Source organism: Amycolatopsis sp. NPDC028719 (genome assembly GCF_055565395.1).
In genome coordinates this window covers 826,446-884,116 of the sequence record NZ_JBVHUL010000004.1, presented here as the reverse complement: position 1 = coordinate 884,116, position 57,671 = coordinate 826,446, and the positions used below count along the sequence as shown (strand labels likewise).

At 69.8% G+C, this 57,671-nt stretch carries 45 protein-coding genes and 1 pseudogene (2 of these 46 cut by a window edge); 24 read left to right on the top strand and 22 right to left on the bottom strand.

Annotation, left to right across the window (positions count from 1 at the left end; genetic code table 11):
* Positions 1 to 858, top strand: partial view of a CHAT domain-containing tetratricopeptide repeat protein gene (locus tag ACZ4TR_RS22755; RefSeq protein WP_465288884.1) — the final stretch only. 2,403 nt of this gene lie to the left of the window's left edge; only the last 858 of its 3,261 coding nucleotides appear in the window; its start codon lies beyond the left edge, outside the window; the stop codon is at positions 856 to 858.
* Between the two features lie 77 nt (positions 859 to 935).
* On the opposite strand, the gene ACZ4TR_RS22750 is transcribed toward ACZ4TR_RS22755, so the two are convergent.
* Positions 936 to 4,646: a multifunctional oxoglutarate decarboxylase/oxoglutarate dehydrogenase thiamine pyrophosphate-binding subunit/dihydrolipoyllysine-residue succinyltransferase subunit gene (locus tag ACZ4TR_RS22750; RefSeq protein ID WP_465288883.1), complete on the bottom strand. Its 3,711-nt coding sequence runs from the start codon at positions 4,644 to 4,646 to the stop codon at positions 936 to 938.
* Positions 4,647 to 4,904: 258 nt separating this feature from the next.
* Here ACZ4TR_RS22750 and ACZ4TR_RS22745 point away from each other — a divergent pair, with 258 nt between their 5' ends.
* A complete protein-coding gene (locus ACZ4TR_RS22745; RefSeq protein ID WP_465288882.1) occupies positions 4,905 to 5,177 on the top strand; it encodes a hypothetical protein in 273 nt (90 codons plus the stop codon).
* Here the strand turns inward: ACZ4TR_RS22745 and ACZ4TR_RS22740 are convergent.
* From ACZ4TR_RS22740 to ACZ4TR_RS22725, 4 genes are all read right to left on the bottom strand, one after another.
* Positions 5,174 to 5,722 (bottom strand): DUF4291 family protein, encoded by a 549-nt coding sequence (locus ACZ4TR_RS22740; protein WP_465288881.1) that lies wholly within the window; start codon positions 5,720 to 5,722, stop codon positions 5,174 to 5,176. The genes ACZ4TR_RS22745 and ACZ4TR_RS22740 overlap by 4 nt on opposite strands.
* A gap of 170 nt (positions 5,723 to 5,892) precedes the next feature.
* On the bottom strand, positions 5,893 to 9,639 hold the full coding sequence (locus ACZ4TR_RS22735; RefSeq protein ID WP_465288880.1) for an ABC transporter ATP-binding protein: 3,747 nt from the start codon (positions 9,637 to 9,639) through the stop codon (positions 5,893 to 5,895).
* 107 nt (positions 9,640 to 9,746) lie between these two features.
* Entirely contained in the window at positions 9,747 to 10,628 is an 882-nt protein-coding gene (locus ACZ4TR_RS22730; protein ID WP_465288879.1) for an ABC transporter permease subunit, read from the bottom strand.
* A complete protein-coding gene (locus tag ACZ4TR_RS22725; protein WP_465288878.1) occupies positions 10,628 to 11,647 on the bottom strand; it encodes an ABC transporter ATP-binding protein in 1,020 nt (339 codons plus the stop codon). Before ACZ4TR_RS22725 ends, ACZ4TR_RS22730 begins: the two co-directional genes overlap by 1 nt.
* Before the next feature lie 526 nt (positions 11,648 to 12,173).
* On the opposite strand from ACZ4TR_RS22725, the gene ACZ4TR_RS22720 reads away from it, so the two are divergent.
* From ACZ4TR_RS22720 to ACZ4TR_RS22710, 3 genes are read left to right on the top strand one after another with little or no spacing between them, the layout of a single operon-like run.
* Positions 12,174 to 12,851, top strand: coding sequence for a response regulator transcription factor (locus tag ACZ4TR_RS22720; protein WP_284744349.1), 678 nt, complete (start codon positions 12,174 to 12,176; stop codon positions 12,849 to 12,851).
* Between the two features lie 31 nt (positions 12,852 to 12,882).
* On the top strand, positions 12,883 to 14,202 hold the full coding sequence (locus ACZ4TR_RS22715; protein ID WP_465288877.1) for a sensor histidine kinase: 1,320 nt from the start codon (positions 12,883 to 12,885) through the stop codon (positions 14,200 to 14,202).
* Positions 14,203 to 14,247: 45 nt separating this feature from the next.
* Positions 14,248 to 15,360 carry an acyltransferase family protein gene (locus tag ACZ4TR_RS22710; protein WP_465288876.1) on the top strand — a complete coding sequence of 371 codons (1,113 nt, stop codon included), beginning with the start codon at positions 14,248 to 14,250 and terminating at the stop codon, positions 15,358 to 15,360.
* 2 nt (positions 15,361 to 15,362) lie between these two features.
* Here the strand turns inward: ACZ4TR_RS22710 and ald are convergent, their stop codons facing one another.
* Positions 15,363 to 16,478, bottom strand: a complete 1,116-nt coding sequence (gene ald / locus ACZ4TR_RS22705; protein WP_465288875.1) for an alanine dehydrogenase — start codon at positions 16,476 to 16,478, stop codon at positions 15,363 to 15,365.
* A 172-nt stretch (positions 16,479 to 16,650) separates the two neighbouring features.
* Here ald and ACZ4TR_RS22700 point away from each other — a divergent pair, with 172 nt between their 5' ends.
* Positions 16,651 to 17,583, top strand: coding sequence for a zinc-binding dehydrogenase (locus ACZ4TR_RS22700; RefSeq protein WP_465288874.1), 933 nt, complete (start codon positions 16,651 to 16,653; stop codon positions 17,581 to 17,583).
* A gap of 16 nt (positions 17,584 to 17,599) precedes the next feature.
* Here ACZ4TR_RS22700 and ACZ4TR_RS22695 read toward each other — a convergent pair whose 3' ends face one another.
* Complete coding sequence (locus ACZ4TR_RS22695; protein ID WP_465288873.1) at positions 17,600 to 19,156, bottom strand: PucR family transcriptional regulator; 1,557 nt, start codon at positions 19,154 to 19,156, stop codon at positions 17,600 to 17,602.
* 49 nt (positions 19,157 to 19,205) lie between these two features.
* On the opposite strand from ACZ4TR_RS22695, the gene ACZ4TR_RS22690 reads away from it, so the two are divergent.
* Positions 19,206 to 19,826, top strand: coding sequence for a class I SAM-dependent methyltransferase (locus ACZ4TR_RS22690; RefSeq protein WP_465288872.1), 621 nt, complete (start codon positions 19,206 to 19,208; stop codon positions 19,824 to 19,826).
* Here ACZ4TR_RS22690 and rdmE read toward each other — a convergent pair.
* Positions 19,823 to 21,370 carry an aklavinone 12-hydroxylase RdmE gene (gene rdmE, locus ACZ4TR_RS22685; protein WP_465288871.1) on the bottom strand — a complete coding sequence of 516 codons (1,548 nt, stop codon included), beginning with the start codon at positions 21,368 to 21,370 and terminating at the stop codon, positions 19,823 to 19,825. The genes ACZ4TR_RS22690 and rdmE overlap by 4 nt on opposite strands.
* 146 nt (positions 21,371 to 21,516) lie before the next feature.
* On the opposite strand from rdmE, the gene ACZ4TR_RS22680 reads away from it, so the two are divergent.
* Both ACZ4TR_RS22680 and metX read left to right on the top strand, forming a co-directional pair.
* Positions 21,517 to 22,827 (top strand): bifunctional o-acetylhomoserine/o-acetylserine sulfhydrylase, encoded by a 1,311-nt coding sequence (locus tag ACZ4TR_RS22680; RefSeq protein ID WP_465288870.1) that lies wholly within the window; start codon positions 21,517 to 21,519, stop codon positions 22,825 to 22,827.
* Positions 22,824 to 23,945, top strand: coding sequence for a homoserine O-acetyltransferase MetX (metX, locus tag ACZ4TR_RS22675; RefSeq protein ID WP_465288869.1), 1,122 nt, complete (start codon positions 22,824 to 22,826; stop codon positions 23,943 to 23,945). Before ACZ4TR_RS22680 ends, metX begins: the two co-directional genes overlap by 4 nt.
* 70 nt (positions 23,946 to 24,015) lie before the next feature.
* Here metX and ACZ4TR_RS22670 read toward each other — a convergent pair whose 3' ends face one another.
* Both ACZ4TR_RS22670 and ACZ4TR_RS22665 read right to left on the bottom strand, forming a co-directional pair.
* A complete protein-coding gene (locus tag ACZ4TR_RS22670) occupies positions 24,016 to 24,516 on the bottom strand; it encodes a hypothetical protein (protein ID WP_155541161.1) in 501 nt (166 codons plus the stop codon).
* A gap of 46 nt (positions 24,517 to 24,562) precedes the next feature.
* A complete protein-coding gene (locus tag ACZ4TR_RS22665; RefSeq protein WP_364523357.1) occupies positions 24,563 to 25,153 on the bottom strand; it encodes an SACE_7040 family transcriptional regulator in 591 nt (196 codons plus the stop codon).
* 153 nt (positions 25,154 to 25,306) lie between these two features.
* Between ACZ4TR_RS22665 and ACZ4TR_RS22660 the strand changes: the two genes are divergently transcribed.
* The 4 genes from ACZ4TR_RS22660 (at position 25,307) to ACZ4TR_RS22645 (ending at position 31,011) form a co-directional block, all read left to right on the top strand.
* Positions 25,307 to 26,119, top strand: a complete 813-nt coding sequence (locus ACZ4TR_RS22660) for an SGNH/GDSL hydrolase family protein (RefSeq protein WP_465288868.1) — start codon at positions 25,307 to 25,309, stop codon at positions 26,117 to 26,119.
* A gap of 136 nt (positions 26,120 to 26,255) precedes the next feature.
* Positions 26,256 to 27,869, top strand: a complete 1,614-nt coding sequence (locus ACZ4TR_RS22655; RefSeq protein WP_465288867.1) for a carboxyl transferase domain-containing protein — start codon at positions 26,256 to 26,258, stop codon at positions 27,867 to 27,869.
* Between the two features lie 5 nt (positions 27,870 to 27,874).
* A complete protein-coding gene (locus tag ACZ4TR_RS22650) occupies positions 27,875 to 29,860 on the top strand; it encodes an acetyl/propionyl/methylcrotonyl-CoA carboxylase subunit alpha (RefSeq protein ID WP_465288866.1) in 1,986 nt (661 codons plus the stop codon).
* Complete coding sequence (locus tag ACZ4TR_RS22645; protein ID WP_465288865.1) at positions 29,857 to 31,011, top strand: acyl-CoA dehydrogenase family protein; 1,155 nt, start codon at positions 29,857 to 29,859, stop codon at positions 31,009 to 31,011. The genes ACZ4TR_RS22650 and ACZ4TR_RS22645 overlap by 4 nt, the downstream gene beginning before the upstream one ends.
* Before the next feature lie 59 nt (positions 31,012 to 31,070).
* Here ACZ4TR_RS22645 and ACZ4TR_RS22640 read toward each other — a convergent pair whose 3' ends face one another.
* Genes ACZ4TR_RS22640 through ACZ4TR_RS22630 form a run of 3 tightly spaced genes read right to left on the bottom strand, consistent with a single transcriptional unit; the run spans position 31,071 to position 33,367 of the window.
* Positions 31,071 to 32,435 carry a hypothetical protein gene (locus tag ACZ4TR_RS22640; RefSeq protein WP_465288864.1) on the bottom strand — a complete coding sequence of 455 codons (1,365 nt, stop codon included), beginning with the start codon at positions 32,433 to 32,435 and terminating at the stop codon, positions 31,071 to 31,073.
* Entirely contained in the window at positions 32,432 to 32,767 is a 336-nt protein-coding gene (locus tag ACZ4TR_RS22635) for a hypothetical protein (protein WP_465288863.1), read from the bottom strand. The genes ACZ4TR_RS22640 and ACZ4TR_RS22635 overlap by 4 nt, the downstream gene beginning before the upstream one ends.
* Positions 32,768 to 32,782: 15 nt before the next feature.
* The gene (locus tag ACZ4TR_RS22630) at positions 32,783 to 33,367 is read right to left on the bottom strand and encodes a YbaB/EbfC family nucleoid-associated protein (RefSeq protein ID WP_465288862.1); all 585 of its coding nucleotides are present in this window, start codon (positions 33,365 to 33,367) and stop codon (positions 32,783 to 32,785) included.
* Positions 33,368 to 33,472: 105 nt separating this feature from the next.
* On the opposite strand from ACZ4TR_RS22630, the gene ACZ4TR_RS22625 reads away from it, so the two are divergent.
* The 3 genes from ACZ4TR_RS22625 (at position 33,473) to ACZ4TR_RS22615 (ending at position 36,064) form a co-directional block, all read left to right on the top strand.
* Positions 33,473 to 33,985 carry a GNAT family N-acetyltransferase gene (locus ACZ4TR_RS22625; protein WP_465288861.1) on the top strand — a complete coding sequence of 171 codons (513 nt, stop codon included), beginning with the start codon at positions 33,473 to 33,475 and terminating at the stop codon, positions 33,983 to 33,985.
* A gap of 59 nt (positions 33,986 to 34,044) precedes the next feature.
* Positions 34,045 to 34,890 (top strand): SDR family oxidoreductase, encoded by an 846-nt coding sequence (locus tag ACZ4TR_RS22620; protein WP_465288860.1) that lies wholly within the window; start codon positions 34,045 to 34,047, stop codon positions 34,888 to 34,890.
* A gap of 112 nt (positions 34,891 to 35,002) precedes the next feature.
* Entirely contained in the window at positions 35,003 to 36,064 is a 1,062-nt protein-coding gene (locus tag ACZ4TR_RS22615; protein ID WP_465288859.1) for an alpha/beta fold hydrolase, read from the top strand.
* On the opposite strand, the gene ACZ4TR_RS22610 is transcribed toward ACZ4TR_RS22615, so the two are convergent.
* The 5 genes from ACZ4TR_RS22610 to ACZ4TR_RS22590 all read right to left on the bottom strand — a co-directional run bounded on the left by ACZ4TR_RS22610 (position 36,053) and on the right by ACZ4TR_RS22590 (position 40,611).
* Positions 36,053 to 36,832, bottom strand: a complete 780-nt coding sequence (locus tag ACZ4TR_RS22610; RefSeq protein WP_465288858.1) for an N-acetylmuramoyl-L-alanine amidase — start codon at positions 36,830 to 36,832, stop codon at positions 36,053 to 36,055. The genes ACZ4TR_RS22615 and ACZ4TR_RS22610 overlap by 12 nt on opposite strands.
* 93 nt (positions 36,833 to 36,925) lie before the next feature.
* Positions 36,926 to 37,147, bottom strand: a complete 222-nt coding sequence (locus ACZ4TR_RS22605; protein WP_465288857.1) for a hypothetical protein — start codon at positions 37,145 to 37,147, stop codon at positions 36,926 to 36,928.
* A 48-nt stretch (positions 37,148 to 37,195) separates the two neighbouring features.
* The gene (locus ACZ4TR_RS22600; RefSeq protein WP_465288856.1) at positions 37,196 to 38,398 is read right to left on the bottom strand and encodes an acyl-CoA dehydrogenase family protein; all 1,203 of its coding nucleotides are present in this window, start codon (positions 38,396 to 38,398) and stop codon (positions 37,196 to 37,198) included.
* A gap of 20 nt (positions 38,399 to 38,418) precedes the next feature.
* Positions 38,419 to 39,714, bottom strand: coding sequence for an acyl-CoA dehydrogenase family protein (locus tag ACZ4TR_RS22595; protein WP_465288983.1), 1,296 nt, complete (start codon positions 39,712 to 39,714; stop codon positions 38,419 to 38,421).
* A gap of 42 nt (positions 39,715 to 39,756) precedes the next feature.
* A complete protein-coding gene (locus tag ACZ4TR_RS22590; RefSeq protein WP_465288855.1) occupies positions 39,757 to 40,611 on the bottom strand; it encodes an SDR family NAD(P)-dependent oxidoreductase in 855 nt (284 codons plus the stop codon).
* A 100-nt stretch (positions 40,612 to 40,711) separates the two neighbouring features.
* On the opposite strand from ACZ4TR_RS22590, the gene ACZ4TR_RS22585 reads away from it, so the two are divergent.
* On the top strand, positions 40,712 to 41,536 hold the full coding sequence (locus ACZ4TR_RS22585) for a helix-turn-helix transcriptional regulator (RefSeq protein ID WP_465288854.1): 825 nt from the start codon (positions 40,712 to 40,714) through the stop codon (positions 41,534 to 41,536).
* Here ACZ4TR_RS22585 and ACZ4TR_RS22580 read toward each other — a convergent pair.
* Positions 41,531 to 42,736: a low temperature requirement protein A gene (locus tag ACZ4TR_RS22580; RefSeq protein ID WP_465288853.1), complete on the bottom strand. Its 1,206-nt coding sequence runs from the start codon at positions 42,734 to 42,736 to the stop codon at positions 41,531 to 41,533. The two genes, ACZ4TR_RS22585 and ACZ4TR_RS22580, sit on opposite strands and share 6 nt — an antisense overlap.
* A gap of 118 nt (positions 42,737 to 42,854) precedes the next feature.
* Here ACZ4TR_RS22580 and ACZ4TR_RS22575 point away from each other — a divergent pair, with 118 nt between their 5' ends.
* The 3 genes from ACZ4TR_RS22575 (at position 42,855) to fxsT (ending at position 49,266) form a co-directional block, all read left to right on the top strand.
* Positions 42,855 to 43,781 carry an effector-associated domain 2-containing protein gene (locus ACZ4TR_RS22575; protein ID WP_465288852.1) on the top strand — a complete coding sequence of 309 codons (927 nt, stop codon included), beginning with the start codon at positions 42,855 to 42,857 and terminating at the stop codon, positions 43,779 to 43,781.
* A 115-nt stretch (positions 43,782 to 43,896) separates the two neighbouring features.
* Entirely contained in the window at positions 43,897 to 45,330 is a 1,434-nt protein-coding gene (locus ACZ4TR_RS22570; protein ID WP_465288851.1) for a VMAP-C domain-containing protein, read from the top strand.
* A gap of 9 nt (positions 45,331 to 45,339) precedes the next feature.
* Positions 45,340 to 49,266, top strand: a complete 3,927-nt coding sequence (gene fxsT / locus ACZ4TR_RS22565; protein ID WP_465288850.1) for an FxSxx-COOH system tetratricopeptide repeat protein — start codon at positions 45,340 to 45,342, stop codon at positions 49,264 to 49,266.
* Here fxsT and ACZ4TR_RS22560 read toward each other — a convergent pair.
* A complete protein-coding gene (locus ACZ4TR_RS22560) occupies positions 49,263 to 51,029 on the bottom strand; it encodes an HEXXH motif domain-containing protein (protein ID WP_465288849.1) in 1,767 nt (588 codons plus the stop codon). The genes fxsT and ACZ4TR_RS22560 overlap by 4 nt on opposite strands.
* Before the next feature lie 785 nt (positions 51,030 to 51,814).
* On the opposite strand from ACZ4TR_RS22560, the gene ACZ4TR_RS22555 reads away from it, so the two are divergent.
* On the top strand, positions 51,815 to 52,147 hold the full coding sequence (locus ACZ4TR_RS22555; RefSeq protein WP_465288848.1) for an effector-associated domain 2-containing protein: 333 nt from the start codon (positions 51,815 to 51,817) through the stop codon (positions 52,145 to 52,147).
* Positions 52,048 to 52,545, top strand: a pseudogene (locus ACZ4TR_RS22550) (VMAP-C domain-containing protein); the annotation flags it as partial. The gene ACZ4TR_RS22555 and the pseudogene ACZ4TR_RS22550, both read left to right, overlap by 100 nt.
* Before the next feature lie 53 nt (positions 52,546 to 52,598).
* Here the strand turns inward: ACZ4TR_RS22550 and ACZ4TR_RS22545 are convergent.
* Positions 52,599 to 53,552 carry an aKG-HExxH-type peptide beta-hydroxylase gene (locus ACZ4TR_RS22545; RefSeq protein ID WP_465288847.1) on the bottom strand — a complete coding sequence of 318 codons (954 nt, stop codon included), beginning with the start codon at positions 53,550 to 53,552 and terminating at the stop codon, positions 52,599 to 52,601.
* A 434-nt stretch (positions 53,553 to 53,986) separates the two neighbouring features.
* Positions 53,987 to 55,210 (bottom strand): TetR/AcrR family transcriptional regulator, encoded by a 1,224-nt coding sequence (locus ACZ4TR_RS22540; protein ID WP_465288846.1) that lies wholly within the window; start codon positions 55,208 to 55,210, stop codon positions 53,987 to 53,989.
* Positions 55,211 to 55,359: 149 nt separating this feature from the next.
* On the opposite strand from ACZ4TR_RS22540, the gene ACZ4TR_RS22535 reads away from it, so the two are divergent.
* Together ACZ4TR_RS22535 and ACZ4TR_RS22530 are read left to right on the top strand one after the other, a co-directional pair.
* On the top strand, positions 55,360 to 56,571 hold the full coding sequence (locus tag ACZ4TR_RS22535; RefSeq protein WP_465288845.1) for an acetyl-CoA C-acetyltransferase: 1,212 nt from the start codon (positions 55,360 to 55,362) through the stop codon (positions 56,569 to 56,571).
* Positions 56,572 to 56,579: 8 nt separating this feature from the next.
* Positions 56,580 to 57,671: the 5' portion of a 3-hydroxyacyl-CoA dehydrogenase NAD-binding domain-containing protein gene (locus ACZ4TR_RS22530; protein WP_465288844.1), read on the top strand. Its footprint extends 1,080 nt past the window's final position; 1,092 of the gene's 2,172 nt are visible here — the first part of the coding sequence; it begins with the start codon at positions 56,580 to 56,582; its stop codon lies beyond the right edge, outside the window.

Below are 57,671 nucleotides of genomic sequence, written 5' to 3'. Positions count from 1 at the left end.
TCCCTGCTCCGCGCGGCGCACAGCGGGTCGTGGACGCGGCGGGAGTCGCTCGTCATCGGCGGCGACCCGCTCGGCGACCTGCCGTTCGCGCGGGCGGAGGCGGCCGGTGTCGCGGCGCGGCTGGGCGGCGAAGCGCGGTACGGCGGCGACCTGACCTTCGACTGGCTCGCCGGCGCCCTCGACGGCACCGCACGCCTGGTGCACCTGGCGTGCCACGCCGTGTTCGACGAGGCCCGGCCCGAACGCTCGGGCCTGCTGCTCGCCGGCCCCGAGGGCCGGCCGGACCAGGTGACGCTGCCGCGGCTGGCGTCGCTGGACTGGTCGGGCGCGCTCGTCGTGCTCGGCTCCTGCCAGAGCGGCAAGCACCGGGTCCGGACCGGTGACGAGCTGACCGGCATCGCGAGCACCCTGCTCGCCGCGGGCGCGACGGCACTGGTCAGCACGTTCCGCCCGGTCCCGGACCTCGCGACGGCGGTGCTCATGCTCTGGTTCCACGACCGGCTCGGCGCGGACGGCGACTGGTCGCTCGAAGCGGTGAGCACGGCGTTGACCGACGCCCAGCGCCGCGTCGCGGCGGCCAGTGCCCGGGAGCTGCTGACCTGGGTCGTCGAGCGGGTGGCCGCGGGGGGACTGGACCTGGCGCTGGCCTACACGCTGCTTTCGGTGGCGCACCGGGCGGCGGGGAACGTCGAGGAGTTCGCCGCGTGCCGGCACCGGCGTCAGCAGCTCCGGGAAGTGTCCGCGGAGGAAGCAGCGGCGGACATCGCCCGCCAGCGCGCGCTCGGCCCGGGCTACGCGGAGCGGCCCTTCCGCGCGGCCGTGAACTGGGCGCCGTTCTCGATCACTTCCGGCGGCTGACGCTCTCCCGAAAGCCGTGAAGGCCTCCTTACCGGCTCTTGTGGCCGGTAAGGAGGCCTTCACGGACCGTCAAGCGATCAGTCGAACGCCTTCGAGATCAGCGCCTTCTGCTCCACCTCGTGCACCTTCGACGAGCCGGCCGACGGCGCCGCCATCGGACGGCGCGACACGACCTGCAGGCCCGAGAGCAGCTCCGGGAACTTCCGCGGCAGGTTCAGGCCGAAGAACGGCCACGCGCCCTGGTTCTCCGGCTCCTCCTGGACCCACGCGACCTGCGACGCGTTCGTGTAGCGCTCCAGCGCCGCCACCAGCTTCTTCTTCGGCAGCGGGTAGTACTGCTCGATCCGCACGATCGCGACGTCGTGCGCCTCGCGCTTGGTCCGCTCCGCGACCAGTTCCCAGTACAGCTTCCCGGAGGTCAGCAGCACCTTGCGGATGTTCGCCGGGTCCGGCGTGACGTCGTCGATGACCGACATGAACCGGCTCTGGCCGGTGAAGTCGCTGGTCGGCGACGTCGCGGCCTTGTTGCGCAGCATCGACTTCGGCGTGAAGACGACCAGCGGGCGCTGGATGCCGTCGAGGGCGTGCCGGCGCAGCAGGTGGAAGTAGTTCGCCGGGGTCGACGGCACCGCCACCGTCATGGAGCCCTCCGCGCACAGCGAGAGGAACCGCTCGATGCGGCCGGACGTGTGGTCCGGGCCCTGGCCCTCGTGGCCGTGTGGCAGCAGCAGCACGACGTCCGAGCGCTGGCCCCACTTGGCCTCGCCGGAGGAGATGTACTCGTCGATGACGGTCTGCGCGCCGTTGACGAAGTCACCGAACTGCGCTTCCCACATGACCAGCGACTCGGGGTTGGCCACCGAGTAGCCGTACTCGAAACCGACGGCCGCGTACTCCGAGAGCGCAGAGTCGTAGATCATCACGCGGCCCTGGCCGTCGGCCAGGTTCTGCAGCGGCGAGTACTCCTGACCGGTCTTGCGGTCGATGAACACCGAGTGCCGCTGGGTGAACGTGCCGCGCCGCGAGTCCTGGCCGGACAGCCGGACGAGCCGGCCTTCCATCGCCAGCGACCCGAAGGCGAGCAGCTCGCCGAACGCCCAGTCGATGTCGCCTTCGCGGGACATCTTGTGGCGGCGCTCCATGACCGGCTTGACGCGCGGGTGCGGCGTGAAGCCCTCCGGCACGTTCACGAACGCGTCGCCGATGTGCTCCAGCGTCTCGCTGGTGATCGCCGTCGCGACCTTGGCCGGGACCTGTTGCTCCTCCTCGACCGATGGGCTCGCCTTCGCCGGGTGCTTCTCCAGCTCCCGCACCTCGTTGAAGACGTGCTCCAGCTGGCTCGAGAAGTCGCGCAGCGCGGCTTCTGCCTCTTCGACGGAGATGTCCCCGCGGCCGATCAGCGACTCGGTGTAGGTCTTCCGCACCGAACGCTTCGTGTCGATGATGTCGTACATCGCCGGCTGCGTCATCGAGGGGTCGTCGCCCTCGTTGTGGCCGCGGCGGCGGTAGCAGATCAGGTCGATGACGACGTCCTTGTGGAACGCCTGCCGGTACTCGACGGCCAGCTTGGCCACCCAGTGCGCGGCCTCCGGGTCGTCGCCGTTCACGTGGAAGATCGGCGAGCCGATCATCTTCGCGACGTCGGTGGCGTACTGGCTGGAGCGCGAGTGCTCCGGCGCGGTCGTGAAGCCGACCTGGTTGTTGACGATCACGTGCACGGTGCCGCCGGTGCGGTACCCGCGCAGCAGCGACAGGTTCAGCGTTTCGGCGACGACGCCCTGGCCCGCGAAGGCCGCGTCGCCGTGCATCAGGACCGGCAGCACGGTGTAGCCCTCGCCGCCCTTGTCCAGGAGGTCCTGCTTCGCGCGGACGATGCCCTCGAGCACCGGGTCCACGGTCTCCAGGTGCGACGGGTTCGCCGTCAGCGAGACCTTCGTCTCGCCGTCGCCGAACATGCGGAAGTACTTGCCCTCGGCACCGAGGTGGTACTTCACGTCACCGGAGCCGTGCGCCTGGCCCGGGTCGAGGTTGCCCTCGAACTCCTGGAAGATCTGGCTGATCGGCTTGCCGACGATGTTGGCCAGGACGTTCAGCCGGCCGCGGTGTGGCATGCCGATGACGACCTCGTCGAGCTCGTGCTCGGCGGCCTTGTCCAGCAGCGTGTCGAGCAGCGGGATCGCCGTCTCGCCGCCTTCGAGCGAGAAGCGCTTCTGGCCGACGTACTTGGTCTGCAGGAACGTCTCGAACGCCTCGGCGGCGTTCAGCTTCGAGAGCACGTACTTCTGGACCGCGGGGTCCGGCTTCTCGTGCGGGATCTCGACGCGCTCCTGGATCCAGCGGCGCTCCTCGGGGTCGAGGATGTGGGTGTACTCGATCCCGACCGTGCGGCAGTACGAGTTGCGCAGCACGCCCAGGATGTCGCGCAGCTTCATCCGCTCCTGGCCGGCGAAACCGCCGACCGGGAACTCGCGGTCGAGGTCCCAGAGCGTGAGCCCGTGGCTCAGCACGTCCAGGTCGGCGTGGCTGCGCTGCCGGTAGTTCAGCGGGTCGGTGTCGGCCATCAGGTGGCCGCGCATCCGGAACGCGTCGATGAGCTCGATGACGCGGGCGGTCTTGTCGACCGGGCCGTCCGGGATGTCGGCGACCCAGCGGATCGGCTCGTACGGCAGGCGCAGGCTGGTGAAGACGTCGTCGTAGAAGCCGTCCTCGCCGAGCAGCAGCTGGTGGATGCGCTTGAGGAACTCGCCGGACTCCGCGCCCTGGATGATGCGGTGGTCGTACGTCGAGGTCAGCGTCATGATCTTGCTGATGCCGAGGTCGACCAGCGTCTTCTCGCTGGTGCCCTCGAAGGCGGCCGGGTACTGCATGGCGCCGACGCCGATGATGGCGCCCTGGCCGGCCTGCAGCCGCGGCACCGAGTGGTTGGTGCCGATGCCGCCCGGGTTGGTCAGCGAGATCGTGGTGCCGGAGAAGTCGTCCGCGGTCAGCTTGTTGTTGCGGGCCTTCTTGACGATCTCCTCGTACGCCTGCCAGAACTGCAGGAACGACATGTCCTCGCAGCCCTTGATCGAGGCCACGACGAGCGTGCGGGAGTTGTCCTTGCCCTTCATGTCGATCGCGAGCCCGAAGTTGACGTGCTCCGGCGTGATCGCGAACGGCTTCCCGTCGATCAACTGGTAGTGCCGGTTCATGTTCGGGAAGTTCTTCAGCGCCCGCACCATGGCGTAGCCGATGAGGTGCGTGAAGGAGATCTTGCCGCCGCGGGTGCGCTTGAGGTGGTTGTTGATGACGATGCGGTTGTCGGCCATCAGCTTCGCCGGGACCGCGCGCACGCTGGTCGCGGTGGGGACGCTCAGGGAGGCGTCCATGTTCTTCGCGATGGCGGCCGCGGCACCGCGCAGCTGCTTCGACTCCGGCTCTTCCTTCTTCGCGTCCGCCTTCGGCTCCGCCTTGGCGGCGGCCGGCTTCGGCGCGGCCTTCGGCTCGGCCTTCGCGGGGGCCGCCTGCGCCGGGGCCGCCTTGGTGGCCGCCTGCTTGGCCGCCGACTCCGCGTTCTGCACGGCCTTGGGCGAAGGCGACGCCGCCTGGCCGTTGGTGGCCGGCTTGGCTTCGGCCTGCTGCCGGGCGTTGTCCGCCTTGGCCTGCGCGTTCTGCGTCGGCTTGAAGTCCGCGAAGAAGTCGTGCCAGGCGGCATCGACTGAACTGGGGTCTGCGAGGAACTGGTCGTACATCTCTTCGACCAGCCACTCGTTGGGGCCGAACTGTGACGCAGGGCTGCTGCTGGACACGGCTTGGGCTCGCCTCTATCCGTCTCGATCTCGATCTTGAATCCGCTGATGCGCCTACCAGGCTAACCCCCTCGATGACCGCGTTGTGATGGAACCGGCCTGTGTGAGGCGTGGCGCACTAGGGGATCGGTCACTGACTCGATCAAGATGTGCTAAGGGAACCTTAAGGGCTGTACCCGGTACAAGGTTCGCGGCCTCTTCAGCCGCGGTTCGTCCGCGGGCCCGGGAACGTTCACCGCGGCGGGTTCCCCTGGACGGATGTGGCTGGTCGAATGTCCTTCGTTCTGGGATCAGGGCCTGGTACGGCCGCTGGTGACGGAGTCCGGCACGGTGGTGCTGCGGTGCGACTCGTGCCAGGCCGTCTGGCCGACGCTAACGGACTTCGAGTCGTTCGAGCACGTCGAGCCGGAGGAGCCCGACTGGCTGGTCGGGGCCGGGGTGCACGTGCGGCCGGGGACGGTCCGGTGGGCCTCCCGGCCCGACGTCGAGGCGGCGGGGCTGGGTTCGCTGAAGTGGCGGGCGCTGCCTTAGGCCGTCGTCGCGCCGATGGCCTTGGCGAGTTCTTCGCTCAGCGGGTACGGCGGCTCGTGGGGGACCAGCTTGACGGCCTTGTGCAGCTGGTCGGTGGCCAGGAGGCCGGAGATGTCCCGCATGACGGGCGTGACGTCGGTGATGGCGGTGATCCACTCGTCGGCGTAGTCGTCGATGACGTCGCCGGCCAGCCCGATCCGGATCGTCTCGAAGTTCAGGGCGGTGTGGTCGAGGTCTCGTTCCGCGTCCCACCGGACGAGCACCGGACCGCCGCCGGCCGACCGGGCGAGCGCCTCCTCGAAGCCGTCCCGGGTGAGGTCGACGGCCAGGATGCGCTCCCGGCCGGGCTTGCTCCCGTTGCCGCTGCCGTAGGCCGCCCAGCGGAAGGACGGCACGAGCCACGTCGTGCCACCCCGCTCCTCGAACGTCTGCTTCCCGAGCGCGGCGTCGGCGACCGCGGGCGAGCAGGCCTGGTAGACCCGGACGGTCGTCTGCGTCTGCGCCGCGCGGACCTGCCGGTCGGGGACCCGCTTCTCTTCGAACATCCCGCCATGTTCCCAGCGCAGGCCGGCCGCGGCCACGAACTTTCGTGCTCAAGAGGGCATCACCCGTGATGGGAGGGGCATCACGCGTGATTGGAGGGGCATCAGCCGTGATGCCTCTCCCATCACGCGTGAAGCCCGCCGGATCACGCTCGATGCCCCTTGGCGCACGGTCAGCCGAGGGACCAGAGGCGGGCGTAGAGGCCGTTCGCCGCCAGGAGCTCTTCGTGGGTTCCCGTCTCCGCGATGCGGCCGTGGTCCAGGACCACGATGCGGTCGGCGCGGGCCGCCGTGGCCAGGCGGTGGGCCACCACGAACGTCGTGCGGCGGTGGGCCACGTGCTCCGTCGCCCGGAGGACGGCCGCCTCCGTCGACGGGTCCAGGGCCGCCGTCGCCTCGTCGAGCAGCAGGACGTCCGGGTCCACCAGTTCCGCCCGGGCCAGCGCCACCAGCTGGCGCTGCCCCGCCGACAGCGACCGGCCGCGTTCGCCCACCGGCTGCAGGAACCCCGCCGGCAGGGCCGCGACGCCGTCGAACGCGCCCACCGCCCGGACCGCCGCCTCGACTTCGGCGTCGGACGCCGCGGGGCGGCCGTAGCGGACGTTGTCCGCCACCGTGCCCGAGAACAGGTGCGCCTCCTGCGGCACCACGCCCATCCGGCGCCGCAGCCCGGCGAGCTCGTACTCGCGGACGTCCGTGCCGTCGATCCGGACCTCGCCGCCGGTGACGTCGTAGAAGCGCGCCACCAGCTTCACCGCCGTCGACTTGCCCGCGCCGGTCGCGCCGACCAGCGCGATCGTCTCCCCGGCCGCGACGTCCAGCGAGAACTGCTCCAGGGCCTTGCCATCGGTGCCGGTGTAGGAGAAGTCGACGTCCTTGAACGACACCTCGCCGCGCAGCCGGGCCGGCGCCGCGACGGCGTTCTCCGCCGCCGGCACCGACGTGGGCGTCCGCAGCAGGTCGCCGATCCGGTTCAGGCCGACACGGGCCTGCTGGTAGCCGTCGAACACCGACGACAGCTGCTGGATCGGCGAGAAGAACTGCTGCAGGTACAGCAGGAACGCGAGCAGCACGCCGGCCGACAGCGTCCCGGCCGAGACGCGGTTCGCGCCCGCCACCAGCACCGTCGTGGTCGCCAGGTCGGACAGCAGCGCCACGAGCGGGAAGTACGTCGCCACGTACCGCTGGGCGCGCAGCCGCGAGCGCCGGTAGTCGTCGCTGCGCGAAGCGAACGCCTCCGCGGAGCGGTCTTCGCGCGTGTACGCCTGGGCGACGCGCAGGCCGCTCATGTTCTCCTGCATGTCCGCGTTGACGAGACTGACCCGCTCGCGGGCCTCGTTGTACGCCTTCGACGCCGCGCGCCGGAAGATCACCGTCGCGACGGCCAGCACCGGCACCATGGCCAGCGCGAACAGCGCCAGCCCCGCGTCGGTGACCAGCAGCGCCGCCGTGATCCCGGCCAGCGTCAGCGCGCTGACGACCGCGGTGGCCAGGCCGGTCTGCAGGAACGTCGAGAGCGCGTCGACGTCCGTCGTCATCCGGGTCATGATCTTCCCGGACAGCTCCCGCTCGTAGTAGTCGAGCCCGAGCCGCTGCAGGTGCGCGTAGCTGCGGACGCGCAGCGCGTACAGCACGGTCTCGCCGACCCGCGAGGTCAGGCGTGTCTGCGCGAACACCACCAGCCAGTCGGCCGCGATCACCACGGCGCCGATCCCGGCGGCCAGCCAGATCATCGACTCCACACCCGCGCGGACGCCGTGGTCGACGCCGAACTGGTACAGCGCCGGCAGCGCGATCGACGCCAGCGCGTCCGCCGCCACCAGCCCGATCACCAGCGCGAGGGGCCAGCGGACCGGCCGCAGCAGCCGGGCCAGCCGGAAGCCGGGGTCGGGCGCGGTGACGTCCACATCGGACATCCGCGGCTCGTCGACGGCGGGCGGGAGCTTGCGCACGCCTTCGATCAGCTCCGGCGTCGGCGGCACGTCGAGGCCGCCGCCCCCACCCACGAAGCCGCTGCTGTTCGGGTTGCCGCTGCGTTGGCGCGCGGCGTCGGCCAGGTCGTCGACCTCGTCACGGCTTTCGTCGCGCGGCCACAGCGCCTGCGTGATCCCGGCCTGGTCGCAGTCGAGGCCTTCGCAGCGGTGCTTCTCCTCGACGTCATCGCCCGGGCCGGCGACGAGCTCGCGGAACAGCGGGCAGCGCGCCATCAGCTCGTCTTCGGTGCCGACGTCGACGACGCGGCCCTCGTCGAGCACCGCGATCCGGTCGGCCAGGGCCAGCGTCGAGCGCCGGTGCGCGATCAGCAGCGTCGTGCGGCTCGCGGTGACCGACCGCAGGGTGTCGTGGATCGCCGCCTCGGTGACGGTGTCGATGGCCGACGTCGCGTCGTCGAGGATGAGGATCCGTGGGTCCGTGATCAGCGCCCGGGCCAGCCCGAGGCGCTGCCGCTGCCCGCCCGACAGCGTCAGCCCGCGCTCGCCGACCAGCGTGTCGTAGCCGTCGGGGAGGGCGCGGATGAACTCGTCGGCTTCGGCCGCGCGCGCCGCCGCGACGATCTCCTCGTCGCTCGCGTCCGGGCGGCCGTACGCGATGTTGTCGCGGATCGACGTGGAGAACAGGAACGCCTCCTCGAACACCACGCCGATCGCCTGCCGCAGCTGCCGCAGCGGGACGTCCCGGACGTCGAGGCCGCCGACCCGCACCGAGCCCGCGTGGACGTCGTAGAACCGGGGCAGCAGCAGGGAGATCGTCGACTTCCCGGAGCCCGCGGTGCCGACCAGCGCGAGGGTCTCGCCCGGGTTCGCGGTGACCGACAACCCGGCCAGCACCGGGTCGGTGCGCGTGTAGCCGAACCGGACGTCGGCCAGTTCGACGCCAAGGGGCCCCTCCGGCAGCTGGCGCGCGTCGGGGGCGTCGACGACCTCCGGTTGCGCGTCGATCAGCTCGTACACGCGCTCGGCGCCGGCGCGGGTCAGCTGGGCCTGCACGACCAGGCCGGACAGCATCCGGGCCGGGCCGATCAGCGTCGCGAGGTAGGTCGCGAAGGCGAGGAAGGTGCCGAGGGTGATCGAGCCGTTCAGCGCGAGGACACCGCCGATGCCGAGCACGGCGACCTGGCCGGCGGCGGGCAGGGCCGCGGTGGTCGCCGTCGGCACCGCCGACAGCTTCGCCGCGCGAAGCCGCTCCCCGAACAGTTTGCGCGCGGTTCCTTCGAGCTTCGAGACCTCCCGCGTCTCCTGGCCGAAGCCCTTCACGACGCGCACGCCGGTGACGGTCTCCTCGACCTGCTGCGCGACGTCGGCCGCGCGCTGCTGCGCCGACCACGTCGCCGGGAAGAGGCGCTTGCGGCTGCGGGCGATGACGATGCCGACCGCGGGAGTGACGACCAGCGCGATCAGCGTCAGCATCGGGGACATCCACAGCATCGCCGCGAACGACAGCAGCGCGAAGATCACCGAACCGAACGAGAGCGGGACCTGCATCAGGATCCCGGTGACCAGCTGCAGGTCGGAGATGGCCCGCGAGACGACCTGCCCGGTGCGCAGCGCGTCCTGCTTGCCGCCGTCGAGGCGAGAGACCGCGTTGAAGACGCGCTGGCGCAGGTCGTGCTGGACGTCGAGGGCGAGCTTCCCGCCGAAGTACCGGCGCAGGAACGCGGTGGCGAACGCGACCAGCTGCAGCGCCACCAGGAAGACGGCGATCCCGGGCAGCGCCCCGGTCCGCCCCGCCACGGCGTCGTCCACCGCCGTGCGCACCAGCAGCGGGCTCGCGGCCTGCACGCCGACGCTGAAGACGGCGGCGAGCAGCGACAGCACGACGATGGCGCGGTGCTCCCAGGCCGCGGCGGACAGCCGGCGGACCCAGCCGACGGTCTCAGCGGGTGGGAGCTCTTGACGGGAGCGGGGCGGAGCGATGGTCACGTTGTCACACTAAGCGCCGCCACCGACAAAATATTTCCCGGAAAGCCGTGAAGGCCTGCTCGCCGGCTCAAGACGCCGGTGAGGAGGCCTTCACGGACCACGGGAAGCTACGTGATGTCGCGCTTCTGGTTGCCCGCCCAGCCGAGGCCGAAGAACAGCATCGTCCAGGCGAAGAAGATCAGCGCCGAAGCCCACCACGAGATCACGCCCGGCGCGCCCGCCGCGAGCTGCAGGCCCAGTGCCGACCAGTGGTCGACGCCGCCAGGCAGGTTGAGCGAGTTGATCCCGAACGCGTCCGCGGCGATCCCGCCCACGATCCCGTTGGCCGTGCCGTTCGGCAGGATCCCGCCGAGGATGTCGGCCGGTCCCCAGAACGCGATGACCAGGACGTTTTCCACGATCAGGAACCACACCAGGAACAGCACCACCGCCAGCGGCACGTTGCGCAGCACAGCGCCGAACCCGATGCCGAACAGCGTCACCAGCACCGCGGCCAGGATCGTCCCGCCGAGCGCGGCCAGCCACTGGCCCGCGCTGGGCCACCGGCCGGAGTCGACCGACGCCATCACCGCTATCGCGGAGACACCGAAGCTCACCAGGCCGTAAATCGCGCCCCACGCCACGTACGTGAGCATCTTCGCGGTCAGCGCCGCGATCCGGTTCGGCGCGGTGAGGAACGTCGTCGTGATCGTCTTGCTGCGGTACTCGCCGGCCAGCGCGAAGACCCCGAACAGACCCGGGATGAGCTGCGCGATGTTCACCCCGTGCGCGAACGCCAGCAGCCCGACCGGCAGCTTGCTCGCGTCCAGGCCGACGGCGCCAGCGACCTCGCGCGCATCGCTCGAGCCGATGAAGTCCGCGAAGTCGTTGGTGATCTTGCCCCAGACGAACGTCAGCCAGAACGCCACCAGCGCCAGCGGGATCAGCAGCACCCACCACGTGTTCAGGGAGAGCGTCTTGCGGAACTCCGCCTTGATCAGGTTGCCCATCACTGCTGCGGTCCTCCCCAGTGCTGCTGCTGTTGCTGCGGGCCCGACGGCGGATACCCCGGCGGCGGCGGACCCTGGTACTGGGGCTGCTGCTGGTAACCCGGCCCGCCGGCGAACTGACCCTGCGTCAGCTGGAAGAACATCCGCTCCAGGTCGGCGTGGTCCTCCTGCATCCCGTAGACGGCGATGCCGGCCTTCGCGGCGATGTCACCGATCTGCTGGACGCTCGACCCGGCGACCGCGACCCGGCCGTCCGGCGTCGGCGAAACAGCGGTGATGCCGTTCTCCTGCAACGCTTTCACGAGCGCCGAGGGATCCGCCGGCTGCACGAGCACGCGCGACTGCTGGCTCTTGCGCAGCTGGTCGAGCGAGCCGTAGTAGCGCGTGACGCCCTGGCTGATGATCACGACCTGGTCGATCAGCTGCTCGACCTCGTTGAGCAGGTGGCTCGACACCAGGACCGTCCGCCGCTGCTCCCGCGCGTACGTGCGCAGGAAGTTCCGCAGCCACAGGATGCCCTCCGGGTCGAGGCCGTTCGTCGGCTCGTCCAGCACCAGCACCTGCGGGTCACCCAGCAGCGCCGTCGCCAGCGCGAGCCGCTGCCGCATGCCGAGGGAGAACCCGCCGGCCTTCCGGTCCGCGGCACTGCCCAGGCCCACCAGCCCGAGCACCTGGTCCGCCCGCTGGTCCGGCACCCCGATGGCCGCCGCGTACACGCGGAGGTGGTTGCGCGCCGTCCGGCTCGGGTGGAAACCCTCGTTCTCCAGCACCGAGCCCACCACCCGCGCCGGGTTCCCCAGCTGCGAGTGCGGGCGCCCGTTGATCGTCGCCGTCCCCGCCGTCGGCGTCACCAGCCCGAGCAGCATCCGCAACGTCGTCGTCTTCCCGGCGCCGTTCGGCCCCAGGAAGCCCGTCACCGAACCCGGTTCGACCGTGAAGCTGAGGTTCTGCACCGCGTTCACCGCGCCGAACTGCTTGCTCAGGTTCTGCACCACAATCCGGCCACTGCCGTCGTGCATACCGTCCCCTAACGTTCCCGCTGATGCGGCGTCATCCTGCCCTACCGGCGCCACCCGCGCGCACGGAACGGCCGAACCCGCCGAGAGCGACGTTCGTCACCTTCCGCTACCGGACGCCGTTGCCGGCCGTAGCCATTGCACGGCGCTGACCTGAGGTTTCGCGGCCGAGGTGACCTGCGGCTCAGATCAACTTGGTAAAGAATTCGTTCGACTTGCCGACCCGGTGCGGCGAAGTCCGCAGAACCCCTCTAAGCTTGTCGTTGGCGGCCCGCTCCCAATGACCCCCAGGTTGGTTGAGCGGGTCGCCGTTACGTTTCGGGCTTCGCCCTTGACTTCATCCCATATCCCGGGGGCCGAGCCCCCGGACCCCCACGGTGCCTCGGCCGCACCTCCCAGCGTTGTCCCGTGAGCGTGGCCTGGTTGGCGTATTCGTCGCGCGGCAAGCGCCGGGCTGGCGTGGGTGGTGGTTGGTGGCTGCTGGTCAGGGTTCGCGGCTTCCCCGCACCCCTTGTGGCATCGTGACGCGGTGCGGATCTTGCTCGTGGAAGACGAACGGCGGCTTGCCGAAGCCCTGCGGGCCGGGCTGAGCGCCGAGGGCTATGCCGTCGATGTCGCCCACAACGGGCGGGATGCCCTCTGGCTCGCCACCGAACATCCCTACTCCGCCATCATCCTCGACATCATGCTGCCCGGCCTGAACGGCTACCGCGTCTGCCGACGGCTGCGCGACCAGGGTGACTCCACCCCCATCCTCATGCTCACCGCCAAGGACGGCGAGGACGACGAGATCGAGGCCCTCGACACCGGCGCGGACGACTTCCTGCCCAAGCCCTTCTCCTACGGCGTTCTGCTCTCGCGGCTGCGCGCCCTCATCCGGCGCGGCGGCGCCACCCGGCCGGGGGTCCTCAAACTGGGTGACCTCGAACTCGACCAAGCCGGCCGGACCTGTCGGCGCGGCGGCGCCGACATCACTCTCACCGGCAAGGAGTTCGCCCTCCTCGCCTACCTCATGCAACGGCCCGGGCAGGTCGTCACCAAGGCCGAGCTGCTCGACAACCTCTGGGACTTCGCCGCCTCCGCGACGGCCAACCTGGTCGAGGTCCACGTCAGCGCGCTGCGGCGCAAGATCGACGTGCCCTTCGGCGCCGAGACCATCCGGACGGTCCGCGGCGCCGGTTACCACGTGGTCGGCTCGGGTGCCTAGTTTCCCGCGCTCCACCCGGTTCCGCGTCGCAGTGACCGCCTTCGCCGCATCGGCGCTCGCGCTCGGGGCCGTGTCGGTGTGGTTCGTGCTCCAGGCCGAAAGCCGCCTGAAGAACGCGGCCACCCAGCTCGCCGACGCCCACGCCGACGCGATCGTCCAGCTCCTGAACACCGGCACCCGGCCCGCCGACCTGACGCTGCTCGTGCGTGACTCGATCTACGAGGTCAAGGACCAGGCGGGCAAGAGCGTCGCGTCCTGCCCTGTCCTGCGCGAAGCCACGCTGGCCGCCTACGACCCCGAGGTCACGCTCGCGCCGTACGAGTTCGACCGCACCAGTCCGGCCTCCGTCGGGTGTGCCCCCGACCTCGGCGACCTCGACGAGTACCTCACCCTGCACGTCGTCCACGCCGACAGTGGCGACAGCAAGTACGACGTCTACGCCGGCGTCTCGATCGACCCCGAAGGCCAGGCCGCCGTCGACTCCGTCCGGACCGTGCTCACGGCGGGCGTCCCCGCGGTCGCGCTCCTGATCGGCGTGATCGCGTGGCTCGCCGTGCGCCGCTCGCTGCGCCCGGTCGAGGCCATCCGCGGCGAGGTCGCCGAGATCGGCGCGCACGACCTGAGCCGCCGGGTGCCGGCTCCGCGCACCGGCGACGAGATCGCGCGCCTCGCCGGGACGATGAACACCATGCTCGCCCGCCTCGACGAGGCCGTCACCCGCCAGAGCCGGTTCACCTCCGACGCGTCACACGAGCTGCGCACGCCGCTCGCCTCCCTGCGGACTCAGCTCGAAGTGCTGCTGGCCCACCCCGACCGGCTCGACTGGCGGCACGCCTGCGAGAACGCGCTGCTCGACGTCACCCGCCTGCAGGACCTGGTCGCCGACCTCGTGCTGCTCGGCAAGCTCGACCACGCCGGGCCGGACCGCCTCGAACCGGTGGCCCTGTCCGAAGTGGCCGCCGCCGTCGTCGCGGGACGGGACCGTGTCGACGTCGAGGTGACCGGGACGCCGGTGGTGCGCGGGCACCGGTCGCGCCTCGAACGGCTTCTCCGCAACCTTGTCGACAACGCCCAGCGACACGCGGCTTCGCGGGTCGTCGTCGAGGTGTCGGCGGTCGACGGGTGGGCGGTGCTGTCGGTCACCGACGACGGGCCCGGCATCCCCGAAGCGGACCGCGAGCGCGTCTTCGACCGCTTCGTCCGCCTCGACGACGCTCGCGCCAGTGACGACGGCGGATCCGGGCTGGGCCTGGCGATCGTCGCCGACATCGCCCGCGCCCACGGCGGCACGGCCGCGGTCGACGGCGGCAGCCGGTTCGTCGTCCGGCTCCCGGAGCTGAAGACGTCTTAAGCCCGCTTCAGGCTGCGTTCAGCGTCCGCGGCCGACGCTGCGGCCATGATCATCTCCTGGCAGCCGCTCGAGCACGCCGAATACCGGTCGTCGTCGTGGTTCCCCGGCCTGACCGGCCTGCGCGCGCTCGCCGCGCTGGCCGTCGTGTTCTTCCACTACGGCGGGCCCGTCGTCGACCGGCTGCAGGGCTGGATCGCCGTCCAGCTGTTCTTCGTGCTGTCCGGCTTCCTCATCACCACGCTGGCGCTGCGCGAAGAGGACCGCACCGGCCGGATCTCGCTACGTGACTTCTACGTCCGCCGCGTCTTCCGGATCATGCCGGTGTACTTCCTGCTGCTCGGCCTGACGGCGCTGGCGGTGACGCTCGCCGGCACGTACCGAAGCAGCCGGCTCTCGGACGCGATGCCGTTCTACCTCACGTTCTTCAACGAGGTCGTCGACTACAACACGCCGTACCCGACGTCGTGGTCGCTCGGCGTGGAGGAGAAGTTCTACCTCGTCTGGCCCGCGCTGCTCGTGCTGACGTCGTTCGCCCGCACCGGGAAGACCGCGCTGCGCCTGCTGATCGGCGCGGGCGCGGTGGGTGTCGTGCTCGGCGTGCTGCCGCTCGCGCCGGCGCACCAGTGGGCGAGCCTGACGGTGCACTACGGCTCGCTGGTCGTCGGCTGCCTGCTCGCGCTGGCGTTGCACCACCCACGCGGGTTCGCGGTGCTGCGGCCGCTGACCAGCCCGGCCACGGCGGTGCTGGTCGCACTGGGGTTCTGCGTGCTGCAGCTGTCGGTCAAGCCGCTGGGGCGGGCGCTCGGCGGGGACTGGCAGTTCGTCGTCCCGATCTACGCGGTGGGCGCGGCCCTGCTGCTCGTGGCGGTGCTCGCGCGGGGGCCGGTGCGGCGGCTGCTCGCGAGCCGTCCGCTCACGTACCTCGGTGACCGGTCCTACGCCCTTTACCTGGCCCAGACCGGGGCCGCGGGCGTGACCGGGCTGCTGCTGCCGACGGGACTCGCGAAGGCCGCCGCGACCTCCGCCGTCGCGCTGCTCTTCGCGGGTGCCCTGCGGCGGTGGGTGGAACTGCCCGCGATCGCGTTCGGCCGTCGGCTGGTCGCGAAAGGGGAGCGGGCCCCTGCCGGAGAACGACAGGAGCCCGCTCGGGTGGAATAGCGTCAGGCGAGGACGGTCTCCAGCGCCGTGTGCGGCAGGTCGTGAGCGACCGCGACCGGGCCGTTCGTCAGGGCACCGGCGTGCGTGTTGAGGCCCTTGGCCAGCGCCGCGTCCGCCTGCAGCGCGGCCTTCCAGCCGTGCTCGGCCAGCTGGACCGCGTACGGCAGCGTGACGTTCGTGAGGCCGTAGGTCGACGTCCGGGGCACCGCGCCGGGCATGTTCGCGACGCAGTAGAAGACGGACTCGTGCACGGTGTAGGTCGGGTCGTCGTGCGTGGTCGGGCGCGAGTCGGCGAAGCAGCCGCCCTGGTCGATCGCGATGTCGACGAGGACGCTGCCGGCCTTCATCCGCGAAACGAGCTCGTTCGAGACCAGCTTCGGCGCCTTGGCGCCTGGCACCAGCACCGCGCCGATGACCATGTCGGCCTGCAGCACGGACTCCTCGACCGACAGGCGGGTCGACGTCACGGTGCGGATGCGGCCGCCGAAGTCGTTGTCGATCTGGCGGAGGCGGTCGACGTTGGTGTCCAGGATCTCGACGTCCGAGCCGAGGCCCAGCGCGACGCGGGCGGCGTTGAGGCCGGCCACGCCGCCGCCGATGACGACGACGCGCGCCGGGTGCACGCCGGGGATGCCGCCGGGCAGCACACCGCGGCCGCCGCTCGGCTTCATCAGCGAGAACGCGCCGACCTGCGGGGCCAGCCGGCCCGCGACCTCGGACATCGGGGCGAGCAGCGGCAGGGCACCGGAGGCGGTCTGCACCGTTTCGTAGGCGATCGCGGTGGTGCCCGCGGCCAGCAGCGCGTCGGTCAGCGGCCGGTCCGCAGCGATGTGGAGGTAGGTGAACAGCACCTGGTCGGCGCGCAGCCGGGGGTACTCCTCGGCGATGGGTTCCTTGACCTTGAGGACCAGCTCGCCCTCGGCCCACGTCTCGTCGGCGGTGGCGAGGATCTTCGCGCCGGCGGCGACGTACTCCTCGTCGGAGATGGACGAACCGACCCCGGCGCCCGTTTCGACGAAGACGTCGTGCCCGCGGCCGACCAGCTCGTGCACCCCGGCCGGGGTCAGCGCGACCCGGTACTCGTGCTTCTTGATTTCACGGGGAACGGCGATACGCACGGTCGGCCTCCTGGGTCGGTCTGCGTCCGGATTCGGTGCGGTGGTGCCACTCACGGTGAACCACCCGGACGGCGGTGTCATCGTGCTGAGCGGACATTTTATCGACGCTTTCGTGGTGCTGGGCGGACAAGAACGTTGACTTCGACCGCGCTGGAGGTTGCAGCGTGCAGGAATGAGAGCTGTGTGGTTGCGGGAGTTCGGCGGGCCGGAAGCGCTGGAGCCGGGGGAGGCCCCGGACCCGGTTCCCGGGCCCGGTCAGGTGCTGGTCGAGGTGGCGTTCGCGAACATCACCTTCGTCGAGACGCAGGTGCGGTCCGGGACGGGACCGTTCCGGCCGGTGTTGCCGATCGTCCCCGGCAACGGCGTCGGCGGCGTGATCAGCGCGGTCGGCCCCGGCGCGGACCCGGGGCTCCCCGGGCAGCGGGTGGTGACGTCGACCGGCGGTTCCGGCGGGTACGCGCAGCGCGTCGCGGTGGACGCGGCGGCGGTGTTCGAGGTTCCGGACGCACTCGCGCTCGACGCGGCGGTGGCGCTGCTCGCGGACGGCCGCACCGCGACAGGGCTGGTCCACGCGACCAGGGTGCGGCCGGGCGAACGGGTCCTGGTCGAGGCGGCCGCGGGCGGCGTCGGCGGCCTGCTGGTGCAGCTGGCGAAGGCCGCGGGTGCTTCGGTGGTCGCCGCGGCGGGCGGGCCGGCGAAGGTGGCTTCGGTGGTGGGCGCCGACGTCGTCGTCGACTACCTGCTGCCGGACTGGCCGTCTTCGGCCGGCGAGGTGGACGTCGTCTTCGACGGCGTGGGCGGGGCGATCGGCACGGCGGCGTTCGGCCTGCTGCGTCCGGGCGGCCGGATGGCGATGTACGGCCTGGCGGGCGGTTCGTGGGCGCAAGTGTCCGAAGCCGACGCTGCGGCGCGCGGGGTTTCGCTGGTGCGCTCGATCGGGAGCCCGGAGGAGCTGCGGGCGTTCACGGAGTCGGCGTTGTCCGAAGCCGCCGCGGGGCGGCTGGTCCCGATGATCGGGCAGCGGTTCCCGCTGGAGAAGGCCGCGGACGCCCACGCGGCAATGGAGTCCCGGACCACGGTGGGCAAGACGCTGCTGGTCGCGTGAAGGCCGGGCGGGTGCGTCAGCTCCAGCGCAGCGCGACGAGCTGGGTGATCAGGGCCAGCCGGACGTCGGGGTCGTCGAGGTCCAGCGGCACCAGTTCGAGCAGCTTGCGCATCCGGTACCGCAGGGTGTTCGGGTGGATCCGCAGCTCGCGCGCCGCCGCGCGCGGGTCGCCGGGGTGGCGCAGCCACTCGTAGAGCGTCTCGACGTACTCGGCCTTGCCCGTCTCGTCGTGCGCGCGCAGGGCGCCCAGCGGGCCGAGCTCGGCGACCTTCGCCCCGGCCGCCGCCGTCGCGCCGCGGTGCAGCGTCAACGCCGTCCAGGCTTCGTCGAACGTGATCACGCGCTCGTCGAGGACCTCGGCGCGCAGCAGGCCGAGGGCTTCGTCGGCCTGACCGCGCGATGCCGAAAGGTCACCGATCTCCCCGGGTGCGCCTGCCGCGGCGCGCGCGGCGCCATTGCGCCGGGAGGGTCCCGTCCCGGCGAGAGCGTCGCGTAGTTCCTCCCAGCCGCCGGGGCCTGGCCGGTCGGGGACCACGGCGTAGAGCAGCCCGCCCAGCTCGGTCGCCACCGGACGGCGCCCGATGCCCTGGGAGATCCGCTCGAGCAACGCGAGCCGCAGGCCCTCGGCGTCGCGGCCGTCGCCGCCGGTGACCTCGATGGCGACCACGCGGTGCGGCTCGTCGGACAGGTCCAGCTCGGCCATCGCCTTGCGCGGGTTCGCCCGGCCTTCGAGCACGCCCCGCAGCAGTTCGGCCGACGCGCGGCGCTGCGCGTCGGTGTGCGCGCGGCGGCGCAGCAGGTGCAGCGCGACGACCGGGGCGGCGTCGGCGAACGCGGCCGCGCGCTCGTCGGACACCGGCCCGGCGACGACCGCCCACATCGACCCGAGCAGCTCGCCGCCCATCCGGATCGGCACGATCAGCCGCGGCAGCGTGCCGTCGCGCTGGGCCGGGACGAAGATCGTCTGCCGGCCGCGCGACAGTTCGCGGAAGACCCCGCGCGAGCGGAACCGCGCGAGGACGTCGTCGGGGATGCGGCGGCCCATGATCGTGGCGACCCGGGCGGGGTCGGTGAGGTCCTGGCGCGCGGAGTAGGCGAGCACGCGGGAATTGGTGTCCTCGATGGTGACCGGGGCGTCCACGACGGACGCGACGGCGTCGGCGAGCCGGAAGAGGTCGCCGGAGCCGGGATCGAGGTCTTCGGACTCGTCGGCGAGGGCGTCGAGCACGGTCCGCAGCAGCCAGACGAGCTGCGCCCACGACGTCGCGGCGTGCACCTGGACGAGCGCGATCCCGCTGGCCTTCGCGGCGCGCTTGACGGCCGGCTTCGCGGCCAGCGGCGGCTTGAGCAACACGGCGGCGGCGCCCTGTTCGGCACTCCGCTTCACGAGCTGGGCCGCGTCTTCGGACCCGGTGGTGGCGACCCCGAGCACGAGATCCCCGGCGGCGAGGGTGAGTGCCCCGCTGGGCTCGGCGATGACGACGTCGGCGACGGCGGGCGAGTCGTCGGGCACCTGAAGCGCGTGGAGCAGCGTCGGCCCCACCCGGTCGACCACGCTGCGCACCGACACCACGGGCTCATTCTGGCCGAGAAACCCCTGGACGGCTCGGTAGGGTCGGACGGTGAGCGACGCGCGGCGGATCGTCGAATCCGGCTATGACAGCTCGGCGGAGCGGTATCTCGAGTGGAGCGCGCGCATCGCGGACGATCCCCGGCTGCGTTTCCTGGCCGAGCTGACCGACCGGCTCGAAGACGGAGCGGAAGTGCTCGACCTCGGCTGCGGCGCGGGCGTGCCCTGCACGAAGCTGCTCGCCGAGCGTCACGACGTCCTCGGCTTCGACGTCTCCGCGGCACAGCTCGACCTCGCCCGGCGCAATGTCCCCGGCGCGCGGTTCCAGAAGGGCGACATGGCGGAGGTGTCGTTCCCGGACGAGTGCTTCGACGCCGTCACGGCGTTCTACTCGGTGCTGCACGTGCCGCGTGAGGAGCAGGGTGCCCTCTTCACGCGGATCGCGCGCTGGCTCCGGCCCGGTGGCTGGTTCCTGGCCGCGCTCGGCTGCAGCGAGGCGAACGGCGTCGAGGACGACTGGCTCGGCACGCCGATGTTCTTCAGCAGCCACGCGCCGGCGGAGAACCGGCGGCTCCTCGAAGCCGCCGGTTTCACGCTGGTCGTCGACGAGCCGGTGACCATGCACGAGCCGGAAGGACCGGCGACCTTCCACTGGGTACTCGGCCGCCGCTAGCGCGACAGCACCGCGTCCAGCACCCGCCGCAGCTCGCCCGCCGGGTCGCCGACCGGCTCCGGAGCCCGCCACGCGACGATGCCGTCCGGGCGCACCAGTGACGCGCCGCCCGCCGAGAGACCGTAGCGCGAGGCGAACATGTCGTCGAGGACGTGGCAGTCGACGCCCGCGTCGGAAGCGGCCTGAGCCCATGTCGAGTCGTCGCCCGCGCAGAGCAGCACCCACGAGTGCCCCAGCAGGTCCACAGTGGACGCGAGACCCGGCGCTCGGAAGCCGGGACGGCCGGTCGGCGCGTGGATGTCCTCGACCCGCGCGCCGTCGTCCGGCTCCTCCGAAAGCACGGCGGACGAGCGGTACCGGAACCCGAGGACGGCGTTCAGCGGGTCCTCGGCGGGGGTGATCCCGGAGACGTCGAGGCCGGGGTGCATCCGCTGCTTCATGTTGTGCAGCGACGTGTCGATGATCATCCGCGCGATCGGCCGCCGCTCGGCCTCGTACGTGTCGAGCAGCGCCGGGCCCGCTTCGCCGCGCAGCACCGCGGCGAGCTTCCACGCGATGTCCGCGCCGTCGCCGACCGCCGTGTTGCCGCCCTGGCCGCCGGTCGGCGGCGTCACCTTCGCCGCGTCGCCGACGAGGAACACCCGGCCGGCCCGGAACCGGTCGGCCAGCCGCGCGGCGATCTCCCAGGAGCCGGTCCAGACGATCTCCGGCGCCAGCTCCGGCAGGTCGGTCGCCGAGCGGATCATCGACACCAGCCGGTCGTGGCCGAAGTCGGCCGGGCTCTCGCCGCGGTCCGGGAAGTAGTCCGGCGCGAAGACGTACCGGTTCGGCACGTCGGTGTTGACCAGCCCGGCGGTGAAGTCCGGGTGCTGGAGGTAGAACAGGTCGGTCACGCCGGGCTGGACGCGGTCACCGAGGTCGGCGTCGAACACGACGCCGAGGCAGTGGCTCAGCGCGTCCATCCCGGTGGTCCCGATGCCCAGCCGGGCCCGGATGCCGCTGCGCCCGCCGTCGGCGGCGGCGACGTAGTCCGCGCGGACCACCGTCTCCTCGCCCGAGTCCCGGTGCCGCAGCGTCGCGGTGACGCCGTCGTCGTCCTGCGTCAGCTCGACGAGCTCGGTCCGGAACCGGACCCGTGCGCCGGCCTTCTCCGCGTGCGCGAGCAGGATCGGCTCGACGACGTCCTGCCCGGCCATGCCGGCGGGCATCGTCGTCGAGGCCGAGACGTCGAACTCGCTGCCGTCCTTCACGAGCCGGTGCAGGACACGCCCGGCCAGGCTGGTCGCGACGGTGATCCGCAGCCCCTGCGACGCCCGCGGGCTCACGTCCAGGACCTCGCGGTCGATTCCTGCCCAGTGGAACAGCTCCATCGTGCGCCAGTTCTGCCCGGCGGCCCGCGAGTGGACCGACGTTCCGGCGTGCCGTTCGACCGTCAGGACGTCCACTCCCTCCCGCGCCAGGAACAGCGACGCCGACAGCCCGCCCAGTCCGGCCCCCACGACCAGCACCTGCACCCGCTCCGTCATGATTTCCTCCCAGTCCATAAATCTCCCTGTTCGAATATCTTAGAAGCAAAGGTATCTTCGAGGCAAGAGCGGTACGCTCCCAGGACGTGGGAACGGTTGGGTACTCCGTTCGGCCCAAGTAGCGTCGAGCCGGACGAACCCCTTGAGCCGCAAGGAGAAAACCGATGAGCGCGGACGACACCTCGGCGTGGTCCTTCGAGACCAGGCAGATCCACGCGGGCGCCGCGCCGGATCCGGCCACCGGCGCGCGGGCGACGCCGATCTACCAGACGACGTCGTACGTCTTCCGCGACAGCCAGCACGGCGCCGACCTGTTCAGCCTCGCCGAGCCCGGCAACATCTACACGCGGATCATGAACCCGACGCAGGACGTGCTGGAGCAGCGCGTCGCGTCGCTCGAAGGGGGAGTCGCGGCGCTGGCGTTCGCGTCCGGCTCGGCCGCGACCACGGCGGCGATCCTCAACCTCGCGGGCGCGGGCGACCACTTCGTGTCCAGCCAGTCGCTCTACGGCGGCACCTACAACCTATTCCACTACACGCTGCCGAAGCTCGGCATCGAGGTCACGTTCATCGACGACCAGGACGACCTCGAGCAGTGGCGCGCCGCCGTCCGGCCGAACACGAAGTTCTTCTTCGCCGAGACGCTGGCCAACCCGGGCAGCAACGTCCTCGACATCCGCGGCGTCGCCGACGTCGCGCACGAGGCCGGCGTCCCGCTGCTGGTCGACAACACCATCCCCACGCCGTACCTGGTGCGCCCGATCGAGCACGGCGCCGACGTCGTGATCCACTCGGCCACCAAGTACCTCGGCGGCCACGGCACGACGATCGCCGGCGTCTTCGTCGACGGCGGCACGTTCGACTTCGGCAAGGACCCGGCCAAGTTCCCGGGCTTCACCGAGCCGGACCCGAGCTACCACGGTCTCAAGTACTGGGAGGCGCTCGGCCCGGGCGCGTTCGCGGCGAAGGCGCGCGTGCAGCTCCTGCGCGACACCGGTGCGGCGATCGCCCCGCTGAACAGCTTCCTGATCCTGCAGGGCATCGAGACGCTGTCGCTGCGCATCGAGCGGCACGTCTCGAACGCCCAGGCGCTCGCCGAGTGGCTCGAGCAGCGTGACGAGGTCGAGAAGGTCTACTACGCCGGCCTGCCGTCCAGCCCCTTCTACGAGGCCGGGCAGAAGTACCTGCCGCGCGGCGCGGGCGCGGTCCTGTCGTTCGACCTGCGCGGCGGCGTGGAGGCGGGCCGGAAGTTCGTCGACGGCACCGAGCTGCACAGCCAGCTGGTGAACCTCGGCGACGTCCGCAGCCTGATCGTCCACCCGGCGTCCACCACGCACAGCCAGCTCGCGCCGCAGGAGCAGCTCGCCAGCGGCGTCACGCCGGGCCTGGTCCGGATCGCCGTCGGGCTGGAGGGGATCGAGGACCTCAAGGCCGACCTGGAGGCCGGATTCCGGGCGGCCAAGGCGGAACTGTGACGGCTGGGCTCGTCACCGGCGCCTGGCGGATCGGTGATCCGCCAGGCCGCCGGAAGTTCGTCACCGGCCCCGGCGCGCTCGCGCTCGAGGCCGGTGGCGTGCTGCCCGCGTTCACCCTCGCCTACGAAACCTGGGGGACGCCGAACTCCGACGCGTCGAACGCGGTCCTCGTCGAGCACGCGCTGACCGGCGACAGCCACGCGGCCGGCCCGCTCGTGCCGGGGCACCCCGGCGCGGGCTGGTGGGACGGCCTGATCGGGCCCGGGAAGGCCCTGGACACCGACGAGTTCTTCGTCGTGGTCCCGAACGTGCTGGGCGGGTGCCAGGGATCCACGGGCCCGTCGTCCCCGGATCCCGACGGGAAGCCCTGGGGCAGCCGGTTCCCGGTCGTGACCGTGCGGGACCAGGTGGCGTCGGAGGCGGTCCTGGCCGACCACCTGGGCATCACGCGGTGGGCGGCCGTCGTCGGCGGGTCCATGGGCGGGATGCGCGCGCTGGAATGGGCGGTGACGTTTCCCTCGCGCGTGGCGTCGGTGCTGGTGCTGGCGTCGACGGCGCGGGCGTCGGCCGAGCAGATCGCCTGGGCCGCGCCGCAGCTGCACGCCATCCGCAGCGACCCGTTCTTCCACGGCGGCGACTACTACTCGGCACCTTCGGGGCCGTTTCGGGGGCTTGGTATCGCGCGCCGGATCGCGCACGTCACCTACCGCAGCGAGCCGGAGCTGGCCCAGCGGTTCGGCCGCTCGTACCAGGGTGACGAGGACCCGTTGCGGCGCGGCCGGTTCGCCGTCGAGTCCTATTTGGACCACCACGCCGAAAAGCTGGCGGGCCGGTTCGACGCGAACAGCTACCTGGTGCTGACGGAGTCGATGAACACCCACGACGTCGGCCGCGACCGCGGCGGCGTCGCGGCGGCGTTGGGCAGGGTGACGGCCCGCGCGGTGATCGGCGGGGTGGACAGCGACCGGCTCTATCCGCTGTACCAGTCGGCGGAACTCGCCGAGGGGATCCCGGGCGTGTCGGAGGCGTCGGTGGTTTCCTCGCCGTACGGCCACGACTCGTTCCTCATCGAGACCGGTCAGATCGCGTCCTTGGCGAAGGCGCTGCTGGGTCGGTGAGGCGCTCTCCCAGGCGCGGCGGGCCGGCTGAGCTGTACCTGGCCCCGATCGTCCGTTCGCCGCGGCCGGCCTAGTCCGAGACGGCTTCCGAGATCCAGGGCGCCACCGGGAGGTCCCGGTCCAGGCACTCGACCGACAGCCGGATCGTCCACCGCAGCGCCTGCAGCACCAGGCTGTCCACCTCGTCGGGCGCCGCGTTGGCCAGGGCGATCTCCACCTGCTCCTGCGCCGCCTCGGTGTTGCCGTGGACCTCCGCCAGCAGCGTGCGGACCGCGGTCCGGACCGGTGGGTCGGCCTGGTCGATCGAGACCTCTTCGCCGTCTTCGTCGAAGACCTGGACCTTCACCGGTGCGCTGCCGCCGTCGCCGAGGGTGGAGACCATCGCGCTGCACTCGCCGAACAGCAGCAGCATCAACGCCTTCGTCTCGTCCGCGCGGGCCTGGGGTTCGGCGGCCGTCGGCGCGACCTCGACGAGGGCTTCGGCGTCGTCACCGAGGCTCAGCGCCGTCAGCGCGCGCTGAGCCTTCTCGACGAGCTCCTGCTCGTTCCAGTCCGCATCCACGTGCCCCATCAAACACCAGCGACGGCGATCGTGGGGATACCTTGATCCGGGTCGGTCATCGGGCGGCGCGGAGGGCACCCAGTGCGAGCCGGGAGAGCAGCTCGGCGAGCTCCGAGTCACCGAGATGGCGGTTGTACGGCGTCGAGTTGATCAGTCCGAACACCGCGTGCGCCGCCGACCGCGCCTGCAGTTCTCCCAGCTCCGGGAGGGCTTCGCGGATCGCCCGGACCCACACCTCGACGTACTGGCGCTGCAGCGCGCGCACCTGCTTGCGGTCGGCGTCGGTGAGGTTCGCGAGGTTGCGCTCTTGAACAGTGATCAACGACGGATGGGCGAGCGCGAAGCCGACGTGGAACGCCACGAGCCCGGCCAGCGTGTCGTCCGCGTCACCGGGCCGGCTCGCCCACCTCGTGCCGCCCTCGAGCAGGTAGCGGCTGATCGAGTTCAGCATCTCGCCGAGCATCGCGTCCTTGCTGCGGAAGTGCCGGTAGAGCGCGGGCCCGGAGATCCCGACGGCGGCGCCGATGTCGTCGATCCCGACACCGTGGAACCCGTGGTGGGCGAACAGCTCGGCGGCCGCGGACAGGATCTGCTCGCGTCTGTTGGCCTTCTCGCCGTTCACTAGAGGAGTGGGGTTGGCCGGCATCCGGCCATATTAGAGGCGCAGGTTAGCGAGCGCTAACACTGTTCCCGTCTTCCGGTGTGAGCCGAGTGGGTTACTTACAGGTAACTAGGGGTTCCTCGTGGAGCTTCCACATGCTGTGCTTTCGGGGTCGGTTCTGTCACAAAGGAGTGGCCCATGGGGGTTCCGATCCGTCTGTCGCGACGTTTCCTGCTGAGGTTGAGCACGGCTCTCGGGGCCGTCGTCCTGTCCACTCTCGGCGTCACGGGCCTCGCCCACGCCGCCGGGACCGTCTACGCCGCGCTCGGCGACTCCTACTCCTCGGGAGTCGGGGCCGGCAGCTACGGCAGTTCCGGGAGCTGCTACCGCAGCTCCAACTCGTACCCGCAGCTGTGGACCAACGCCCACAGCGGCACGTCGTTCACCTTCCTGGCCTGCTCCGGTGCCAAAACCGGGGACGTCATCAGCCAGGCGAATTCCATTCCCTCCAACGCGACCCTGGTCACGGTCACCGTGGGCGGCAACGACGCCGGCTTCAGCGACGTGATCCAGACCTGCACCCTCGGCAGCGACGCGACCTGCACGGCCCGCGTCAACACCGCGAAGACCTACGTCAACAACACCCTGCCCGCGTTGCTGACCAACACCTACAACGCGATCAAGGCCAAGGCTCCGGGCGCCAAGCTCGTCGTCCTGTCCTACCCGCGCTTCTACACCGTGCCCGGCTCCTGCTGGGTCGGGCTCAGCGACACCAAACGGTCCGCGATCAACTCCGGCGCGGACACCCTGGCGTCGGTGATCCAGTCCCGGGCGGCGTCGGCGGGTGCGACGTTCGTCGACGTCCGGTCGTCGTTCGTCGGGCACAACATCTGCTCCTCGGCCGACGACTACCTGCACAGCCTGACCTGGCCGGTGATCGAGTCCTACCACCCGACCGCGGCCGGGCAGTCGGGCGGCTACTACGCCCCGCTGCGGGGCGCCATCGGCTGACCCCGGTCCCCTCCGGTCGTGAAGGCCATCCCGGCGTGCCCGGGGTGGCCTTCACGGCGTCCGGCGACTGGACACTCACGTTAGCGGTCGCTAACATCGAGCCGGAGGTTAACGACCGCTAACGTCGAGGGAGCCCATGGACACGCCGGCACTGGGGACGTCTGCTGCCCCGGGCAGCGAGGCTTACGCCCGCAACGCCACATCCCACGCGGAGCTGGTCGAGGACCTCCGCAAACGCTTGTCCGCCGCCCGCCTCGGCGGGCCCGAGAAGTCGCGCACGCGGCACGTCGAACGCGGCAAGCTGCTGCCGCGCGACCGCGTCGACACGCTGCTCGACCCGGGTTCGCCGTTCCTGGAGCTCTCGCCGCTGGCCGCGAACGGACTGTATGACGACGAGGCGCCGTCCGCCGGGATCATCACCGGGATCGGGCGCGTCTCCGGCCGCGAGTGCGTGGTCGTCGCCAACGACGCCACCGTCAAGGGCGGCACGTACTACCCGATGACGGTCAAGAAGCACCTCCGCGCCCAGGAGGTCGCACTCCACAACAACCTGCCGTGCGTCTACCTGGTGGACTCCGGCGGCGCCTTCCTGCCCCGGCAGGACGAGGTCTTCCCGGATCGTGAACACTTCGGCCGGATCTTCTACAACCAGGCGACGATGTCCGCGCGCGGCATCCCGCAGATCGCCGCGGTGCTCGGCTCGTGCACCGCGGGCGGCGCGTACGTCCCCGCGATGAGCGACGAGGCGGTGATCGTCCGGAACCAGGGCACGATCTTCCTCGGCGGCCCGCCGCTGGTGAAGGCCGCGACCGGCGAGGTCGTCACGGCCGAGGAGCTCGGCGGCGGCGACGTGCACTCGCGCCAGTCCGGCGTCACCGACCACCTGGCCGACGACGACGCGCACGCGCTGCGGATCGTCCGCCAGATCGTCTCGACGCTCGGCCCGCGCACGCCGCGTCCGTGGGACGTCCTGCCGACCGAAGCGCCGGCCATCGACCCCGCCGAGCTGTACGGCGTCGTCCCGACCGACCCGCGCACGCCGTACGACGTACGCGAGGTGATCGCGCGGATCGTCGACGGCAGCCGGTTCGGCGAGTTCAAGAAGGAATACGGCTCGACGCTGGTCACCGGGTTCGCCCGGATCCACGGTCACCCGGTCGGCATCGTCGCGAACAACGGCGTGCTGTTCGCCGAGTCCGCGATGAAGGGCGCGCACTTCATCGAACTGTGCGACAAGCGCTCGATCCCGCTGCTGTTCCTGCAGAACATCACCGGCTTCATGGTCGGGCGCGCGTACGAGGCCGGCGGCATCGCCAAGCACGGCGCGAAGATGGTCACCGCGGTGGCCTGCGCGCGGGTGCCGAAGTTAACGGTCGTTATCGGCGGGTCGTTCGGGGCCGGCAACTACTCGATGTGCGGCCGGGCGTACTCGCCGCGGTTCCTGTGGATGTGGCCGAACGCGCGGATCTCGGTGATGGGCGGCGAGCAGGCGGCGTCGGTGCTGTCGACCGTCCGCCGCGACTCGATCGAAGCCCGCGGCGGCGAATGGTCCGCCGAGGACGAAGACGCGTTCAAGGACCCGATCCGCGAGCAGTACGAGGCGCAGGGCAGCCCGTACTACTCGACGGCGCGGCTGTGGGACGACGGTGTGATCGACCCGGCGGACACCCGCACGGTGCTCGGCCTCGCGCTCTCGGCCGCGGCCAACGCGCCCCTGTCCGATGTCAACTACGGCGTCTTCCGGATGTGAGGCAGATGTTCGACTCAGTGCTGGTCGCGAACCGCGGCGAGATCGCGGTCCGGGTCATCCGCACGCTGCGGGCGCTCGGCATCCGCGCGGTCGCGGTGTACAGCGACGCCGACGCCGACGCGCGGCACGTCCGTGAGGCGCACACCGCCGTCCGGATCGGCCCGGCCGAGGCTTCGAAGAGCTATCTGTCGATCCCGGCCATCGTGGACGCCGCCGTGTCGACGGGGGCGCAGGCCGTGCACCCGGGTTACGGCTTCCTGGCGGAGAACGCGGAGTTCGCGCGGGCCTGCGAGGCGGCCGGGCTCGTGTTCATCGGCCCGCCGGTCGCGGCGATCGAGGCCATGGGCGACAAGATCCGCGCCAAGGCGACGGTGTCGAAGGCCGGGGTGCCCGTCGTGCCCGGCGCGTCCGACGTGGACATCCCCGCCGGCGGGTTCGCCGAGGCGGCCGCGAAGGTCGGCTACCCGCTGCTGCTCAAGCCGTCCGCCGGGGGCGGTGGCAAGGGCATGCGGCTGGTCCACGAAGAGTCCGAACTCGACGCCGCCATCGAGTCGGCGCGGCGCGAGGCCAAGGGGTCCTTCGGCGACGACACCCTGCTGATGGAGCGGTTCGTCACGACGCCGCGGCACATCGAGATCCAGGTCATGGCCGACAAGCACGGCACCGTCATCCACCTCGGCGAGCGCGAGTGCAGCCTGCAGCGGCGGCACCAGAAGATCATCGAGGAAGCACCGTCGGTGCTGCTGGACGAAGCCACGCGCGAGAAGATGGGCTCGGCGGCCGCCGAAGCCGCGCGCTCGGTCGGGTACGTCGGCGCGGGCACCGTCGAGTTCATCATGTCGGCGCACGACCCGGACGAGTTCTTCTTCATGGAGATGAACACCCGGCTGCAGGTCGAGCACCCCGTCACCGAGCTGGTCACCGGCCTCGACCTGGTCGAGTGGCAGGTCCGGGTCGCGGCGGGGGAACACCTTTCCGTCGCGCAGGAAGACGTCGTCCTGACCGGACACGCCGTCGAGGCACGCGTGTACGCCGAAGATCCGGCGCGGGGGTTCATCCCGACCGGCGGGACGGTGCTGGCGGTGCACGAGCCGGCCGGCGACGGTGTCCGCGTCGACTCGTGGATGACGCGCGGCGCGGTGATCGGCTCGAACTACGACCCGATGCTGGCCAAGGTCATCGCCTGGGGACCGGACCGCGCGGCCGCGCTGCACCGGCTGGACCGGGCGCTGGCCGACACGGCCGTGCTGGGCGTCGGCACCAACACCGCGTTCCTGCGCGGGCTGCTGGCCGATGATGACGTGCGCGAAGGTCGGCTCGACACCGAGCTGGTCGACCGGCGGCTGTCCACTTTGGTCTCCTCCGACGTGCCGTCCGAGTTCTTCGTCGCGGCCGCACTGGACCGGTTCCTGGAACTGCAGCCGCCGGGGCCCGTCGTGGACCCGTGGGACGTGCCGGACGGCTGGCGCATGGGCGGGTCCGGCGGGGTGACGTTCCGCCTGAAGTCTGGGCAGGTCAAGGCCGTTGTGCGGGTGCACGGCACGCCGGCCGACGCGACGGTCGTCGTCGACGACGCCGAACCGGTCCGGGTTTCGGCCCGGCGCGACGGTGACGTGCTCGAGATCCGCCGCGCCGGCGGGTTCGACCGCTACCGGCAGGCCTGCGGTCCCGATCGGACGGTGTGGCTGGCCCGCGACGGACTGAGCTTTCCCTTCGGGAAGCAGGAGTTCGTGCTGTCGTCGCGCGGCGAGGCCGCCGGTGCCGGGCCGGTCACCAGCCCGATGCCGGGCACGGTGCTCGTCGTGAAGGTCGCCGCGGGAGACGTCGTGAAGGCCGGAACGCCGTTGCTGGTGGTCGAGGCGATGAAGATGGAGCACACGGTCACGGCGCCGATCGACGGTGTCGTCAGCGAACTCCCCGTCCGGGCCGGCCAACAGGTCGCGCTCGACGAAACCCTTGCCGTAGTCACGCCCCAAGAGGAGCAGCAGTGATCGACTTCCGCCTGGACGAGGAGTACGAGTCCCTCCGCAAGACCGTCGAGGACTTCGCGCACGCCGAGGTCGCGCCGGTCATCGGCGAACTGTACGAGAAGGAAGAGTTCCCGTACGAGATCGTCGCGAAGATGGGCGAGATGGGCCTGTTCGGCCTGCCGTTCCCCGAGGAGTTCGGCGGCATGGGCGGTGACTACTTCGCGCTGTGCCTGGCGCTGGAAGAACTCGCGCGCGTCGACTCGTCGGTCGCGATCACCCTCGAAGCCGGCGTTTCCCTCGGCGCGATGCCGATCTTCCGCTTCGGGACGCAGGAGCAGAAGGAGAAGTGGCTCCCCGACCTGTGCGCGGGCACGGCGCTGGGCGGGTTCGGCCTGACCGAGCCGGGCGGCGGTTCGGACGCGGGCGCGACCCGCACGCGTGCGCGTCAGGACGGCGACGACTGGGTCATCAACGGCAGCAAGGCCTTCATCACCAACTCGGGCACGGATATCACCCGCCTGGTCACGGTCACCGCCGTGACGGACGTGATGGAGAACGGCCGCAAGGAGATCTCGGCGATCCTCGTCCCGTCGGGCACGCCGGGCTTCGAGGTCGCGCCGAAGTACTCCAAGGTCGGCTGGAACTGCTCCGACACGCACGAGCTGTCCTTTTCGGACGTCCGGGTCCCGGCGGAGAACCTGGTCGGCACGCGCGGCCGCGGGTACGCGCAGTTTCTGTCCATTCTGGACGAAGGCCGGGTCGCGATCGCCGCGCTGTCAGTGGGTCTGGCACAGGGCTGCGTCGACGAGTGCCTGCAGTACGTGAAGGACCGCGTCGCGTTCGGCAAGCGGATCGGCGAGTACCAGGCGATCCAGTTCAAGATCGCGGACATGGAGGTCCGCACGCACACGGCCCGCCTGGCGTACTACCAGGCGGCGTCGAAGATGCTGCGCGGCGAGTCGTTCAAGAAGGAGGCGTCGATCGCGAAGCTGGTGGCCTCGAACGCGGCCATGGACAACGCGCGCGACGCGACGCAGATCTTCGGCGGGTACGGGTTCATGAACGAGTACCCGGTGAGCCGCTTCTACCGCGACGCGAAGATCCTGGAGATCGGCGAGGGCACGAGCGAGGTCCAGAAGATGCTGATCTCGCGCCACCTCGGCGTCGCCTGAAAGCCGTGAAGGCCTCCTTACCGGCTTCATGACCGGCAAGGAGGCCTTCACGACGCTTTCTAGTGCGGCTGCTGCTGTTGCTGTTCCTGCTGCTTCTTGTCTTCCTCGGCCCAGGCGGCTTCCGCCTGCATCTGGATGTCGGTCAGCCCGCGGTCGACCTGCACGATGTCCTTGCCCGCCCAGCCCACGAAGTTCTTCGAGCTCTTCGCGTCGGACAGCGCCTTCAGCATCGGGTAGTAGTCCGGGGCCTTGGCCTTCAGCCAGTCGTCGACGAACTTCATCTTCTTGTAGCTGTCGCCGAACTTGGTCTTCAGCCAGTCCTCGTGCTTCTTGATCATCGGGAAGTCGTGTTCGCTCAGGTGCGACTGCGGGGACGGCGGCTTCGGCGCGGGCGGCGGCTCGGGCGGCTTCGGCAGCGGCCGCGAGAAGTTCGGCGTGGTGCCGTCACCGGGAGGCCGCGTGCTCGGTGTGGCGCCCCCACCAGGACCGTCGTGCGTGACCGCCGTGCCCGGAGGGGGCAGCGGCCGCGAGAAGTTCGGGGTCGTGCCGTCGCCCGGGGGCCGCGTGCTGGGCGTGGCGCCGCCGCTGGTGGGCGGGCCGTTGTGGGTGATCGCGGTGCCCGGCGGCGGCATCGGCGTCATTTCGTGCCCCGCGCTCGAGGAGGAGCCCGGCTTCCCCTTGACCAGCTTCGACAGGCCGGTGAGCCGCGCCAGCGTGCGGCCGGCGTAGGCGACGACCTTGGCGAGCTTCGCCATCATCGCCGCGACCTGCACCGAGACGGTCGCGACGCACTTGGTCACCCCGACGGCGATCGACGCGCCGAAGGTGGGGATGGCGAGCGCGAGCGCGATCAGCATCGTCGAAATGATGTCGCCGAGGATCGTCGTGATGATGTCGCGGATCAGCGAGCGGACGGCGCCGATCAGGGCTCCGGTGGTTTCGACCATGTAGCCGGCGACGTCGGCCGCCTTGGCGTTGGCGTCGATCCAGCCCTTCCGGTCGTTGATCGACTTGAGGAAGCTGTCGTATCCCTTGCCCTGCCACTGGGTGATCGTCGACTTGAGCGTCTCGTCCAGCTCGGTGCCGGTGTTGCGCAGCGACTCGCCGATCTTGTGCAGCTCGTTGGCGACCTTCGTGACTTCCGAGGGGTTGCCCGCGACCTGGTCGAGCGGCCACTTCAGGAACGAGACGTGCTCGATCAGCCAGCCCAGGCCGGCCGCGATCAGTTTGGCCAGCGGGTCCATGGCGAAGGCGACGGTGTCGAGCACGGCGCTGATGACGTTGATGCCCAGTTCGACGCTGACGGCCGCCAGGTCGCCACCGTGCTCGGTCTGGACCTTGCCGATCGAGTCGCCGACCTGCTTCCAGCTGTCGAAGACGCCGGCGCCGGTCGTGGAGTTCGACGCCGTGATGGGAACGGTCACTTGCCCAGCTCCGTTTCGAAGGTGCTCAAACCCTGCGCCGTGGTCGAGTCGTGGGTCGCGTACGTCTCGGCGGCCTTCTTCACGTCGGCCGCGGACTTGCCGATGTCGCCGACGAGGTTGGTGATCTCCCCGGTGATCACGGCCATCGTGACCCGCGAAGGCACGGCGAGGACCTGGGCGAGCAGGATGCCGAACGCGGCGTTGTCGAACCCGTTCGCGGCCTGCATCCGGTTCGCGGCGTCCTGCACCGCCGGTTGCGTGGTGCCCGACAGGAACTGGCTGAACTTCTGCAGCTCGGCCGGATCGACCGAGAAGCCTTCTCCGGATACCACGGGTTTCTCCTCCTGCTACCAGGGATTGCTTTCGCCGTCGTCCTCGTCCGGCGCGGGCCGGGGGCGACGACGCGGCTGGTCACGCTGCGGTTGCGGCGGTTGCGGCGGTTGCGGCGGGCGGTGCGGGGGCCGAGGGGGACGGTCGTCGGCCTCCTGCTCCGGCATGAACACGTCGTTCTTGTCCGGCGGTGGTCCCGCGTCCGGCTCGGGCGCCGGCAGGAACTCGTCCAGCAGTTCGCGGGCGGCCGAGCTCTCGCCGACCATGCCGCTGAACGCGTCGGCGACCTGGGCCGAGACCTTCTGCTGCGCCTTGCCGATCAGCTGCATCACGAGGCCGGACAAGGCTTGCGGGGGCCGTTCGTACGCGCGGGGGCCGAACCGGAGGTCCTGCAGCACGCCGCTGGGGCCGACGGTCACCGAGACCGCCCCGTCCGGCGACTGCACGCTGGCGGTTGCGGATCGCAGCGTTTCCTGTGCTGTTGCGGCCTTTGCCCGGATTTCTTCGAGTTCGACGGTGAACGCGGCCAACGGATCGCCCGGGGGCACTGACTGAGTCAATTCGTCCTCGTCGCGAGAGAGGTGGGGAACGGCGAAAGTCAATCAGCGCTCCTTGAAGCTCGGATGACGTGAACCGAGCCGACGGCTTAACGCGGCGTGGATCGCCGAAGTCGGCCCGCGCGTACGCGTGGTGCGGTAAACAAGGGCATGGACACCACCGTCATCCGATCGGGTGATCCCGGGGACGCTGACACGCTGCTGGGCTTCTTCGACGAGGCCGTCGAATGGCTCGTCGCCCGCGGCAGTTCGAAGCAGTGGGGGACCGAGCCGTGGAGCCGGGTCCCGAAGCGCGTCGAGCGCGTCAACGGGATGGCCGCGGACCCGGGCCTGCGCATCGCGGTGGTCGACGGCGAGCCGGCGGGTGCGCTGATTGTCTCCGAAGAGCACGACCCGCATGTACCGCCGGTTAACGAGCGTGAACTGTATGTCCGATTGCTGATCACGTCCCGGCGATTCACCGGAAGGCGCGTCGGCGGGAGGCTCATCGAGTACGCCCTCGACGAGGCGCGGCGGCGCGGCATCGACCTCGTGCGCGTCGACTGCTGGGCCGGCGGCGACGGCGAGCTGCAGCGCTACTACGAGAGCCAGGGCTTCAAGCCGACGGTGCGGTTCCACGTCGACGAGTGGGTCGGGCAGGTCTTGGAGCACCGCGTGGGGTAGCGGGATCCCGGACCAGGGGTGACACTGTTGACGCGGTGCCAACAGACGAAGGAGTCGCCATGGCCGAGAATCTCGCGGGCAAGGTCGTCGTCATCACCGGCGGCGGGCAGGGGATCGGCGCGGCGACCGCGTCGGCGCTGTCCCGGCTGGGCGCGCGGGTGGTGATCGGCGACCTCGACCAGGTCCGGGCCGAGAAAACTGCCGGGGAACTGGACGCCGAGGCGCTGCCGCTGGACGTCACCGACATCCGCGGCTTCACCGAGTTCCTCGACGAGGTCGAACGCCGGCACGGCCGGATCGACGTCCTGATCAACAACGCCGGGATCATGCCGCTGGCCCACCTCGAGGAGGAGAGCGACGCGACGACGCGGCGTCAGCTCGAAATCAACCTGCACGCGGTCATCCACGGCACCCGCGAAGCGATGAAGCGGACGCGGCCGCGGCGGTCCGGGCACATCGTGAACGTCGCTTCGTTCGCGGGCAAGGCCGGTTTCCCCGGCGCGGCGACGTACTGCGCGACCAAGCACGCCGTCGTCGGGCTGTCCGAGGCGGTGCACCTGGAGCTGCACGGGTCCGGGATGCACATCTCGTGCGTGATGCCCGCGATCGTCCGGACGGAGCTGGCGAGCGGGCTCGGGGAAGCGAAGCTGTTCAAGTCCTCGCGCCCGGAAGACGTGGCCGACGCCATCGTTTCCACGCTGCGCAAACCTCGTTTCGAGGTCTTCGTGCCCCGATCCGTGGGCACTATGGGCAAGCTCACCCGGCTGCTGCCGCGACGAGCCGGCGAAGCGCTCGCGCGCGCGTTGAAAGCGGACCAGCTTTTGGCTTCAGCGGCCCATTCCCCGGCTCGCGCGGACTACGAGGCGCGCGCCGCCGAGAGCGCACCCGGGGCGGGCACGGAGTAACTCGGACGGCCCAGCCACTGTCCGATTTGGACGTGGGCGGTGTTGAGTCAACCGGCCTGACCGGGCAAGATTGACCGGAAGTGCCCGGGGACGTCGCAGGAGGCTCGAGGAAATGGTTTCACCGCCCGCACGGCTGGCCGCCGCCGCGTCGAACGTGGTCGGCAAGGTGCTGCACGGCGGTGTCGCCGACCTGCGCCCGATGCCGCGGGTGCTGATCGACCAGGGACCCAACCGCTCGGTCTACCGGATGACGCACAGCAGCCGCCCGGTGTCCGGGCCGCCGATCCTGCTGGTGCCGCCGCTGGCCGCGCCGGCGATCTGCTTCGACCTGCGCCGCGGCTGCAGCCTCATCGAGCACCTGGTCGAGGGCGGTCGCAACGCCTACCTCGTCGACTACGGCATGGTCGCCTTCTCGGACCGCCGGCTGGGCATCGAGCACTGGATCGACGAGGTCCTGCCGCGGGCGATCCGCAAAGTGAGCGCGGACGCCGGCGGCCAGCCCGTGCACCTGGTGTCGTGGTCGCTGGGCGGGATCTTCTCGCTGCTGGTGAACGCGGACCGGCCGGACCTGCCGATCGCGTCGATCACGGCGATCGGTTCCCCGGTGGACTTCACGGCGATCCCGATCGTCGCGCCGTTCCGCCCGCTGGTGGACCTGACGAACGGCCACCTGCTGACGCCGATCTACCGCGCGTTCGGCGGCGCACCGTCCTATTTGGTCAGCCGCGTGTTCCGCGCGACGGGCATCAGCAAGGAGATCACGAAGCCGATCGCGATCCTCTCGCACCTCGACGACCGCGACTACCTCGCGCAGATCGAGGCGGTCGACCACTTCATGAGCAACATGTACGCCTACCCGGGCCGCACGTTCGGTCAGCTGTACCACCGGCTGTTCCGCACGAACGACCTCGCCGAAGGCAAGGTCGACCTCAACGGCCGCATCATCTCGCTGTCGTCGGTCCGGGTCCCGACGCTGGTGGTGGCGGGCGAGAACGACACGATCGCGCCGCGGCCGTCGGTGGAGCGGGTGGTGGAGCTGCTGGACAAGGCCCCGGAGGTCCGCTTCAAGACGGCGCCGGGTGGGCACCTCGGCGTCCTGACCGGCCGCAAGGCGCGCGGCACGACGTGGCGCTACCTGGACGAGTTCCTCGACGACCAGGCGTCAGCCGACTAAGTCGATCTCGAACGGCTCCGCGGCGCTGTAGCGGACGTCCGCCCACACCGCGCCGGGCAGGTCGTAGCGCCGGTGCGACGTCAGCTTCGGGTCGTGGCCCGGGATCTGCCCGGGGTTGTGGCCGACGCCCGCGTGATCCGAACCCCACGCGTAGATGTTCGACACCCACATCGGCCGTGCGAAGCCGTCACCGGCCAGCCGGGGCCGGACCACGATCGCCCCGCCGGGGCTGCCGGCGAGGAAGACGCGGACGATGTTCTCGCCCGCGTCCGGCGGAGTGACGGTGATGCGCTCGAGGATCTCGACGCTCGCGTCGGGCCGGGTAACGGTCGGGTTGGCGGCGCGTTCGCGCAGCCAGGTGGTGTCGATGCCGACCGGATCGATCTTGCGGCCGGGCGGCACGCAGACGTCCTTGTGCCCGGCGTAGCGATCGAGACCGCGGGACATGTACCGCAGCAGCGCGGCGACGAGTTTCGGATAGGCGTCCCGCTGGGCGTCGGTCCAGCCGCCGGCGCCCGCGGACTCGGCTTCGATGCCGAGGAACTCGTCGTTGACGTCGAGGAACCCGAGCCACCGCGACGCACCGGCGTGGTAGGCACATCCAGCGGCGACAACGTAGATGGTGCCGCTGCGGCCGAGCCCCAGGTTGCACAGCGGCCCGGCGAGATCGGCGCGGCCGTGGGTGACGATGTCGAGCGAGGGGTAGTCACCGGGCGCGGAGTCGGCGGTGGCGGTGTGGTGCCCGACAACGCCTTCGACGACGCGCATGCCCCCGTGTCCCCGGGTCTGCCACCCGGGGACTTCGACGACGGGGTAACCGGTGCTGCGAGCGGCATCGACGAGCCAGGGAACGTACACCGATCAGCCCTCCAGAGCGTCGTAGGCACCGGCTTCGGCTTCGGTATCGGGCGCATCAGGAGCCGCGATCCGGGCGGCGAGCGCTTCCCGGGCTTCGTCGAGGTTCTTCGGGCCCTGCCGGTCGGCGTCCCAGCCTTCGGCGTCCCATTCTTCGGGCGTCTTGATGGGAGTCGGGTCGTCGGGCGCATGCACGACGGGGTGGTCGGTCTCGGTGGGTTCAGTCACGGTCGGCCTCCGGACCGCGAGGGTACCGGAGGCCGACCGTTTCGCGCTTCACTTCAGTTCGGCGGAGGACTTCCCGAGGATGCGCCGAGCCACGATCAGCTGCTGGATCTGCTGCGTCCCCTCGAAAATGTCGAGGATTTTGGCGTCCCGAGCCCACTTTTCGAGCAAAGACTCTTCGCCGTAAGCCCCGGTCAGCTCGACGCACTTCAGCGCGATCTCCACCACCGAGCGCCCCGCCTTGGCCTTCGCCATCGACGCCTGCAGGGAGTTCGGCTTGCGGTTGTCCGCCATCCACGCCGATTCCAGCGTCAGCAGGTACGCCGACTCGTAGTCCGCCTCCAGGCGCAGGAACTCCGCCGCCGCCGCGTGCTGGGAGTTCGCCGGACGGTCGTAGTCGATCGTGACGCCGGCTTCGGTGAGGATGCGACGCGTCTCGTCCAGCGCCGCCCGCGCGACGCCGATCGCCATCGCCGCCACCAGGGGACGGGTGTTGTCGAACGTCTGCATGACGCCCGCGAACCCCTTGGCCGTGTCGATCTCCGGCGTGCCCAGGAGATTTTCCTTGGGGACCCGGCAGTTCTCGAAGCGCAGCACCGCCGTGTCCGAAGCGCGGATGCCGAGCTTGTGCTCGACGCGCACCACCTCGAAGCCCGGCGTGCCCTTCTCCACCACGAACGACTTGATCGCCGCGCGGCCCTTGGACTTGTCCAGCGTCGCCCACACGACCACCGCGTCCGCGCGCTCGCCCGACGTCACGAAGATCTTCTCGCCGTTCAGCACGTAGTGGTCGCCGTCGAGGCGCGCGGTCGCCGTGATGGCCGCCGAGTCCGAACCGCACGACGGCTCGGTGATCGCCATCGCCGCCCACATGCCGGAGAAGCGCTCCAGCTGTTCGTCCGTCGCGACCGAGCCGATCGCCGCGTTGCCGAGGCCCTGGCGCGGCATCGACAGCAGCAGGCCGACGTCACCCCAGCACATCTCGATCGTGCCGAGGACGACGTTCAGGTTCGCGCCGTTGCGGTTGCCTTTTTCCTTGTCGGGACCGGACCGGCGGACGCCCGCCGCGCCCGCGCCGCCCTCGCCGGACGAGTTGAGCCCGTCCAGCAGCGCCGCGAACATGTCCAGCTCGCTCGGGTATGTGTGCTCTGCGCGGTCGTACTTACGCGAGATCGGCCGGAACACCTCGGCCGCGGCCTGGTACGCCTGGTTGATCAGCGCGCCGGCCTTCTTGGGAGCTTCCAGGTTAATCATCGTTAACGCCTTTCCGAAGGCTAGAGAAGGACGGCGCCTTCCATGACGCCGATGGCGCGCAGGTCCCGGTACCAGCGCTCGACCGGGTGCTCCTTGACGAAGCCGTGCCCGCCGAGCAGCTGCACCCCCGCGCTGCCGATCTGCATGCCCTTGTCCACGGCCAGCTTCCGCGCCAGCGCGACTTCGCGGGCGTAGGACTTGCCCTGCTCGGCCCGTGCCGCGGCGCGCAGTGTCACCAGCCGCAGGCCTTCCAGCTCGATCGCGATGTCGGCGACGGAGAACGCGACCGCCTGCCGGTGGCTGATCGGCTCGCCGAACGCCGTCCGCTCGTTGACGTAGGGCACCACGTAGTCGAGGACGGCCTTCGCGGTGCCGGCGGCGAGCGCCGCCCAGCCCAGCCGCGACAGCCGGACGAGGTCGGTGAAGACGTCGAGCTTGCCGCCGCCGAGCAGCGCACCCGCAGGCAGCGCGACGCTCGAAAGGTGCAGCTTGCCGGTCGCCGCGCCGCGCAGGCCCATCGCCGGCTCGGACTCGATGGTCACGCCGGCGGTCGACGACTCCACGAGGAACAGTGCCGGGCCGCGGCCTTCGAGGTCGGCCGACACGATGAACAGCTCGGCCTGCGCCGCGCGCGGGACCAGCGACTTCACGCCGTCGAGCTGGTAGCCCTTCGGCGTGCGACGCGCCTTCGTCGCGGGCTTGAAGGGGTCGTAGAGCGCCTTCTGCTCCTGCAGCGCCAGCGCCGCGGCGGGCACGTTCTCGCCGACGAACGCGGGCAGGTAGTCGGCCTGCTGCTGCTCGTCACCCCAGCTGACCAGTGCGGTGCTCACCGCGGACGGCGCGAGCACGGCCACGGCCAGGCCGAGGTCGCCGTGCGCGAGCGCTTCCGCGACGAGCGCGTTGGTGACGACCGAGCGTTCGGTGCCGACGCCGCCGAGCTCCTCGGGGATGCCGACCAGGCTGATGCCCAGCTCGGCGGCCCGGGTCAGCAGACCCTCGGGCGCCTCGAGCTTGGCGTCGGCGTCCGCGGCGGCCGGGCGCAGCTGCTCGGCGGCGAACTCCGTCACCGTTTCGACGATGAGCTGCTGGTCCTCGCTCGGCGTGAGGTCGAACAGCCCCGTGTCGCCGGCCGGCGCGAGCCGGGCGGGTTTGCCCAGCTTCTGCACCGACTTGAACGACCGGGTCGCCGCGCCGGCGACGCGGAAGCCGTTGCGCGTCCCCGCCGTGACCAGGCCTTCGATGGGCTTGCGCAGCCCCGCCCGATCGACGACCTTGCTCCCGGCCAGCCGGGTCAGCGCGGAAAGGCCCCAGCCCATCGCGTCCCGTTTCCTTGGCGCAGCCATGTGGCCCTCCATCCGTTACCTACTCGTCAGTAGGTTATCCGGTGGGCCGGGATAGCGCCAGTCCGGGGCTGAGTTAACGGACGTTAACCTGGCCGAGATCTCCCACAGCTCGCGGGCGTCGCCGTGGTCCTGGCGCCGTTCGAGCCGGGGACGGCCACCCGACCGCCCGTCCGGGGCGACGTAGGCGTTGCCCGGCACGTCCTCCGTCGCGGCGAACAGGATGGGCAGCGCGCCGTACTCCGCCTTCTTCTGCGCGAGGACCGGGTACAGCGCCCTCAGTGCCAGGCCCTGCACGCCGCCGTAGTGCCGGTCGAGCCCGGTGCGCGCGACGCCGGGGTGCGCGGCGACGGCCCGGGCCTCGCTCTTGGCCTCGGTCAGCCGCCGTTGCAGCTCCTGGGTGAACAGCAGGTTCGCCAGCTTCGACTGCGCGTACGCCCCCGTCGCGGAGTAGCGGCGGTGCTCCCAGTTCAGGTCGTCGAGACGGATCTTCCCCCGCCGCGCGAGGTTGGACGACACGGTCACGACCCGTCCGCCGAGGTGCGGCAGCAGCAGGTTCGTCAGCAGGAACGGGCCGAAGTGGTTGACGGCCATGTGCGTCTCGAAGCCGTCGGCGGTCTTCCCGTACGGCACGGCCATGACGCCGGCGTTGTTGACCAGGACGTCGAGGTTGCCGGTCCAGCCCGCGGCGAACTCGCGCACCGAGGCCAGGTCGGCGAGATCGAGGCGCCGGACCTCGGTGTTGCCCGGCGGCGGCGTGACGCGGGCGGGGTCGCGCACGGCGAGGACGACCCGGTGACCCCGGGCGGCGAGTTCGCGGGCGGTGATGGCGCCGAGGCCACCGCCGGCCCCGGTGATGAGGTAGGTGGTCATGGCCTCAGCGTCGCCGCGGCGCGGGCGTCGTGGCAGAGCGCGCCGATCGGGGGATCGGCGATCCCTGGCACCGGCCGGGAGAGCGCCGATAATCGACGACGTGGACCGTGCCGAACTAGCCGATTTCCTGCGCCGCCGCCGCGAGGCCCTGCGCCCGCAGGACGTCGGGCTGCCGCCCGGGCAGCGCCGGCGTACGTCCGGGCTGCGTCGCGAAGAGGTCGCGACGCTGTCGGGCATGTCCACCGACTACTACACACGGCTGGAGCAGCGGCGCGGGCCGCGGCCGTCGGAGCAGATGCTGGCCGCGATCGCCCGCGGCCTGCGGCTGACGCTGGACGAGCGCGACCACCTGTTCCGGCTGGCCGGGCACACGGCGCCGTCCCGCGTGTCGCGCGCGGACCACGTCAGCCCGGCGCTGATGCGCGTGCTGGACCGGCTGCACGACACGCCCGCGCAGGTGATGTCGAACCTCGGCGAGACGCTGGTGCAGAACCGGCCGGCCCAGGCACTGCTCGGGGACGAGACCGGTCACGCCGGGCCCGCGCGCAGCGCCGCCTACCGGTGGTTCACCGACCCGGCGGAACAGCTGCTCTACCCGCCGGCGGACCGCGCGCGCCACGCCCGGTTCCTGGTGGCGAGCCTGCGGGCGTCGTCGGGCAGCGATCCCCGGGCCGCGGAGCTGGCGCGGCTGCTGGCGGCGAAGAGCGCGGAGTTCGCGAAGCTGTGGGAGGCGCACGAGGTCGCGGTGCCGTTCGAGCGGCGCAAGACGATCGTGCACCCGGGCTTCGGCGAGATCGCGCTCGACTGCCAGCTGCTCCACACCGACGACTTCGCCCAGGTGCTGCTGGTCTTCACCGCGACGCCCGGCACCGAGGCCGCCGAGAAGCTGCAGCTGCTGTCGGTCGTCGGCCCGGAGCTCTTATGAGTGCTCGGTGTGCACCTGCCGCCGCCACTCGGCGAACCGGAGGCGTTCGAACCCGATGAGCCCGAGCACGAGCGCGGCGACGACGAGCAGCAGCACGGCGGCGGGCACGTGCTCCAGCAACGGCGTCGCCGCGACCAGCAGGATGCCGAGGGCCAGCCGCTGGACGTTCCAACTGCCGAGGTTGCGCTTGCGCAGGGCGCTCAGCGCGATCAGGTAGAGCGCGAGGCCGCCGGTCAGCGTCCAGATCGGCACGCCGTGCAGTGCCTCGCCGGGCGTGTGGTGCTCGGTGTCGGCGATGTAGAGGAAGGACTTCTTCAGGCCCAGGGCGACGAGCACGATCCCGGCGATCAGCGGCAGGTGGAGGAAGGTGTAGGAATCGGTGGCGAGCTTCGCGCGCTCGGTGCCGGTGGCCTGGGTCAGCCGGTGCTCGGAGACGCGCGCGACGACGTCGAAGTAGGTCCACCACATCCCGGCGGCCAGCGCGAGCCCGCACACGGCGGCCCCGACGACCAGCCACGACATGGGCAATGCCCCGATCCCGATGCCGATCGCGACGATCGACTCCCCGAGCGCGATGATCACGATCAGCCCGAACCGCTCGGCGAAGTGCGCGGGCGAGTTCAGCCGCCAGCCATCGGGTCCGGCGAGGTAGACGTTGAGGTAGTCGGCCAGCAGCGCGACGACCCACAGCCCCAGCTGCCACGGCCCGCTCAGCACGGTACTTATGGAGAGCAGCGCAACGCTCGGCAGCAGCCCGACGAACATCTTGAGCAGCACCTTGCGCAACCCGGGATCATGCCGCGCGGCGCCGAGGTAGGCGACGAGGTGCAGCAGCCGCACGAGCGCGTAACAGACGACGAAGAGCGCGGGAGCGTAGAGCCCGCCGGGGAAGTCGACGAAGGCCTCAGGGATGGTGAGCGAAACGAGAAACATGACGGCCATGGCACCGAACATCGCGAGCCGCGCGATCCCGTGGTCGACGTGGATGGTCGTCCCGAGCCAGGCATAGGAGCACCAGCACCACCAGAGGACGGCGAGCATGGCGAGCCCCTGCCCGACCCCGAGGGGGCTCAGGTGGTCGGCCATCAGCTGGGTGGTCTGGGTGATGGCGTAGACGAAGACCAGGTCGAAGAAGAGCTCGATGGTGGAGACGCGGTGGTCCTCATCCGCGCTAACCAGGTGCAGGCGTCTCGTGGGCACGCCGAATTATGGACGAAACAAGGACAAGGAGGACCGGTTTCCCGGTAACGCCCTGCGCGAACATGGCCGAGCGTGCATACGTCTGGGACAATGAGTGCGGGACGGGGAGGTGGGTGTCGTGGTTTCGTATGCTGCCGCGCTGCACCGGACGATCATGGCCGTCGACATCGCCGGCTACAACAACCCGAGCCGCACCATGGCACACCTGCGCGAGGTGCACGAGGGTTTGTGGCGGGTCCTGCGCACGTCGTTCGCCGAGACGGGTATCCCGTGGGACTCGTGCTTCGTCGAGAACACCGGCGACGGCGCGATGATTCTCCTGCCCCCGGACATCGCGAAGGCGGATCTCGTCGCCGAGTTCCCCGGCCGCATGCGCGACGAGCTGCGTCGGCACAACCATCTCCACGCGCCGGGGGCTCAGGTCCGGCTCCGCTTGGCGTTGCATGCGGGTGAAGTGGCGGAGGGCAGCCACGGGCGGATCAGCAAGGCGGTGAGCTTCACCTTCCGCATCCTCGACGCCCCGGAAGCCAAGGCAGCGCAGAAAGAAGCGGAGGCCGACCTGGCGGTGATCGCATCGGAATTGCTTTACCAGGACGTCGTCCGCGAAGACCCGGCCGCCGAGCCGGGGTCGTACCGCCGGATCCCGGTCAAGGTCAAAGCCGGGGAGGCGCCCGCGTGGGCCTGGCTCCGCCTCCTCGGCGCGGTCATCGACGGCACCATCGCCACCAACGGCTTCACACCGGCGTTCGCTCCCGCGGCGGCGCGGCGAGATGCGTTCCCGGCACTGGTGGAGGCGCTCCTCGCGGTGCCGTGCGTGCGCACCACCGACGGCCGTCGGCTCTTGTTGGAACTGTTCTCTCGCCGGGAAATCGCCAACGTCGTGCCGTACCACGCCGAAGACCGCCTGCACGTCATCGCGTTGGCGCGGACGTGCCTGCGTTTCACGAACGGTCTTGATGACCTCCTCGACGCGATCAAGACGATCGAACCGGAATCTCCGCAGGTCGCCGCACTGGCCGAGATAATCCTGAGTTCGCCGAGCTGACTGTTGTCAATGATTTGTCCACCGTCCGGAGACCACCGGCTGGGTAAAATCGCCTTTTCGGCACGGCCGGCGAGGGGGTGAGCCATCAGTGTCGGCGGGACTCGGGCGACCCGAAGTGGCGATCGGTGCGCACAAGGCATTGGTGGATGTGCTCGTCGACGCGGGATTCGCCGACGACCGGTCGGTCCGCTCCCTGATGGTGAGCGAGCTTCGGCAGGAGCTCCGGCAGCCCCTGACCGTTTCGGACCAGTTGACCGCACGTGACCAGCTGATCGAAATCGTCGGGTTCTGCAGCCGGGTGGATGAAGGCATGGGAGCGCTCGTGTCGGTTCTCGAGCTGATGCGCCCGGGGAGCCCGGAATGCCTCAAAGCTCGGCTGCTCGTCGCCGCCCTGCCGGTGCAGGACCTGTTTTCCGAATCGGACCTGGTCATGGTGAAGGACTGGCTCGCCGGTCTGGTCCCGCCGCGGCTTCCGTCGCTGGTTCAGCGAGCCGCCCGCCACTCGGCCCAGTCGCCGCCGCGCTTCGACGACGCGTGGAGTGCCTTCTTCTACCTCACCGACCTCAACACCTCACCCGGCGAGCTGCCGCCGGCGTTGATCTTCGCCGAGCTCGTCGCCGCGGGGTGTCCGGAGGTGGCTCGCCTTCGGCTCAGGGAATGGACTGCCGTCCAGGCACACAGGCTTCAGCGCGAAGACGCTTTGCGCCGGCTGCGAACCGAGATGGACCAGGCGCGGCCTGAACGGGAGAGATTGCATCTGGTGATCGTGATCCGTCCGGATCAGATCGAGCCCGGCTGCTATCGGGTGTGCGCGTGGCGTCAGGACGAGCCTGACACGTGGCCACCGCCGTGCGGGGAAACCGTGCTCGTCCGGGGAAGTGACTTGGAGAGTCACGTCGACTCCCTCGTCGCGGCTTCGGAAGAGGCATGGTCCGGGCGGGCGGTCGACGTGGCCCTGGAGTTCGTGCTGCCTCGGGCGCTGATCAACACCCCCGTACACCTGTGGTCCGAGGAGATCCGTTCCGGTGCACCCCAGCCATTGCACCTGTCCTATCCGATCGTGATCCGCTCGCTGGAGCGCATGTCTTACCCCCGCTGGCACCGTCGCTGGCGGTTGCGCTGGTCCGCACTCCAGGAACAGCCCGTTCTCGAGCGCGTTTACTTCTGTCAGGAGAAAGACACCGAGGAGCAACACCGGCTCGACGCCATTCTCAGCGATGAGCACTGGGTGGCGATGGTGCTCACCGGATCGCCGTCGAGCGAGGCAGTGCCCGGCCGGGACCAGCTGCTCTCGGCTTTGCGTGCCGGCCTCCCGGCGCTCGTCTGGCATCCGACGGCGAGCGCGAACGCCTTGCAGAAAGTGGTGTCCTGGCTGGTGGACGACGACCGCTTGAGCGATCTGCCGGCTCGGACCCAAGCCTCTCGCCAAGCGGTTTCCCGGAACCGGCAAGGACCGGACGAGCTCGACATTCTCCGTGATCTCGTGATCATGTGGGACGACCCGAGCAGGCTGCTCTTCCTGGCCAACCCGTCGGCGTACTCGGCGTAGGGGCCTGCGGTGAGTGGCGCGCCGGATGCTTGCGGTCTGACACTGCACGATCTCGTCGATGCTCTCCGGCCGCTGGTCGCCTGGAGAAGTTCCGGCGGGCAAGATCCGGAGCTCGAGCTCGCAGTCGTCGTCGACGACACCCCGTCGATGTCCCTGTGGCAGCCGACTGTGGCGAGTTTCGTGGCGGCGATCGAATCCGCGAACGTCTTCCACGCCGTCCACCAGTGGCGGCTCGAAACGACGAAGGCGGGCCGCGCCGGCGGTGGTTCCGCCGACAGGCTGGTGCTCCGGGACGGAGGACCGGACTCGCCGGCGCACCGCCCGGCCAAACTGCTCGACCGGCCGAAGCGCCAGCTGGTTCTCGTGGTGACCGACGGCCTCGGCAGTCAGTGGGAGAGCGATCTGATATCGCCCGTACTCGCGGACTGGGCGATAGCCGTGCCGATTGCCATTCTGCACTTGCTCCCGGCGCGAATGTGGAGTTTCCACGGTCCCGAACTGCACCAGGCGGCACTGACCGCAAGCGAACCACTGGAGCCGAGTCGACGCTATCGGTTAAAGCTGGTGGACGCCTGGGTGGACCCGTTCGAATATGACGAACTGGCGGATCTGGCGGTCCCGATTCCCGTTATCGAGTTTTCCCGGCGCGGGCTGAACTGGTGGTCGACGCTAACAGCCGACGGTGGCCGCGACCTGGTCGCCAAGGTGTTCTTGGCGCATGACCAACCTGCGCCCCTTCTTGAATATTCGCCAACCGAAAGTGTGAACCGGACGGCGCGCGATCGGGTGACCGACTTCCGCAGTGTGGTTTCGCCGTCGACGTTCCGGCTGGCGACGCTGCTCGCGGCGGTTCCGGTCAGTCTCGGTGTGGCACGGGCGGTGCAGAAGAATCTCCTCAAGGAGAATGAGCCTGCTCGCCTGGTCGAGCTCTTCGCGAGCGGGCTGGTGGAGTCGTCGCCGCCGGGTGTGCCGTGGGACCTCGCGGACTGGCGGTACTCGATCGACGTCCGAATGATCTTGCTCGGAGGCGCTCGTCGGTCGGAGACCGCTGCGGCTGTCGATGTTGCCTACCGCCACAGCGGGGCCGCCGACGCGGCGCTGACGCGGCTGCGTGATGTCATCGCTGAGCCGGACGACGCGCCTGACCTCGAATTTACCGATGCCGGTGTCGATGAAGGCACCTTGCAAAAAGCGGTGCTCGAGGCACTGTCGGGGGCCGCCTATGCGGTTAAGGCAATTCAGTTTAGGATCGACCCAATGAGAGAGGGTACGACCTACGTCGAAGAAGGTCCCCGCGGTCTGACCGAGTTGCCGGATGACGGCGTCGACGATGACATCGGCCGGAAGAAACCACTGGCGCAGGCCAATGCGGCGACGATTCAACGGCACAAACCGAGACCCGATGGGGAGGCTCCACCGGTCTGGGGGCAGATTCCGCAGCGAAACGCCAACTTCACCGGAAGGGATGAACTTCTCATCCGACTGGTCAAAAGTTTGAGCGTTGGCGCTACTGCAGTTTTGCCCGCTGCGCTGCACGGAATGGGGGGAATCGGCAAAACGCAGATCGCTGTCGAGTACATTTACCGTCAGCAGCAGAATTATGACATGATCTGGTGGGTTCAGGCAACCCGGCAGACCCAGATTCGCAAGTCGTTGACCGAGCTGGCGCAGCGGCTGAAATTGCCGGAAGCCGAAGACGCGCTCACCGCTGTTCCTGGTGTACTTGAGGCACTCCGAATCGGGCGGCCGCACAACCGGTGGTTGCTGGTCTTCGATTCCGCGGAAGACCCCGACGTGGTGCGTCAGTTCTTTCCGCGCGGAATGCCGCCCAACGTCACGGGCCACATCCTGGTCACCTCGCGCAACCCGACCTGGACCGGGGACGCCCGTCCCCTCGAGGTGGCGGTGTTCGACCGGGCCGAAAGCAAGCAGTTGCTCAGCGTCCGTGGATCCGAGCTCGACGACGCCGCCGCCGACCGGATCTCGAGCAAACTGGGCGACCTCCCGCTGGCGGTCGAGCAGGCAGCGGCGTGGCTGGCCGAGACGGGCATGCCGCCCGGTCAGTACTTGGAGCTCTTCGACAGCAAGGTCGCCGAGCTGCTCGACACCCCGGCGCCCCGTGACTACCAGGTCTCGGTGGCGGCCGCGTGGAACGTGTCGCTCGACGAGCTGAAGGAAAAGAATCCGGCTGCTGACCAGCTGCTGCAGGTCTGCGCGTATTTCGCACCCGAGCCGATCGCCCGCAATCTGTTCACCGTGGTGCAGCGGGTCGACGTGCCACCGGAGCTCGCCGCTGCCCTCCACGACCCGATCCGGCTGGGTCGCGTCGTCCGCGACATCAACCGGTACGGACTCGCCAAGATCGACCACCGCACCGATACGTTGCTCCTGCATCGGCTCGTCCAGCTGGTACTGCGTAGCCGGATGAGCGAACAGTGCAGAGTCGAGATGCGCGGCGCCGCACACCAGCTGCTGACCAACCTGGACCCGAACGAGCCGACGGCTCCCGGAGCGTGGCCGCGGTATCAGCAGATAGTCCCGCACATCTACGACGCCGAGCTGGTCAAAGCCACTGACCTCGGGGTGCGAAGGCTCGTGGTGAACCTGCTCAACTTCCTTTACCACTGGGGAGACCACCAGGGGGCGCTGGTGCTGGCCGAAGGGGCGGTCGGGGAGTGGAAGCGCGACCGGAACGAACGGCTGGAGCGCGCGGAGCAGGTCCCCGAGGCGGAGCTGCTCCTGGAGCTGGAGGCGGCCGAGCGGCTCGCGTTCTTCCAGTGGGCGGTGGGGAATTACGCCGACGCCGAAGAAACGATCAAGGAGACGCGTGACGCCTACTTGGCGGCTATCGGCCCTGGCCGAGAAGAAACGCTCTACGCGCAGATCACGTACGCGCTGATTCTCAAGGCGCGAGGCGAATTCACCGCGGCGCGAGAGCTTACTCAAAGTGTTCTGACGCAGGTCAACGCCTTGCTTGGTGAGGAGGATCCGACCTCTCTGTCCGCAGCCCACGACAATGTCGTATCGCTATTGCTGACCGGTGAATACAAAGAAGCCAAAGAGCTGGCGGAAAAGACCTTCGAGGCGCGAAGTCGCGTCTTGGGTCGAGACAATGTGATGACGATCGGGACTCAGGTGCTGCTGGTGATCGCGCGGCGCGAACTGGGTGACTATCGATGGGCGCGGATCGAACAGGAGCAGATCGCCAAACGTGCTGAATCGTTCTATGGAAACGACCGAGTCGGGACGTTGCGTCGCAAGTACCAGCAGTCGGTCGCCTGTCGCAAGGACGGCGACCACGTACGCGCCCGCTCGTTGTCATCCGATGCCAATAAACGCTTCGAGGCGAGGTACGGCAACCGGCACCCGAACGCTCTTGCCTGTGCTTTGGGGCACTCTATCGACCTGCGGCATGCGCAGTTGCTCGACCAGGCCAAAGACCTGGGCGAAAAAGTGTTGGCTCGCTATAAAGAGAGCTTGGGCGAGAAGCATCCGCACACGCTTTCCGCGGCCGTTGATCTGGGTGTTACCCTGCGTCTCAGAAACTCTCCCGCCGACGCACTCAAAATAGACGAACCTTCGTTGGATTTGTTGCGTGAATGTCTGGGTTCTGACCATTCGCACACGATCGTGTGTGCCATCAACGTTGCCAGTGACCTGTTCGCGCTCGATCGGGTCCAAGAGGCTGCCGCCCGGGACGCCGAACTCGTCGGGCGAGCCACTCGCGTGCTGGGACGAAACCACCCGACCACGTTGGCGGTGCGCCTCAACTACTCGTTGGACCTCCGTGCGCTGGGGCGGGTCGAAGAAGCGGACGGATTGTTCGTGGACGTCATGGAGGGATACCGTCAGAAGCTGGGAGAGGCACACCCCGGCACGCTCGCGGCCGCCCGGCGAATTCGGGCGGACTGCGACATCGACCCGATGCCGCTCTAGCGCCGGCTGGGAATGAACCGGCCGAGCCACTCGGCGATCGCTTCCGGGGAAGCGGCCGTGTCCGGCCGAAGCGCGCGGTGCACTGCCCGGACCAGTTCCGGGTGGTGCACCAGCGCGCTGGAGGCCGGGCCCGTTGTCGATGCAGAGAGTGCGATACCGAGCCCTGCCAGAGCCGATGCGTTGTCGGGAGCGGTTGCAAGCTCCGCGCGATATCCGATCACGGCGTCGGCCGTCTTGCCCGCGACGAGGGCCAGGTCGGCCGCGGTTGCACCGGGAACCGACGGTCCATGCACTTGGAGTGCGTTGGTACCGTCGTCGCTGAACCGCAGTCTGATCAGGTCCGTTCTGGCGTCCGGCCAGCTTCCGTCCGGAACGGGGCTCGGTGGCGGGTCCGGGGGAAGTGACCCTGTCCAGGGAATGCCGGTGCGCCACGAGTCGGCAAGGTCGGCGACGATGCCGGGATACGGGCGTAAGTGGCGGACGCGCCAACCCGCGTAGTGATCGGCGATGGCTCGATCGGCCCACAGCAAGGAATCGACGGCTACGGGTTCGGTCTGCCACGGAGCCAGTTCCTCCGCGATCCCGGTCAGGAATCGTCTCCCCGCTGTTGTCATCGCGCTGTCGTCTCGAATGGCTTGCAAGGTGCGCCACGTCTGCGTGCGCCACAATGCGAATTCGAACCCGGCCAAAAGGTTTTCCGGTTGGGCGCGGCTGAGGGCACGCCAGAAAGCGGTGACGCCGAAGAAAGCGTAGACCCCGTGGATCACGCCGCCCAATGGACGAGGATCCTCCCGCCATGGAGCGTAGAACCTCTCCCGATCGTCATCTTCGTGGAGGCGGATCAGGTGCAACAAGCCGCCCAGCCGGATGTGCTGGAACTCGTGTACGAGTGCCGCGGCCAGCGCCGCGTGGTCTTCGGAGTAGGCGATGACCGCGCTGCCGAACGCCTCGCCGGTCGATGCGCTCGGCAAGCGGAACGGGACTGCTGGGGTCGGAACGACGGACTCTAGGCCTTCCGGCAACGCTTCCGCGACCGCCGGCAGATGGGTGACGAGGAGGCGCCAGGCGCCCTCCAGAGCGGTCCTCCACGAGTCGACTTCCCCGGTGGTCAATCGGGTCGGCAGACGAGGTGCATGCAGCCCACGGTACGGATCGACGTCGTCCAAGCGCAGGGACAGGTGCCGCTCGCCGGAGTGGAGGGTGACCGCTCGCACCGGATGCCAGCGCGGGTCCCCGCCGTCGACCGGCACCGACGAGGCTGCGCCATCGACCTCGGCGAAGCCGTCGCGGCAGCGGACGACCGCGACCGAGAATGGCGCACCAGAATCAAGCCGGGCCACTCCCAAAGAGGGCAACGCGACATATCCATGCCAGGCTGGAAGCTCGATTTCGAACGATATTCCAGCCTGGATCGCTGCCGCGGCCGCGAGGCAATGGACGTGTCCTACGTGAACCCATAGCGGGCAGGTTCCAGAGATATTCTGCCGGAGCAGTCGGATCGTATAGCCGACCCAGGTGCCGACGTAAGGGTGGGCGAGAATTTGTTCTACGGCACCTGCGGCGATGTGCTGTGCCTCGGCGAGAAGTTCCCAAGCCGATTCGGGGGAAGGTAGCGGGCGGAACATGGCCGGAGATTCGGTCGTTTTGTCGATCAGGGCACGCAGGAGAAGCAGTCGACGGCTTCTCTCCGCTGTGCGGAGCCTTCGGATCGGCGCGGGGTCGCTCAGACCTCGAGCGATTGCGTCGAAATCAGACCACGACATGTGATGTCTGCTTAATGTAGAGGTGTTGTTTTCTGGTTCGGGAGGCATATTTCAGTCGATCCGTCTCGCGCCGCCGCTGCTACTCTCTGTCACCGAAATGTACGAAGCTCGTTCGACCGCGTGTCGTAATGCTTGTCGTAAATCGGTGCCGTCGAGAGTGCGCAGTCGCGTCAGCGACACCTCGCCGAGGTCGAGAAGCTGGGATTCGACTCCTGCTTCCCCGCCGGAGCGCGGTGCCTGCATCAGTATTCCCCTCTCGCAGAGAGAACGGACCCCGTCGGCCCACTTTGCATTGTCCCGCATTCGGCGCCCTTGCGACAGGGACGCACGCGTTGGGCCGATCAGGTGAAGTCCGCTACCAGGTGCAGCAACGTCGCCTACTGCACGACGTGGTCTCATTGCCCCGCGACAAGTCCGCCTCACCTTTGCGCGTGCATAATCCTGTGCATGTGCCATTGCCGGTGAAGTCGTTGACCTGCTTGGCGGCATCCGGGCTATAGGGCGGGGGCCGCCCCAAGTCGCGGCTCTGGCGGCGATCATCGCGAACTGGTTGGTGCGGCCACCGTGCTGGTTCTTGTCTTACTTTGCCCCTTTTTCGGCGGCGCCGGATCGATGAACTCACGTTCGCGGGCTCGCACGACGGGGAGGTGGTCGGCACGTGTCGGCCGGCGAGAAGTTGTACAGACCAGGGCAGGAGTGCCGGGCCTGGCCGGGTACCGGAGTCGCGGTCCGCGAAACGATCGTGAACGTCCTCGTCTCCGCCGGGCTTGCCGTCGATCCGGCCCGTGCGTGCGCTGCTCCTGGACCTGGTCCACGACAATCTGGGGTTCCCGCAGACCATTCCGGAGCAGTTCACCGGCCGGGACCAACTGATCGAAGTCGTCAACGCCTGCGCGGAAGCGTACGCCGGGGTGAGTGCGCTCGCCGGAGCGGTCCGGATGATGCGTCTGGACTCCCCAGAATCCGACGCGATCCGCGAGCTCGTGCACCAGCCGCGGCCGCAGGACCTGTTGCCGGAACCCGAGCCGGCCCGGCGCTGGAGGTGCGGGACGCCTGGGAGGCCTTCCGCGTGCTCTCCGACTTCAACACCCCGCCGAGTGGTCTGCCGCCGTCGTTGATGCTCGTCGAGCTGGTCGCCGCGAAGTGCCCCCCTGAGCTCGGTGACCGCCTGCGCGAGTGGAACACCGCGCAGGCTCGGCGGTTGCAGGCCGAAGCGCGCCTGCACGAACTGCGCTCGGAACGGGAGCGCGCCGTGCCGGAAGGCACTCGGCTGCATCTGATGATCGTCGTCCAGCCGGACGGGATCGACCCGGGCCGGCACCTGGTTTCCCACTGGCGGCAAGAGGACCCGGCGGAATGGCCGCCCCCGCGCGGCGGTCTCGACACGGTCGCCGTCGAACAGCTCGAACACCACGTCGACGCGCTTGTCGTGGAGGCGGAAAGGGCGTGGTCGGAGTACCGGGGCGAAGTCGCGCTCGAGTTCGTACTGCCGCGCTCGCTGCTGAGCCTGCCGGTTCACCTGTGGTGCAAAGAGCACGAAACCGGAGACCCGCGGCCCTTGGTTCTCGGTTACCGGATGTGGTGGAACTCGTGGACCAAGGCGGCGGCCAGCGTTGCCGGGTCGTCGGGTTCGGCGATCAGCGCGCTGCCGAAGGCTTCCCCCGTCGACGCGCTGGGCAGCCGGAACGGGACCGCGGGCGCCGGGACGATCGAGTCGAGCCCGGCGGGTAGTGCTGCCGTGAACTCCGGCAAATGCTTGACGATCAGGTGCCAGGCCCGGCCGAGCATGTCCCGCCAGGCCTCGAACGCCTCGGTGCTCAGCCGGTCGGGAACGATCGGCTCGAACAGCCCGCGGTACGGGTCGAGGTCGTCGATCCGCAGATTCAGCACGGTGTCGCCGGTGCCCAGCGTGATCGTCCGGACGCCGGACCAGCCGGCCGAGTCGGTGGTCCGGTCGGCCGGCAGGGTCACCGTCGCGTGGTCGTTGGCGATCCGGACGACACCCTGCTCGCTGTGCACCCGAGCGACCGAAAACACTTCCGGGTGCGTGAGCCTGGCCAGGCCGAGGCAGGGCAGCACGACCCTGCCCTGCCACGCCGGGACTTCGAGAGCGAAGTCGATCCCCGCACGGATCGCGGCGGCCGCCGCGAGGGCATGGAGGTGCCCCATGATCATCCATGGCGGCTGGGAAGGGGTCAGGTACTGGTGGAACATCCGGGTCGCGTAGCCGGCCCAGAGCCCCGTGTAGGGGTGGGCCAGCACCGTGTTCAGCGCGTCCGGGGACGCCGCTTCCACCTGGCACAGCAGATCCCACACTGTCTCCGGCGGGGGCAGCGGCGTTTCCGGCGACTTGCCCGCTTCGTCGATCAGCCAGCGCAGCAGGAGCAGCCGACGGCTGCGTTCCACCGCCCGCAGCGCGCGCACGCCTTCGGCGCCGCCTTCACCGCGGGAGAGTTGGTCGAACACGACCCAGGACAGAGTGTGGTTGGCCGGTTCGGGAAGCGTGTTGCTCGGTCTCGGCACGCGAAGAACCTTCTCCCCGGGTCAATCGACCCGCTTGGCCCCGCCGCTCGAACTGGCGGTGACGGGAATGTGGTCGGTCCGCACGACAGCATGCCGCAATGAGCGGTGAAACCTGGTGGAGTCGAGTGTCCGCAATGCGGATAGTGGCATCGAATCAAGATCGAGAAGTTCGGACGAGATCTCCGGGTCTCCGTTGCTGCCCAGCGAATGCATCGCAACGTCCTCTCAGTGGAGTCGTTCTGGGGGCAGCAAACTATCGCACCGTTCGTGCAGGCCAACGCGCGGGGGGCACATGCAGGCTACCGCGCAGAGGTCCTTGAGAAGTACCTCTGCTTCCGCTTGCACAGTGAGCGCCCGATGCTCCGCTGCCGTCACCCCAAAGTGCAAATCCGGGCGGGTAAATTGCGGTATTGCATGCTTGTTTACGTGACGCTTCAGGGGTGCATCCGAGAATTTTCACTCTTGCGGTTCGAAAATGTCGCCGGTACCGCGAGCGCGGTGTGCAGCAACGCTGTCAGCTCGGCTTCGAAGTTCGGCCGTGCAGCCAGGCGGCGGGTGCGGGCCAAGTCGTTCGCGATCGTCAGGGCCGCGTGGACCGTGATCTTCGCTTCCCGTGCGGGCAGTTCCGGCCGCACCGCTGACAGCAGTGTCACCCACTGCGCGACGTAGTCCCGTTGCACTCGTAGCAGATCCGCCTTGTCGCGATCGGGCATCGTCACGCGGTCCGCCGAGAACGACACCAGCAGTTCCGGCGTGTGCAGGATCGTGTGGACGTACGACGCCGCCAGCCGGCGCAGTGCCGAGACCTCGTCCGTGGTCTGCAGGGCACTCTCCGCCGCCAGCGCCAAGCGGTCCGCTGCCCGGTGGCCGATCGCCACCATCAGGGCCGCCTTGCTCGGGAAGTGGCGGTAGACGCTCGGGCCCGCGATGCCGGCCGCCGCTCCGATGTCCTCCATGCTCACGTCGTGGTAGCCGCGCTGGGCGAACAGCGCGGTTGCTGCCGCTAGGACCTGCTCGCGACGGGAGGGTGTGCCCAAGCTGAGCGCCGGAGAGGGCTGCGGTGAAGACGGCGACGGAAGTGTGGCGTTGAGCACACCTAGGGCCAGTTCGACCAGTAACTGAGCGAAGCGGCGGCGCGCCACCGACGTGTGGTGAACAGACACGCTCCCGAACACCGACAGTGCCGCCCAGCACAGGAGCTCCGCGTCCTCGGCCGGAAGGTCGGGCCGCTGGACGAGCAGAACCTTCGACCACGCCGTCAGCGCCAGCGTCGACCGGCGGGCGATCTCCCGCTGGTCCTCCTTCGGGAGGTGACGACCCTCCCAGCGCCACAACGCCGCGATCTCGCGACGCTCGACAGCCTGCGTCGCGAGCCGGCCGAGGAGGGATTGAAGCTGGTCAAGGGGCGGAACCGAGTCGGACAGTGCCGAAGCCGTCGCCGCTTCCAGGTCCTCGAAGCCGCTCAGGACGACGTACGCCAGGATCGCCTGCTTGTCCGCGAAATGGCGGTACAACGCCGGCCCGGTGACGCCCGCCGCGTCCGCTATGTCCTTGATGCCGACCCCCGGGAAGCCGCGGGCGCGGAACAGCTCCGCCGCCACCGCGGCCAGCTGGGCCTTGCGGTCGCGGGGTCGCGCAGCACGTACGGAGTCGGTCATCGTGAGTGAACGATAGCGGCTGACGGCACACCTGCAACCCATTGACACCATGGGGTTGTCCGGCGATATGTTAATGGTCATTAGCGCTACTGGCCGGTATCATCGGCCACGGTACGAAGACGTCCCACCCGCTCGCGAGGAGTTGTTCTGTGAGTAGCGAGGCCTACATCTACGAGGCGATCCGCACGCCTCGCGGCAAGAACAAGGGCGGTGCCCTGCACGGCACCAAGCCGGTCGACCTGGTGGTCGGCTTGATCGAAGAGCTCAAGGTCCGCCACCCGAACCTCGACCCCGCCGTGATCGACGACGTCGTACTCGGCGTCGTCTCGCCGGTCGGCGAGCAGGGCGCGGTCATCGCGCGCACCGCCGCGCTGAACGCCGGCCTGCCCGAGACCGTCGCGGGCGTGCAGCTCAACCGCTTCTGCGCCTCCGGCCTGGAAGCCACCAACACCGCCGCGCAGAAGATCCGTTCCGGCTGGGACAACCTGATCATCGCCGGTGGCGTCGAGTCGATGTCGCGCGTGCCGATGGGCTCCGACGGCGGCGCGCTGTTCATGGACCCGGCCACCGCCTACGACAACTACATCGTCCCGCAGGGCACCGGCGCCGACCTGATCGCGACCATCGAGGGCTTCTCCCGCGAGGACGTCGACCGCTGGGCCGTCCGCTCGCAGGACCGCGCCGAGGCGGCCTGGTCCGGTGGCTACTTCGCCAAGTCCGTCGTCCCGGTCAAGGACATCAACGGCGTCACGGTGCTGGACCACGACGAGCACCGCCGTCCCGGGTCCACCGTCGAGAGCCTCGGCAAGCTGAAGCCGGCCTTCTCGATGATCGGTGAAATGGGCGGCTTCGACGCCGTCGCGCTGCAGAAGTACCACTCGGTCGAGAAGATCAACCACGTCCACACCGGCGGCAACTCCTCCGGCATCGTCGACGGCGCCGCGCTGGTGCTCGTCGGCTCCGAGCAGATCGGCAAGACCTTCGGGCTCACGCCGCGCGCCCGGATCGTGGCGACCGCGTCGATCGGCTCCGAGCCGACGATCATGCTCACCGGCCCGACCCCGGCCACCGAGAAGGTCTTGAAGACCGCGGGCCTCAAGCCCGAGGACATCGACCTGTGGGAGCTCAACGAGGCGTTCGCCTCCGTCGTGCTCAAGTGGATCAAGGACCTGCACCTCGACGAGGAGAAGGTCAACGTCAACGGCGGCGCGATCGCCATGGGCCACCCGCTCGGCGCCACCGGCGCGATGCTGGTCGGCACCGTGGTCGACGAGCTCGAACGCCGCCAGGCGCGCCGCGCCCTGGTGACCCTGTGCATCGGCGGCGGCATGGGTGTCGCCACCATCATCGAGCGGGTGTGAGGACACTAATGGCTGAGAGCAAGACCATCCGCTGGGAGCAGGACGAAGACGGCATCGTCACGCTGACCCTGGACGACCCGAAGCAGTCGGCGAACACCATGAACGCCGACTTCCGCGAGTCGCTCGGCGTCACCGTGGACCGCCTGGAGGCCGAGAAGGACTCCATCACCGGCGTCGTCATCACGTCCGCGAAGAAGACCTTCTTCGCCGGCGGCGACCTGAACGACCTCATCCAGGCCAAGCCGGAGAACGCGGTCGAGCTGACCGAGGGCAGCAGCCTGATGAAGGGCCAGATGCGCCGCATCGAGCAGCTCGGCAAGCCGGTCGTCGCGGCGATCAACGGCGCCGCGCTCGGCGGTGGCCTGGAGATCGCGCTGGCGACGCACCACCGCATCGCCGCCGACGTCAAGGGCAGCCAGATCGGCCTGCCCGAGGTGACGCTGGGCCTGCTGCCCGGCGGCGGCGGTGTCGTGCGCACTGTCCGATTGCTGGGTATCCAGAGCGCGCTGCTGAACGTCCTGCTGCAGGGTCAGCGGCACCGTCCGGCCAAGGCGCTCGAGCTCGGCCTGGTGCACGAGCTCGTCGGCACCGTCGAGGAGCTCGTCCCCGCCGCGAAGGCGTGGATCAAGGCGAACCCCGAGGGCGGCGTGCAGCCGTGGGACGTCAAGGGCTACAAGATTCCGGGCGGCACGCCGTCGAACCCGAGCTTCGCGGCGAACCTGCCCGCGTTCCCGGCGAACCTGCGCAAGCAGATCAAGGGCGCGAACATGCCCGCCCCGCGGGCGATCCTGGCCGCCGCGATCGAGGGTGCGCAGGTCGACTTCGACACCGCGATCCTGATCGAGACGCGCTACTTCATCCACCTCGCCACCGGCCAGGTCTCGAAGAACATGACGAAGGCGTTCTTCTTCGACCTGCAGACCATCAACTCGGGTGGTTCGCGGCCGGACGGCTTCGAGAAGTACACGGCCAAGAAGGTCGGCGTGCTGGGTGCCGGGATGATGGGCGCCGCGATCGCGTACGTGTCCGCGAAGGCCGGCATCGACGTCGTCCTCAAGGACGTCTCGCTCGAGGCGGCCGAAAAGGGCAAGGGATACGCG

Excerpts from the sequence above, each read along its gene's own strand:
- ACZ4TR_RS22745 (WP_465288882.1), top strand. The coding sequence starts at position 4,905 with ATGTGGCTGGTCGAATGTCCTTCGTTCTGGGATCAGGGCCTGGTACGG.
- ACZ4TR_RS22740 (WP_465288881.1), bottom strand. The coding sequence starts at position 5,722 with ATGTTCGAAGAGAAGCGGGTCCCCGACCGGCAGGTCCGCGCGGCGCAG.
- ACZ4TR_RS22730 (WP_465288879.1), bottom strand. The coding sequence starts at position 10,628 with ATGGGCAACCTGATCAAGGCGGAGTTCCGCAAGACGCTCTCCCTGAAC.
- ACZ4TR_RS22725 (WP_465288878.1), bottom strand. The coding sequence starts at position 11,647 with ATGCACGACGGCAGTGGCCGGATTGTGGTGCAGAACCTGAGCAAGCAG.
- ACZ4TR_RS22710 (WP_465288876.1), top strand. The coding sequence starts at position 14,248 with ATGATCATCTCCTGGCAGCCGCTCGAGCACGCCGAATACCGGTCGTCG.
- ACZ4TR_RS22700 (WP_465288874.1), top strand. The coding sequence starts at position 16,651 with ATGAGAGCTGTGTGGTTGCGGGAGTTCGGCGGGCCGGAAGCGCTGGAG.
- rdmE (WP_465288871.1), bottom strand. The coding sequence starts at position 21,370 with ATGGACTGGGAGGAAATCATGACGGAGCGGGTGCAGGTGCTGGTCGTG.
- ACZ4TR_RS22680 (WP_465288870.1), top strand. The coding sequence starts at position 21,517 with ATGAGCGCGGACGACACCTCGGCGTGGTCCTTCGAGACCAGGCAGATC.
- ACZ4TR_RS22670 (WP_155541161.1), bottom strand. The coding sequence starts at position 24,516 with ATGGGGCACGTGGATGCGGACTGGAACGAGCAGGAGCTCGTCGAGAAG.
- ACZ4TR_RS22665 (WP_364523357.1), bottom strand. The coding sequence starts at position 25,153 with ATGCCGGCCAACCCCACTCCTCTAGTGAACGGCGAGAAGGCCAACAGA.
- ACZ4TR_RS22660 (WP_465288868.1), top strand. The coding sequence starts at position 25,307 with ATGGGGGTTCCGATCCGTCTGTCGCGACGTTTCCTGCTGAGGTTGAGC.
- ACZ4TR_RS22655 (WP_465288867.1), top strand. The coding sequence starts at position 26,256 with ATGGACACGCCGGCACTGGGGACGTCTGCTGCCCCGGGCAGCGAGGCT.
- ACZ4TR_RS22650 (WP_465288866.1), top strand. The coding sequence starts at position 27,875 with ATGTTCGACTCAGTGCTGGTCGCGAACCGCGGCGAGATCGCGGTCCGG.
- ACZ4TR_RS22625 (WP_465288861.1), top strand. The coding sequence starts at position 33,473 with ATGGACACCACCGTCATCCGATCGGGTGATCCCGGGGACGCTGACACG.
- ACZ4TR_RS22620 (WP_465288860.1), top strand. The coding sequence starts at position 34,045 with ATGGCCGAGAATCTCGCGGGCAAGGTCGTCGTCATCACCGGCGGCGGG.
- ACZ4TR_RS22615 (WP_465288859.1), top strand. The coding sequence starts at position 35,003 with ATGGTTTCACCGCCCGCACGGCTGGCCGCCGCCGCGTCGAACGTGGTC.
- ACZ4TR_RS22610 (WP_465288858.1), bottom strand. The coding sequence starts at position 36,832 with ATGCGCGTCGTCGAAGGCGTTGTCGGGCACCACACCGCCACCGCCGAC.
- ACZ4TR_RS22600 (WP_465288856.1), bottom strand. The coding sequence starts at position 38,398 with ATGATTAACCTGGAAGCTCCCAAGAAGGCCGGCGCGCTGATCAACCAG.
- ACZ4TR_RS22595 (WP_465288983.1), bottom strand. The coding sequence starts at position 39,714 with ATGGGCTGGGGCCTTTCCGCGCTGACCCGGCTGGCCGGGAGCAAGGTC.
- ACZ4TR_RS22590 (WP_465288855.1), bottom strand. The coding sequence starts at position 40,611 with ATGACCACCTACCTCATCACCGGGGCCGGCGGTGGCCTCGGCGCCATC.
- ACZ4TR_RS22560 (WP_465288849.1), bottom strand. The coding sequence starts at position 51,029 with ATGTCGTGGTCTGATTTCGACGCAATCGCTCGAGGTCTGAGCGACCCC.
- ACZ4TR_RS22540 (WP_465288846.1), bottom strand. The coding sequence starts at position 55,210 with ATGACCGACTCCGTACGTGCTGCGCGACCCCGCGACCGCAAGGCCCAG.